The following is a 57522-nucleotide window of genomic DNA, read 5'->3' as shown; positions in this document are numbered from 1 at the left end:
CGCGCGCCGCCGCCACCGCGCCCTGCACGTCCTTCCACAGGTCTTCGCCCACATTGGACGCAATGCTGGCATTGACGGCACCGAGCTTCTCGCGCATCCGGCTGGCTTCGGCGGATGACAGTTCGTTGACCTGCATGCCCTTGCCCTTCAGATCAGCCAACGCCTTGTTGGCCTCGTCGCGCGTATCCTGGCGCTCGAAGTCGCGGCTCTTTTTGGCGGCGTCGAGCAGCACCTTCTGCTCGGCCTTCGAGAGGCCGTCCCAGTACTTCTTGCTCACCAGCACGATCCAGGGACTGTAGACATGGTTGGTGACGGTGAGGTACTTCTGCACCTCATAGAACTTGCTCGACAGGATGGTGTTGTAGGGGTTCTCCTGACCGTCCACCGTCTTGGTTTCCAGCGCGGTGAAGAGCTCCGAGAACGGTAGCGGCACGGCATTGGCACCCAGGGTCTTGAAGCTGTCGAGGAACACGTTGTTCTGCATCACGCGCAACTTGATGCCGTCCATGTCTTCGAGCTTGTTGACGGGGCGTTTGCTGTTGGTGAGGTTGCGGAAACCGTTCTCCCAGTACACCAGTCCCACCAGGCCTTTTTCCTGCAGCTTGTCCATCACCTTCTGGCCCACGGGGCCGTCCAGCACCACATCGGCCTCCCTGGCGTTGTTGAACAGGAAGGGGGTGTCCCAGATCGCCATTTCCTTGGTGATGCCCACCAGGGTGGCGGTGGAGCCGACCATCATCTCCTGCGCACCGCCGATCAGCGCCTGTTGCATCTGCACGTCCGAGCCCAGTGCGGCAGCGCCGATGGCACGCACCTTCATCTTGCCTCCGGAGGCCTTTTCCACCTCCTGCGCGAACAGCTTGGTGGCGCGGCCCTGGTTGGACGCCTCGTTGAGGCCATAGCCGAAGCGGATGATGCGCGGCTTGAAGTCTTGCGCTGCGGCCTGGAACGAGCAGGTGATGGCGGCTACAGACAGGGCGGCCAGCAAGGTACGGCGGAAAGTTTTCATGGTTGTCTCCATTGGCAAAGGGGAAGGAAAAAGAGAGTCGAAGAAAGTCAGCGCAGCCACACTACGGGCGCGGTCACGATCTGCGGAAAAACGACCAGCAACGCCAGGATCAGCACATAGGTCAAGAGGAACGGGTTCACTCCCTTGATGACGCTGTGCATCGAGATTCGCCCCACCCCGGCCACCACATTGAGCACCGTGCCCACGGGCGGCGTGATGAGGCCTATGGCGCCGTTGAGCACGAACATCAGGCCGAAGTACACCGGATCGATCCCCGCCTTGACGGCAATGGGCAGCATCACGGGCGCAAAGATCAGGATGGTGGGCGTGAGGTCCAGCGCCGTGCCGATCAGCACCAGCACGATCATCATCACGGCCATCAGCAAACGCGGGTTCTCCACCAGTGGGCCCAGCCAGTTGGTCAGCACGTTGGGCAGGTCGGCCAGCGTGATCATGTAGCTGGCCACCTGGGCGCCAGCGCACAAGAACATCACGATGGATGTCGTCTTGGCTGCACGCACCAGCACGCCATAGATGTCGGCCAGCTTCATCTCGCGGTGGATGAACAGCGCCACCACCAGTGCATAGAACGCAGCCACCACGGCGGCCTCGGTAGGGGTGAAAACCCCCGTCTTCATGCCGCCGATGATGATGAGCGGCATCAGCATGGCCCAGAAGGCACGCACCGTGGCCCGCAGGCGGTCCTTGATGGGCAAGGGCTCCCCCTGGGGCAGGTCCATGCCGCGCAGCACCCAGCGCCAGGCAAAGATGAGGCCCGCGCCCATCATCAGCCCCGGCACAATGCCCGAGACGAACAGCGCCGAGATCGAGGTGTTGGTCGTCACGCCATAGATCACGAACGGCATGGACGGAGGAATGATGGGCGCGATGATGCCGCCCGAGGCAATCAGCCCGGCGGACGTGTTCATGGGGTAGCCCTGCTGGCGCATCATGGGCAGCAGGATGGTGGCCAGCGCGGCGGTGTCGGCCAGGGCCGAGCCGCTCATGCTCGCCATCAACACCGCTGCGCCGATGGCCACGTAGCCCAGCCCGCCCCGGATATGCCCCACCCAGGCCTGCGCCATGTCGATGATGCGGCGGCTGATGCCGCCCGAGTTCATCAGTTCACCCGCCAGGATGAAGAACGGCACGGCCAGCAGTGGAAAGCTGTCCACCCCAGCCACCAGATTCTGGGCCAGCAATTGCGCATCCCAGAAGTCCAGTACCCAGGCCATGCCTGCGCCCGTGAGCACCAGGGCCAGGCCCATGTTCATGCCGGTGCCCATCAGCACCAGCATGCCCAGCGAAAAGACCACAAAGGCCATGGCTTCAGGCGTCAGTCCCAACATCACTCCACCTCCGCGCCATGGCCCAGGTCCAGGGGCTTGCGTTGAATCAATTCGATGGTCGCCATGATCCCGATGGCCACCGCACACAAAAAGGCTGGTAGCGGCAGCAATGCCGCCGGATAGGCCATGACCACCGAGCGGCTGCCCATGCCCACCACCACCTGCTGCCATGCACCCCAGGCCAGCATCGCGCTGGCGGTGATCACCAGCAGCCGGATCACTGCCGTGAGCACGCCAAAGGCAGCCGCACGCTTGGCCAACAGGCCCGCCAGACTGGTGAACGCCATGTGTTCACCGGCCGGGTAGGCAGCTGCTGCACCGATGAACACCATCCAGACGAACAGCAGGCGGGACAGCTCCTCGCTGGCCGCCACGCCACTGCCAAAGCCGTAGCGCAGAACCACGTTGATGAATACGGCCACGGCCATCACGCCCAGGCAGCTGGCCATCAGCACCTGAGAGACCCGGGCAAAGCGGCTCTGCGGCACGGCATCGTGTGCGGGGGAACTCATGCAGCCTCCTTCGTCGCCAGCCAGACCGAAGCCTGTTGCTGCAGGGTGGGCAGGTCCAACAGGGCATCCAGGCGAAGGACGCCAGGCTCGCCAGCGGGGGATTCCAGCGTGGCGAACTGGCTGTCGACGAGGGCTGTGGAAAAGAAGTGGGTGCCCGCCCGCGCTGCAACGCGCTGGCCGGCAGTGGCGCGATCGATCTCCAGAAACACGAAACGCAGGCCGGGACAGGCATGGCGCAGGCGGTCGCGGTAAACCTTCTTGAGGGCCGAGCAGGTCAGCACCACGCCCTGCGGGTGTGTTTGCAACAGCTGGCCCAGGGTGGCAAGCCACCCCTCACGGTCTGCGTCAGTGAGCGCAATGCCCTGGCGCATCTTTTCGCGGCTGGCAAGGCTGTGGTGGTCGTCCCCTTCGATCAGGGGCAGGCCTTCGGCTTGGGCCAGGGCGCAACCCAGGCTGGACTTGCCGCAGCCGGCCACGCCCATGACAACCAGGAACACCGATGAAGGCAAAACACTCATATTGGTAGCGCTATCCAAAGAACTTCAAAAAAGCATCCCTGCGGGACGCTCAAAATACAAAGGAAATTTCGTCGCCTTCGGTTAAAAAGCAGATGGCGATCTTGTCCAAGCCACTGGACAGCGCTATCCTAACCAAATACCAGCCCCCATCTATCCGGGTTAACCCTTTGAACAAACCAGAGTCCCGCCGCCGCTCCAGCGGCCGCATCACGCTCAGCGACGTGGCCAAAACTGCCGGGGTGAGCCCCATCACCGCGTCGCGCGCGCTGCGCGGCGAGCGCGGCGTTGCCCAGGAGCTGGTGCAGCGCGTGAAAGATGCCGTACAGCAACTGGGCTACGTGCCCGACCCCGCTGCGCGCGCACTGGCATCGCAGCGCAGCGTGCAGGTGCCCGTGCTGGTACCGTTGCTGTCCAACGCGCTGTTCGTTGACGTGCTGGATGCCGTGCACCGCACCTTGTTCCCCCATGGATACCAGGCGCTGATCGGCGTGACGCACTATGACCCGCAGGAAGAAGAGCAGTTGCTGCGCACCTACCTCGCACACCGCCCGGCCGGTTTGCTGGTCACCGGCTTTGACCGCACCGAGGCATCGCGCCAGATGATCGCCGCCAGCGGCGTACCCTGCGTGCACTTGATGGAGATGACGTCGGCGCCCGGCGTGTACTGCGTGGGTTTTTCGCAGCAGGATGCGGGCCATGGCATGACGGCGCATCTGCTGGCACAGGGTCGCCGACACATCGCGTTCGTTGCAGCTCAGTTGGATCCGCGCACGCTGCAGCGCGCCGAGGGCTACCGCCGCTGCCTGCGCGAGGCCGGCCTGTACGACCCGCGCCTGGAACTGCTCAGCGCGCAGCCGTCCTCCATCCGCCTGGGCGCCGAGCTGCTGGAAGAAGTGCTGCGCACCCGCCCCGGAGTGGACGCAGTGTTTTTCTGCAACGATGACCTCGCGCAGGGTGGTGTTCTGGCCGCACACCGGCTGGGCCTGCCGGTCCCCGGGCAGGTTGCCATTGCCGGATTCAATGATCTGGCCGGCAGTGACCAGATGCTGCCGCCGCTGACCACGGTGCGTACGCCGCGCTACGCCATCGGCGAGGCCAGCGCCCACATGCTGCTGGCCTTGATGCGCGGCGAGGCCCCGGCGCAAAACTCGGTGGACCTGGGGTTTGAACTGACCATCCGAAGGAGCACGTAGCCCCCGAGCCGCTTGGCGGCTCCCCCGCAAGCACGTCTGCAGTGACGCTGGCGTGGGCCGCGCCAAGTTCAAGGGCCTGGTATGTGACGCAGTGGCCTTGCACTCATCACTCGCGCCAAGTCACTGCGCGGGGAGGTGCCGGCGGTCTGTCACACCGGCGCCAGTTCGCGGCTCGAGGAAGACGAAGTTCCCTTGCCCTTCATCTCCTTGCGCAAAGCCACTGCATCCCGTGACTGGGCAGGCGCCGATGCGTCGATGCGGAACACCTGCACGGTCTCGGTCATGGTCTGGGCCTGGCCGTTGAGCTGCATTGCGGAGGCGGCGTTTTCCTCGACCAGCGCCGCGTTCTGCTGCGTGATGGTGTCAAGTTGTGCCACGGCCGCGTTGACCTGCGAGATGCCGCTGAGTTGCTCGTTGGAGGCACTGTGGATCTCGCCGATGAGCGTGTTCACGCGACGCACGAGCTCCAGTGACTCGGTCATGGTCTTTTGCGCAGCGTCGGTCTTTTCGTGACCTTCGCTCACCTTGTGGGCCGAATCGTCAATGAGCTGGCGGATCTCCTTGGCCGCGGATTGCGTACGGTGCGACAGGCTGCGCACCTCCGATGCCACCACAGCGAAACCCCGGCCCTGCTCACCCGCACGCGCGGCCTCCACCGCAGCATTGAGCGCCAGGATGTTGGTCTGGAAAGCGATGGAGTCGATGAGCTGCGTGATCTCGCTGATGCGGCCGGACGCGGCCTGGATCTGCTTCATCGTGCTGGCCACGCCGTCCACGGCCTCGCTGCTGCGCTCAGCCACCCCGGTGGCCTGAGTGGCCAAAACGGCGGCCTGGCGCGCGGACTCCGCAGTCTGCTTGACGGTGCCGGTGATTTCCTCCATCGACGCAGCCGTCTGCTGGAGGTTGCTGGCCTGCGCCTCGGTGCGCGAGGACAGGTCCTGGTTGCCCTGCGCGATCTCGCGGGTGGAGACCTGCATGTGCTCGCTTTCCTGGCGCGCATCGCGCACGATGGACAGCAGGTTCACATTGAGCTGTGCCAGCGCTTTCTGCAGGTCGCCCACCGTGTCGCTGCGCGACGCGCTGATCTTCTGCGTGAGGTCGCCCGCCGCCATGCGGTTGGCCCACCGCAGCATCTGCGCCAGCGGTGCGACTGTCACCTTGTGAAGGTAGGACGCCATGGCCAGCGCCAGCAATGCAACGCCAAGCCAGGCCACGCCCGACGCAAGCGTGATCTGGTGGCCGCCCAGCCAGGCGGCGCCAAAGGACGCGATCACCAGCAGCAGCGTGCACAGCATCATCTTTCCCATGGGGCCCAGTCGCACGGTGTCGGCGGCCCGGCCCCAGGCGGTGTTTTTCACCAGTTGGCCGGCGCGCAGCGCATGCACCAGCGTGCCGGCCTGTTTTTCGGCCTGCATCTGGCGGTACAGCCGGTCGGCTTCGCCGATCTGCTCGCGCGTGGCCTCGGTGCGCACGGACATGTAGCCGGTGGGCTGATCGCCCTGCATCAGCGGCGTGACGTTGGCCATCACCCAATAGAAGGAGCCGTCCTTGCGGCGGTTCTTGACCGCGGCCGACCAAGGCACGCCACTGGAGATGGTCTCCCACATGTCTCGGAACGCCTCTTCGGGCATGTCCGGGTGGCGAATCATGTTGTGGGGCTGGCCCAGGAGTTCTTCTTTTTCGTAGCCGCTGACCTCGATGAACATCGGGTTGCAATACAGGATGCGGCCCTTGAGGTCGGTGGTGGAGACCAGGGTCTCGCCCTTGGGGAACGCATATTCTTGCGTGCTGACCGGGAGATTGACGCGCATGGGGAAACCCTTTCTTGGAGATGCCTCGCACTCTGGCAGGAGCGCTCGACCGTTCGGAAAAAGCCGGATACATGCTAAGACCCGAAGCGCTTTTCGCGAAACATTTAAATGCGCACGCAGCGAGCGCCACCTCACCATCGTGGTGCAGCGCACCAACTCCAACAAGGCTCACCGCACGGTGATGCACCACGGAAGACATAACTGACCGCCACGCATTTAATATTGATAGCAAACAAACCAGCAATAGCAATCGGCAAGACGCCATATGGTCTAAATTGGTGCGGCACCAGCAGCTGGCACAGGCATTGCTTCACCGATGCGGCAACCAAAGCGGGTTGCGTGTCAGCCCGGTGCAACGGTGGATTGGGCGAACAGGACGTCGGCGTCTTCACGGAATACGTACAGGCTGAACACACAGCGTGCGTGGTCCGTGCAGGCGCCTTTTTGTTTTTTTGGGCCCGGCTGCAGAGGGAGCTCCTGCCATCGCAGCCCTTTCGGCCCTCGCTCTTCGCACAAGACAGCCATGCATCCATTCCGCGAGTTCCTCAAATCCGGCCACGCACCCACGCTGTGGTCGTCTTTCCTCTACTTCGGGTTTTCGTGCGCCATCTGGGTGATCAACGGCGCCATGGCACCCTTCATCCGCGAAAGCTTCAGCCTCACGCCGACGCAGATGGGCATGATGCTGTCCATCCCCATCTTCGCGGGCGCCCTGATGCGCTTTCCCCTGGGCATCCTGGCGCAATACATCGGCCGCAAGCGCGCCACGCTGGTGGAGATGGCGGGCATCTTCCTGGCCATGGGCTATGGCTTTCTTTTCGTGCACACCTACAGCGACCTGCTGGCCATGGGCGTGCTGCTGGGTGTGGCGGGTGCGAGCTTTGGCGTGGCGCTGTCGCTGGGCTCGGGCTCGTTCCCTCCGCGCTACAAGGGCCTGGCCATGGGGATCGTGGGTGCTGGCAACGTGGGCACGGCGGTGGCCGCGCTGCTGGCCCCTGCCCTGGCGCAGAAGTTCGGCTGGCAGGCCGTGTACGGCTTTGCCGCAGTGAGCGTGGCCGTGCCCGCCCTGGTAATGGCGGTGTACGCCAAGGAGCCGCCCGACCTGGCCCCCCATTCGAGCTTTCGCGAGCACATCGCCTGCCTGTTCGAGAAGGACGGCTGGGCATTCAGCCTGATCTACGCGGTGACCTTCGGCGGGTTCATCGGCCTGACCGCTTTTTTGCCGAGCTACTTCTACGACCAGTTCAACGTGAGCAAGGTACAGGCAGGCCAGCTCACGATGATGGCGGCCTTCCTGGGTGCTGCGCTGCGCGTCTTCGGAGGCTGGCTGTCTGACCACTGGGGCGGCGTCAACACACTGACCGGCGTGCTGGCCATCACCGCCGTGAGCATGGTGCTGTGCGGCTTCGCCGAAAACTCGCTGCCCATCACGATGCTGATGTTCCTGGTGTGCTTTGCCGCCCTGGGCGCAGGCAACGGCGCGCTGTTCCAGCTGGTGCCGCTGCGCTGGCCGCTGACCACGGCGGTGGCCGGCTCGATGATCGGAGAGATCGGCGCACTCGGCGGCGGCCTCATCCCCAACGGCATGGGCATCTCTCGCCAGTACACCGGCACCTACCTGTGGGGCTTCGTGGGCATCGCTGCCTGCGCGCTGGCCATGCTGGTGCTGCTGAGGGTGATGCAGCAGCGCTGGACTCGGACCTGGGCAGAGAAAGGTGGACGGGCGCGCAGCGCAGCTTGAAGAGGCGCTCTGCCCTCCACACGCCAGCACCTCTCATGCTGCGTCCCGAAACACCCTCTCCCCTTGCTGGAGAGGGAGCGAAGACAGCGCTGCGCTGGATGTTGAAGCCCCACGCTGCTTCAAGCCGCAACGAAGCGGCTAACTTCCGATAGAAACTGCCTCTATCGCTTACGGGAAAAACGCCAGAAGCTACATTTTTTATAGCAAAAATCCACCCTCCTATCTCGGCAGGAACAGCACCCAAAACACCAGCAGCACATTCACCAGCACGCTCACCACCAGTGCGATCTTCCACAGCGCCATGGCGTCGCGTTGCATCAGCGGTTGAGGTCCCGCAGCCCCCAGGGGGCGCGACGCTCCACGCTCCAGCGCCAGCAGCAGCTCCTCCGCCGTCTCGAACCGCTGCGAACGCTGGCGCGCAACGGCCTTCACGGCGATCTGGTCCAGCCAGATCGGCACCCCGGGGTTGTGGCGGCTCGGGGCCACCGGGTCGCGGTGGTAGCGGCCCAGTTGGTAGGGAACGACCTCGCCATAAGGCAGGCGGCCCTGGCTGAGCAACTGGTACAGCGTCACCCCCAGGGCGAACAGATCGCTGCCGGCGTCGGGCAGTTGCCCCTCGGTGTCGCCGCTGCGTTCGTAGCCCGGCCATTGCTCGGGGTTCATGTAGCTCGGTGTGCCGGCATGCAGCCGGCGTGTGGACTCGGGCTCGCGGCCGGACAAGGCCACGCCCAGGTCCAGCACGCGCAGCACGCCATCGTCGCCCAGGTGCAGGTTGTCGGGCTTGATGTCCCGGTGCACCACGCCCTGGCGGTGCAGCCAGCCCAGCACGCGCGCCGCCTGCACGGTGACCGCCAGCGCCTGCGCCACGCTCAGGTGCTGGCGGCGGCGCAGGCGCTGGCCCAGCGTGTCGCCCGCATGCCAGTCGTACAGCAGGTAGAAGGCGATGGGGCCGGCCGCATCGCCCGTGCTGCCCACTTCCGTGTCGGCCCCGTGGGGCGGCCAGTCGTTGAGCCGGGCGAGATGGGTGGCCGCCTGGCCCGACTGCATGCGCCGCGCCACCCACGCCTCGTGCGCCAGCGTGGCGCGCTCCTCGGCATCGTGGGCGCGCGACGGGAGCAGGGTCTTGAGGGCATACAGGCGCTGCGTGGCGCCCTCTCGCCCCGTGTCGCGCACCTGGTAGATGCGGTGGATCCCGCTGTCGGCGACCAGCGCCGTCACGGTGAGACCATCCACTGTGTCGCCCACCTTCAACAATGGCAGCACTGGAAGGTCCTGTGCACGGCGGGACTCGTCCTGCAGCGTGGCTTCGAGCACACCCTGCACTCGCACGGTGAGTGCGGTCAGGTTGTCCGTGCTGCCGCGGCGCAACGCTGCCTGCACCAACGCATCGCACAGGGCCTGTGCCGACCCGCCCTGGCGCAAAAGTTGGCGCAGCTCACGCTCGGGAATGCTGCCGTGCACGCCGTCGGACAGCAGAACGAAGAGGTCGCCGGTGTGCAGCTCGCCTTGGCTGTAGTCCACCACCACATGGTCGTCGAGCCCCATCGCACGGGTGAGCTGGTGCGCAAAGTCACGCTGTGACATCACGTGGTCGGCAGTCAGCTGCTGAAGCCTGCCGCCCCGCAGCAGGTAGGCCCGCGTGTCGCCGACATGTGCCAGCGTGTAGGACTGTCCGCGCAATACCAGGGCTGTCACGGTGGTCAGCCCCACTGCGGGCTGGCGGCGCCGGTTCATTGACGCGAGCCAGCCGTTGTGCGCACTGAGAATGCGGTCCAGCGCCACCGTGGTGTCCCAGGTGTCGGGGGTGGCGAAGTAGTCGTTCACCAGCGTATTGACCGTGGTCTGCGCGGCTTCGCGGCCATTGCCGCCGCTGCTCACGCCGTCGGCGATGGCAGCCACGGCCCCCCTCTCGCGGTCGCGCCCCTGCCCCTGCACCAGCGCGGCAAAGTCCTCGTTCAGCGCCTTGCGCCCCGCCTCGGAAGCATGGCCACAGTCCAGTTCAAAACTCATGCACCACCTCCATGCAGGTTTCATGCCCAAGGTGGTGCATGCCGCGCCAGGCAAGGGCATGGACCACGTGCATCCGCGCAAGGCCGGAGCAGGCCCGCACCACCGTCCGCCTGCGCCGCTACGCGCCGCCCCACATCAGTGCGCACCGATTGGCACAGGCATTGCTTTACACCACCAACGACCCTTCGGGGTCTCGCGACTCCACCTTGCAATGGCGCACGGCGGAATTGCCCGGACAAAGGCGTCCCCACGTGCCGTTTCGAACTGGATCGAAGCAGCATCGTGTGGACGCCTTTCCTGTTTTTCGCGCGGCCCCGCGAAGGCGCTGAAGGAATCATGATGAAAAAGCTCAAGCTGGTGATGGTAGGTAACGGCATGGCCGGCGTGCGCACTCTGGAAGAGCTTCTCAAGATTGCCCCCGATCTGTACGACATCACGGTGTTCGGCGCCGAGCCGCACCCCAACTACAACCGCATCATGCTGTCGCCGGTGCTGGCGGGCGAGCAGACCATCGACGAGATCATCCTCAACGACTGGACCTGGTACACCGACAACCACATCACGCTGCACGCCGGCTTCACGGTGAACGACGTGGACCGCGTGCGCCGCGTGGTGAGCGCCGCCAACGCAGCGGGCGAGGTCATCACCGCCGAGTACGACCGCCTGATCCTGGCCACCGGCTCCAACCCGTTCATCCTGCCCGTGCCCGGCAAGGGCCTGGCCGGCGTGCTCGCCTACCGCGACATCGCCGACACGCAGGCCATGATCGACGCCGCCGCCACCTACAGGCACGCCGTGGTCATCGGCGGGGGACTGCTGGGCCTGGAGGCCGCCAACGGCCTCATGAAGCGCGGCATGGCGGTGAGCGTGGTGCACGTCGGCAAGACGCTCATGGAGCGCCAGCTCGACGACGTGGCCGGCCGCATGCTGCAGCAGACGCTGCAGGAGCGCGGCATGAATTTCCTGCTCAATGCCCAGACCCAGGAGCTGGTGGCCGGCCCCGATGGCCGCGTCTGCGCCGTGAAATTCAAGGACGGCAGCGAGGTGCCCGCTGACCTGGTGGTGATGACCGTGGGCGTGCGCCCCAACACCGCCCTGGCCGAGAAGATGCGCCTGCACGTGAACCGCGGCATCGTGGTGAGCGACACGCTACAGACCGTGACCGACGCGCGCATCTACGCCGTCGGCGAGTGCGCGGCGCACCGGGGCGTCGCCTACGGCCTGGTGGCTCCGCTGTTCGAGCAGGGCAAGGTGCTGGCCAACCACCTGGCAGAGATGGGCATCGACCGCTATCAGGGCTCGCTCACTTCCACCAAGCTCAAGGTGACCGGCATCGACCTGTTCTCGGCCGGCGACTTCCTGGGCGATGAGAACACCGAAGAGATCGTGATGAGCGACCCGGCCACCGGCATGTACAAGAAGCTCGTGATCAAGGACGACAAGCTCGTGGGGGCCTGCCTGTACGGCGACACGGTGGACGGCCACTGGTACTTCGAGCTGCTGCGCGAAGGCCGCACCGTCGAGGAAATCCGCGACCAGCTGATGTTCGGCCCGTCGAACACGGACTGAACGACCTCCCCTCTTTGACCTTCTTGCGCAACGCTCCTCCAAGGCCACCATGATGAAGACCGCCGCCGCCCTCCCGACCGCAAACCTGCACCGCAGAACCCTGTTGATTGCCGCAGGCAGCGGCGCCGTGGCCAGCGTCCTGGCCTGGGCGCCCCGGCCAGCGCATGCGCAGGTCGCCAGCCTCAACGACGCCATCAACAAGGCCGGCCGCCAGCGCATGCTCAGCCAGCGCATGGGCAAGGCCTGGCTGGCCCTGGCGCACAGGGTTCAGGAAAACGCCGCACGCCAGGTGCTGGAGCAGTCCATCGGGCTGTTCGAGCGCCAGCTCGCAGAGCTCAAGGCCTACGCGCCCACACCAACCATCCGCGACACCTACGGCCAGCTAGAAACCGCCTGGGCCTCGCACAAGTCCACACTGGTGGGTGGCACGCCCGCCCTGTCCGGCGCGGCGGCGATGCTGCAGGCCGATGCCAAGGTACTCGGCCTGGCGCACCTGGGCACGGTGCAGTACGAAGCCGCCTCGGGCAAGGCCGTGGGCCATCTGGTCAACCTGGCCGGCCGCCAGCGCATGCTCAGCCAGCGCATGGCCAAGTTCTACCTGGCCGCCCTGCTGCCCGTGGACGCCGCAGCATCGGCCGCCGAGATCGCCAAGGCGCGGACCGAATTCGTCGCGGCGAACGAGGTGCTGCGCAAGGCGCCGGAGGCCAACGACCGCATCCGCCAGGAGCTGCAACTGGCCGATGGGCAGTGGGTGTTCTTCGATGCGGCCCTGCAGCGCATGCAGACCGGCAATGCCACGGGCAACACGGCGCGGCTGGTGTCGGATGTGTTCGTGGCCAGCGAGAACCTGCTGTCCAGCATGGACAAGGTGACGGGCCTCTATGCAGCGCTTGGCGGCTGAATTGCAGACATCGGCATCACAGCCATCGCCCACCGCCCCACTCCACAGCAACAAAACCACGGTATGACAGAGACCCGATCCACCTGCCCCTACTGCGGCGTAGGCTGCGGCGTGATCATCGAGAGCGACGGCCCGCAGATCACCGGCGTGCGCGGCGACTCGCTGCACCCAGCCAACTTCGGCCGCCTGTGCACCAAGGGCTCGACCCTGCACCTCACGGCGACCAGCCCCGTCACCCTGCAGACGCGCCTGCTGCAACCTCAGCAGCGCTTGCAACGCACCGATGCCCCCCAGCCCCTGCCGTGGGACGCAGCCCTGGGTCTGGCCGCCGGGAGGTTCGCCGACATCATCCAGCAGCACGGCCCCGACGCCGTGGGCTTCTACGTCAGCGGCCAGTTGCTCACCGAGGACTACTACGTTTTCAACAAGCTGGCCAAGGGCCTGATCGGCACCAACAACATCGATACCAACTCGCGCCTGTGCATGAGCAGCGCAGTGGCGGGCTACAAGCAGACCCTGGGCGCCGATGCGCCGCCTGCCTGCTACGACGACGTGAAACACGCGCAGTGCCTCTTCATTGTGGGCAGCAACGCGGCCTGGGCACACCCCATCCTGTTTCGCCGCATCGAAGACGCACGCGCCGCCAACCCGGGCATGAAGGTGATCGTGGCCGACCCGCGCCGCACCGACACTGCCGGCATGGCCGATCTGTTCCTGCCCATTCAGCCTGGCAGTGACGTGATGCTGTTCAATGGCATGCTGCACCTGATGCTGCGAGAAGGCTGGACCGACCCGGCCTACATCGCGGCGCACACCACGGGCTTTGACGAACTGCAGGCCCGGGTGCGCGATGCCACGCCCGAGCGCGTGGCCGAGGTGTGCGGCATCCCGGGGGGCGACCTGGCCACCGCCGCACGGTGGTTCGCCACCTCGGCATCGACCCTGAGCCTTTACTGCCAGGGCCTGAACCAGAGCAGCAGCGGCACCGCCAAGAACGCCACCCTCATCAACCTGCACCTGGCCACCGCGCAGATCGGCAAGCCCGGCGCCGGCCCCTTCAGCCTGACTGGCCAGCCCAACGCCATGGGCGGGCGCGAGGTGGGTGGCCTGGCCAATTTGCTCAGCGCGCATCGCGACCTGGCCAACCCCCAGCACCGCGCCGAAGTGGCAGCCCTGTGGGGCGTGTCCGACGTGCCCGCCAAGCCCGGCAAGACCGCCGTGGAGATGTTCCAGGCCGCCGCCGATGGCGAGATCAAGGCGCTGTGGATCGCCTGCACCAACCCCGCGCAGAGCATGCCCGACCAGGCCACCGTGCGCCGCGCCCTGCAGCGCGCCGAGTTCGTGGTGGTGCAGGAAGCCTTCGCCACCGCCGCCACCTGCGCCTACGCCGACCTGCTGTTGCCCGCCACCACCTGGGGTGAGAAGACCGGCACCGTAACCAACAGCGAGCGCCGCATATCGCGCGTGCGCACCGCCGTGCCCGCACCCGGCGAGGCAAGGCACGACTGGGCGATTGCCGTGCAGTTCGCGCAGCAACTCGAAGCGCTACTGCGCCCCGGCGCAGCCACCCTCTTCCCCTACACCACCGACCACGCCGATGCAGGCGCCGAAGCGGTCTGGAAAGAGCACCGCGAGAGCACGCGCGGACGCGACCTGGACATCACGGGCCTGTCGTGGAGCCTGCTCGAAACCGGCGGGCCCCAGCAGTGGCCGCTGCCTGAAGGCACCACCGCTGGCAAGGCCCGCCTCTATGAAGACGGCATATTCCCCACCGCCGACGGCCGGGCGCGCTTTGCCGCCCATGCGTGGCAGCCGGTGGCCGAGCCGCGCGAGTCGCGCTACCCCTTCAGCCTGACCACCGGCCGCCTGCGCGACCAGTGGCACGGCATGACGCGCACCGGCACCCTGGGGCGCCTGTTCGGCCATGTGGCCGAGCCCAGCGTGCAGCTGAACCCGCAGGACATGGAAGAACGCGCCCTGAAGAACGGCGATCTGGTCTACGTGACGAGCAAGCGCGGCACCATCGTCGTGCCCGTGCAGGGCGACACCACCGTGGGCGTGTCGCAGGCCTTCATGGCCATGCATTGGGGCAGCGAGTTTCTAAGCGGCTGCTCGTCCACCGGCGAGCGGCTGGCGGGCGTGAATGCACTGACCACCTCGGCCTACTGCCCCACCTCCAAGCAGCCGGAGCTCAAGCACGCGGCCGTCAAGATCCTCAAGGCTGAGCTGCCCTGGACGTTGCTGGCCATGGCCTGGCTGCCGGCCGACACGGCACAGGCCACGCGCGAAGCGCTGTCGGCATTGATGGCGCAGTTTCCGTTTGCCAGCTGCGTTCCCTTCAGCAACAACACGCCATTGAGTGAACCCGGCCGCGAGCGCGTGGGCGTGCTGCTGCGCGCCGCAGCGCACGAAGCCCCGCCCGACGCCACCATCGAGCACATCGAGTCGCTGATGGGCCTGGCAGGCGCCGACACGCAGCGCTACGCCGACAAAAAGCGCGGCCAGCGCCGCGCGGCGCGTCTGCTGCGCCGGCCCGACGCCACCACGCTCGAAGGCATCGTGCTGGCGGGCGACACCAGCGCGCAAGGCTGGCTCAAGACCCTGCTGCAGGAAGAGCTCCCCGCCCAAAGCTACGGCCGCCTGCTGCTGATCCCCGGCGCCAAGGCCCCCGTGGCGGTGCAGTCGCGCGGCAAGACGGTCTGCACCTGCTTCAACGTGGCCGACATCGCCATCACCACAGAGCTGGCACACTGCCACGGCACCGACGCCGACCGCCTGGCCCAGCTGCAAGGCAAGCTGCGCTGCGGCACCAACTGCGGCTCCTGCCTGCCCGAACTCAAGCGCATGGTGCGCGCCACCGGCCCCCTGGCCCCGAAACCTGTGGCACAGGCCACCATATAACCAAAAGTTGTCTGGGTTGCGTGAAAATGGCACCCCAGCCCCACTTCGAACACCCACAAGGACGTGTGCAACAGGGCTCCAGCTAGGCATTTTCGGCGCAGACAGTACGCCTGTACGGCAAGCCGAAATAACGACGCTGGAGCCCTGTTTCACAAGTCCCGCCAACTACTACCATGGGCATAAGCCAGTACATCAAGGAAATTGGGCGCGGCGCGCGCGGCGCCAAGCCGCTTACGCGCGAGCAGGCCACCGACCTGTTCGGCCAGGTGCTGGACGGCCACGCGAGCGACCTGGAGATCGGCGCCTTCTGCCTGGCCATGCGCATCAAAGGCGAGACGGCTGAGGAGATGTGCGGTTTTCTCGACGCCACACACCAGCGCCTGGCCCTGCTGCCCGCCACGGACCGCCCGCTCATCGTGCTGCCCAGCTACAACGGCGCTCGCAAGCTGCCCGTGCTCACCCCCCTGCTGGCCCTGCTGCTGGCACGCAAAGGCCTGCCCGTGCTGCTGCACGGCATGCGCACCGAGGCTCGCCGCATTCTGGCATCGGATGTGCTTCTTGCCCTTGATATAACAGCGCTGGAAGCTCCTGAAAAGATAGCAAACGGAACCGTGCGCCACATCCACACACAGCACCTGCATGCAGGCCTGGCGCGCCTGCTGGCCGTGCGCGAGGTGGTGGGCCTGCGCAATCCGGGGCACAGCGTGGTCAAGCTGATGAACCCGTGCGCCGGGCCGTCGGTGGTGGTCACGGCCTACACGCACCCCGAGTACTTCGAGATGCTGCAGGCCACCTTCCGCACGCTGGGCATCACGGCCCTGCTATCGCGCGGTCTCGAAGGCGAGGTCGCCACCGACCCTAGGCGCACACCGCGCTACGACGGCTTCATCCACGGCACGCACACAGTGCTGGAGGCCCAGCAGCCTGGTACCGCCAGCGAGGTGCCCGGCCTGCCCGCCGAGATCGACGTGGCCACCACCGCCACCTACACGCGCCGCGTGCTGGCCGGCGAGTTGCCCATCCCGCCCGCCATCGAGAGGCAGGTGGAACATATCTTGCGTCTTGCGGATCAAACAGCCCCGGAGACATCGCCATGAGCCGCCCCACAGTCCCCACCACCCCGTCCACCCCTGCGCAGCACCTGGGCACGGGCGGCCGCTGCACCCTGGTGGGCGCCGGGCCGGGCGATCCGGAGCTGCTGACCATCAAGGCGCTGAAGGCCATCCAGGCAGCGACCGTGCTGCTGGTGGATGACCTGGTGAGCGACGCCATCGTGGCGCACGCTTCACCCATGGCGCGGATCGTCTACGTGGGCAAGCGCGGCGGCTGCAAGAGCACGCCGCAGGCCTTCATCGAAAAGCTGATGCTCATGGCCGTGAACGAGGGTGAGAATGTGGTGCGCCTCAAAGGGGGCGATCCCTTCATCTTCGGTCGGGGCGGCGAAGAGGTGGAACACCTGCGCGCGGCAGGCGTGCAGGTGGATGTGGTCAACGGCATTACCTCCGGTCTGGCAGGGCTGACATCGCTGGGCGTGCCCCTGACCCACCGCGAGCATGCGCACGGCGTCGTGTTCGTCACGGGGCACGCAAAGCCCGGAGACGCAGGCACCGACTGGCGCCAGCTGGCAGCCACCGCCCGCGACGCCAGGCTCACGCTGGTGATCTACATGGGCGTGAGCGGCGCCGCCACCATAGAGCAGGAACTGCTCACCGGGCTGCCCGCCCACACGCCGGTCGCCATCATCCAGCACGCCACCTTGCCACACCAGAAACACGCGGTCACCACGCTGGATGCATTGCACGCCACCATCACCCGCGATGGACTGGCCAGCCCGTCAGTCATCGTGGTGGGCGACGTGGTACGTGGCGTGGCGCTGGCATCGCAAGAAACGCCGCTCACGGCCCGCAAAGCGGGATAACCGGGCTGCACCTGCACCGCAGGGTGCGCAGGGGCCCCACGCCGGGCAAGAATCACGGCGCGCCAACTGGCCCAGCTATTGCTTTCTGAATGTATCTGAATGCAATGAGCACAAGGACCCACATGGCAGCCTATCCAGTCCCCTCGCACACCGGCATGCCGCCTTCGGCAGCCAGCGCATCCAAGCTCCCCGGCACGGCCTCCCGCGACACCGACATGTCGCTCGTCAATCTGGCCGCGCGCCAGCGCATGCTGTCACAGCGCATGGTGCTGCAAACCGTGCTGGCCGCGGGTGGTAGCGAACTGCACCTGAAGGCGGCACGCTCCACCCTGGCCCTGTTCACCGAAAGCCAGGCACGGCTGGTCGATACGCCGCGCCACCTTGGTGCCGCCGACGCGGAGCGCATCCGCAAGATCTACGGACCGGCCGGCGTGGGAGCCACCATCGACGCCTTTGCCCAGCAAGTCGGCACGGTGCTGGAGCTGACTGAACGCGGCAGCCCCCGCGTCGAGCACGCGCTGGCCCGGCTGGTGGAAAACACCGACGCCGCCCTGGAAGCACTGAACACCGCCACCACGGTGTTCGACCAGGTGGGCAAGGCCAAGTCCGAAACACTGATGAAGGAGCTGGCAGGCATCGTCGCCTCCATCCAGACCGTGGCCCGCGAGGCCAAGGTGGTGAGCTTCAACGCCCAGGTGATGGCCGCGCGCGCGGGGCAGCACGGCCGGGAATTCGCCGTCGTGGCGAACGTGCTGTCGGGTATCACCCACGAAATCGACGGACTGTCGCTGCAAGCGGTGTCGCTGGCGGGACGCAGCCGCAGCGCGGCCTGAAAACCGGCAGGACAGGGTCTTACAATTGGTGCCCATTGGAAACCATCGGCGCAGCGGCACGGGCCACACTCCGGCAGGGCCCGCAGGCACACGGCGTATTGCCGCGCCTGCGCCAAGCCCGCTCCAGACAACACACCACCTTTGGGAGAGCGTCAAGCCATGAAGATCACCACCCTGTGCAAGAGCCTGGCCCTGGCCGGCTGCCTGCTGGCCAGCGCCGGCTCCGCCTGGAGCTATGAAATCAATGCCGGCAAGGTGCTGGACGACACGGGCAAGGCGATACAGTTGCGGGGGGTCAACTGGTTCGGTTTCGAAACCAACAACCATGTGGTGCACGGCCTGTGGGCCCGCAACTGGAGCGACATGATCACGCAGATGCAGGCCCAGGGCTTCAACGCCGTGCGCCTGCCCTTCTGCCCCGCCACGCTGCATGGCTCGGCCCCGCCCAACAGCATCGACTATGGTCGCAATGCCGACCTGGCGGGCCTGTCGGCCCTGCAGGTGATGGACAAGATCGTCAGCGAGCTGAGCAACCGCGGCATGTACGTGCTGCTGGACCACCACACGCCCGACTGCCAGACCATCAGCGAACTCTGGTACACGCCGGCCTACAGCGAGCAGCAGTGGATCAGCGACCTGACCTTCGTCGCCCAGCGCTATGTGGGCGTTCCCGGCGTCATCGGCCTGGACATCAAGAACGAGCCGCACGGCAGTGCCACCTGGGGCACTGGCAACAACGCCACCGACTGGAACCGCGCGGCCGAACGCGCCGCAGCGGCCGTGCTGGCGGTTGCGCCCAAGTGGCTCATCGCCGTGGAAGGCATCGGCGAGAACCCCAGCTGCTCGGGCGGCAATGCGCATTTCTGGGGCGGCAACCTGGAGCCCCTGGCCTGCACGCCGCTCAACATCCCGGCCAAGCAACTGCTGCTGGCGCCGCACACCTACGGGCCGGACGTGTACGTGCAGCCCTACTTCAATGCGTCCAACTTCCCGAGCAACATGCCGGCGATCTGGGAGCAGCACTTCGGCCAGTTCGTCCAGGCCGGCTACGCCGTGCTCCTGGGTGAGTTCGGCGGCAAGTTCGGCCGGGGTGATGCGCGCGACGTGCAATGGCAGAACGCACTGGTGGACTACATGGTCGGCAAGGGCATGCGCAGCGGCTTCTACTGGTCGTGGAACCCCAACAGCGGCGACACCGGCGGCATCCTGGACGACGACTGGAATACCGTGCGCACCGACAAGGTCCAGCTGCTCCAGCGGCTGTGGGGCGACGGCACCACCACACCAACCCCGACGCCGACCCCCACACCCACACCGACACCAACCCCTACTCCGACCCCAACGCCCACGCCTGCGGCCAATTTCTCGGTGCAGCAGCTCATGGACAGCGACTGGGGCGCCGGCTACTGCCAGCGGGTCAAGGTCACCAACACCGGCACGTCTGCGGGCAACTGGGCCATCACTCTGGCGGTGAGCGGAACGGTCAACAACCTGTGGAACGCCACCTGGTCCCAGTCCGGCGGCAACCTGAATGCATCCGGGGTGAACTGGAACCAGACGCTCTCGCCAGGGGCGGTTGCGGAGTTCGGTTTCTGCGCCGCACGCTGACCTGACCCAAGCCGCCCCCGCGCTGGGGCGGCCTTCACGCGCGGGCACGACACCCGGCTCCGCCTCGCGCCCCATGGGCGCGAGGCGGATGCGGCGGCGTCAGGCCTTGGCCGCCTCGCGTACCTGCTGGAACCGCTCGGCCAGTTCCTTGCGCAGCGCCTTGCGCAGCAAGGCAGCCTCCCAACGCCGGCCTTCGTCCGGGGTGGAGGGCGACAGTGGCGGCACCTTCACCGGCTTGCGCGATTCGTCCACCGCCACCATGGTGAAGAAGCAGCTGTTCACATGCCGCACCACCTGGGTGCGTATGTCTTCGGCCACCACCTTGATGCCGATCTCCATCGACGAAGAACCCGTGTAGTTGACGCTGGCCAGAAAGGTCACCAGCTCACCCACATGGATGGGCTGCAGGAACATCACCTGGTCCACGCTCAGCGTGACCACGTAGCAGGCCGAATAACGGCTGGCGCACGAATACGCCACCTGGTCCAGCAGCTTCAAGATGGCCCCACCGTGCACATTGCCCGAGAAATTGGCCATGTCCGGGGACATCAGCACGGTCATGCTGAGTTGGTGCGAAGGGATGTTCATGCTGCAATTTTAGGGTGGGGTGCGTCGCGCCCCCGCAACGCCGCGGGCCGCTAAACTCGCGCAGCACAACCCATGCCACGCGCAAGCGGCCCGTCGCCACAGACCGCCAGCACCGCCAGGCCGGCCGCGATGCGGCCCTACCGATACCAGGCACACGATGCCGGAGGGAACAGCAACATGCTCGAAATCGACAAGCTCAATGAATTCACCGAAAGCCACGGCGCGCTGCGGCGCGGGCGCGGCCTCGTATCGGGGGTGATCGCGCTCACCCTGGCCATCCTGTGCTTCCTGGGTGTGCTGGCCTTCCACTTCCCCGAGTACCTGACCACGCCCCAGTTGCGCAAGAGCTACGACGTGACGGTCATCCGCTACATCATGTTGGCAGCCATGGCCGTTGCAGGCGGCATCTCGCTGGTCAACATCCTGTTCAACCGCTCGCGCTGGCTGTCCACCTTCGCATTCGCAATCGTTGCACTGGCCGCCATCCTGGGCGGCCACAAGGTGGAGGTGGACCCCAACTTCCCTGACAACACGCCCTACATCGGCCTGGACTGGTTCATCCTCGATCTGCTGGGCAGCTCGCTGATCTTCATCTTCATCGAGAAGCTGTTCGCGCTGCGCAAGGACCAGCCCATCTTCCGCGAGGAATGGCAGACCGACTTCCACCACTTCATCGTGAACCACATGGTGGTGGGCTTCGTGCTGCTGGCCACCAACCTGCTGGTGCACAAGTTCTTCGGCTGGGCTGCCAGCGACGGCGTGCGCGGCTGGGTGCAAGGCCTGAACTTCTGGGTGGCACTGTTCCTCATCATCCTGGTGGCCGACCTGGTGCAGTACTGGACGCACCGCGCCTACCACGAGGTGCCCCTGCTGTGGCGCCTGCACGCCGTGCACCACAGCGTCAAAAGCATGGACTGGATGGCCGGCTCGCGCCAGCACATCCTGGAGCTGTTGATCACGCGCACACTGGTGCTCGCGCCCATCTACGTGCTGGGCTTTTCCAAGGAAGTGATCGACGCGTACATCGTCGTCGTGGGCTTCCAGGCCGTGTTCAACCATGCCAACGTGAGCGTGCGCCTGGGGCCGCTGCGCTACGTGCTGGTCACGCCCAACTTCCACCACTGGCACCACAGCCAGGACCAGGAGGCGCTGGACAAGAACTATTCGGCCCACTTCGCCTTCCTGGACTACCTGTTCGGCACCGCCGTCAAGAGCGACAAGCTCTGGCCCGAAAAGTACGGCGTGCTGGGCGACTATGTACCCAACGGGTTCGTGAAGCAGTTCAAGTTTCCGTTCACCTGGAAGGGCTGAGTCCCGCCGCCGCCAAGCCCGTGCTCAGAGGGTGCTGAGCTCCTTCTCGAGCGCCCTCAGCTGTTCGCGCAGCTCTTCGGTGCGCGCGTCGCACGCGGCCTTGTCCTTGCCTGCGGCGGCAACGCGCTCCTGGGCAAACTGGTTGCCTGCCGCAATGGATTTGCGCAGCGGGCCCGCCGTGGCCACCGCCTCTGCCGGTTGCGCCGCGCACTCGCGCTGATTGCGCTCCACCGCCGCACGCGCCTGCGGCACGCCCTGGTTCTGCAGGAAATGCTTGCGCTGCCACGAAGGGCCGAAGGTGCCCTCCTGCGGCTTGGATGCGCTCGGCGGAACGGGTGTTGCACCCTCCATCGCCGGGCGCACCTCGATCTTCTCGCCAGACCCCCCTGCACACGGAGCGTCCTGGAACGAAACCTTGCCATCGGCACCCGTGCACTTGTTGATGGCCCAGGCCGGGGCCAGGAAGCCCAGCGCCAGGGCGCAGGCAGCGTAGCGGATTGGATGCATGGGTCAGTCCTCGGAAGGTGGATGGCACGGGCGGGAGTCAATGCTACCGCGCCGCGCGAATTGAGGGGATGCCCAGCGACGCCCTACAATCCGCCGCTCCCATGACCACCCCTTTCTTTGACGCCGTCATCATCGGCGCCGGCGCCGCCGGCCTTTTCTGCGCCGGCCAGGCGGGCCAGCGGGGCCTGAAGGTCCTGCTCATCGACCATGCCGACAAGGTGGCCGAGAAGATCCGCATCTCGGGCGGCGGGCGGTGCAACTTCACCAACCGCGACCTGGACCCTTCCGCGCCGCACAAGCACTTCGTTGGCCAGAACCCGCAGTTCTGCCGCTCGGCGCTGTCGCGCTACACGCCTGCCGACTTCATTGCGCTGGTGCAAAAGCACGGCATCCCGTTCCACGAGAAGCACAAGGGCCAGCTTTTTGCCGACCGCTCGGCCGAAGACATCATCGCGATGCTGCTGGCCGAATGTGCGGCAGGCGGCGTGACGCACTGGCAGCCGTGCGGCGTCAAAAAAGTAGTCTATTTGCCTTCTGACGCCGATCCACAAAGCGCCGGCAGCTATCAAATTGATACCGACCGAGGCCCGGTGCAGGCGCGCTCGGTCGTGATCGCCACGGGCGGGCTGTCCATCCCCAAGATCGGCGCCACGGACTTCGGCTACCGGCTGGCGCAGCAGTTCAAACTGCCCCTCGTCGATCGCCGCCCGGGCCTGGTGCCGCTCACATTCGACGGCGACGGTTGGGCGCCTTACGCACAGCTGGCGGGGCTGGCGTTGCCGGTGGACATCAGCACCGGTGCCAAGAAGGAGCGCATGGCTTTCCACGAAGACCTGCTGTTCACGCACCGGGGCCTGTCGGGGCCGGCGGTGCTGCAGATCTCCAGCTACTGGCGCGAGGGCACGCCACTGGCCGTCAACCTGGCACCCACCGTGGACCTGCCCGCAGCGCTGGCCCTCGCCAAGTCCCGCTCGCGCAAGCTGATCGCCAACGAGTTGGCCACCCTGGTCCCCGGCCGCCTGGCCGACGCCTGGGCACAGCGCGAAGCCGACTGGCAGCGCCCCGTGAACGAGGCATCGGACAAGGCCCTGGCCCGGCTGGCGGAACAGCTGGCGCGCTGGGAGCTGACGCCCACGGGCACCGAGGGCTACAAGAAGGCCGAAGTGACCCTGGGCGGCGTGGACACCAAGGCGCTGTCGCAGCAGACCATGGAGTGCAAGGCGCAGCCGGGGCTGTACTTCATCGGCGAGGTGGTGGACGTGACCGGCTGGCTGGGTGGCTACAACTTCCAGTGGGCCTGGGCCAGCGGGCATGCGTGCGCGCAAGCGTTGAAGGCGACACCCCCCTGAGGCCTTGCGGGCCTTCGCCCGCCCTCGCCTGCGCAGCGCATGTTGGGCCGCTACGCCGTCGCGACCGCCCTCACTTGCAGCGCCCGCTGCTGCAGCGCCCAGTCTTCCAGCTGCGCCACCGGCAAGGGCCGGCTGAAGTGGTAGCCCTGCAGTTCTTCGCAGTCGAGCACACCCAGCACCTGCGCGGTGGCCAGGTCCTCCACGCCCTCGGCCACGATCTTGAGGCCCAGCGTGTGGCCCAGCGCGATGATGGCGCGGGTGATGGCCATGTCGGCGGGGTTGGCGAGCATGTCGCGCACGAAGGATCGGTCGACCTTCAGCCGGTCGATGTCAAAGCGCTTGAGGTAGGCCAGGCTGGAATAGCCGGTGCCGAAGTCGTCGATGGACAGCTGTACCCCGAGCGCCTTGAGTGCCGCGAGCTGCTGCTCGGCCGCGTGCGCGTTGTCCATGAGTTGCGACTCGGTGATCTCCAGCTCCAGCCGATGGGCGGGCATGCCGGTGCGCGCCAGCAGCGCCTCGATGTCGGCCACGAGCAGCGGGTCGGCCATCTGCGCGGCCGACAGGTTGACGGACACCGAGATGTCCGCCAGGGGATGCGCGCTAACGCCGCTGTTGCCGCTGCCGTCGCCGGATGGCCGTGGCAACTCCTGCCAGCGCGCCCACTGCTCGCAGGCCTGCTGCAGCACCCAGCTGCCGATCGCGCGGATCATGCCCGTCTCTTCGGCGATGGGGATGAATTCGCTCGGCGGTATCGCGCCGATGGCCGGGTTGTTCCAGCGCAGCAGCGCTTCGACACCCAGCAGGCGGCCGCTGTGCGCGGCCAGACGCGGCTGGTAATGCAGGCTCAGTTCGTGGCGCTCCAGGGCGCGGCGCAGGTGCTGCTCCATGGTCTGGCGTGCCAGGGCCCGCTGGTCGGTCTCCACCGAATAGAAGCGCGCCATGTCCCGGCCGGTGGTCTTGGCCTCGTACATGGCCGCATCGGCGCGGCGCATGAGCTCGTCGATGTCGCTGCCATCCCCGGGGTACACGGCGATACCGACGCTGCACGACACGTTCAGTTCGTGGCCCTCCACCGGGTGGCTCTGGCGGATCAGCGGGATCAGCCTGCGCTCCACCAGCTGCTGCACGTCTTCGCGCCCGGCCACGTCGCGCATCACCACCACGAACTCGTCGCCGCCCAGGCGGCTCACGGTGTCGCGGCTGCGCACGGCCTGCGTGAGGCGCCCGGCCACCGAACGCAGCAGCCCGTCGCCGATGTGGTGGCCCAGCGTGTCGTTGATGGCCTTGAATCGGTCCAGGTCGATGAACAGCACGGCCACCTTCTCGCCCGTGACGCTGGCCTGGGCCAGCGCCAGCTGCAGGCGCTGCACGCACAGCGAGCGGTTGGGCAGCTCGGTGAGCACGTCGTGGTGCGCGAGGAACTGGATGCGCTCCTCATTGAGCTTGCGGTCGGTGATGTCGATGGCGATGCCGATGTGGTTGGCCACCGCGCCGCTGTTGTTGTGGCCCTTGCTCTCGCGCACGGCGGACACCATGAGCCAGGCCGGATAGGTCTCGCCCGAACGGCGGCGAAACCGCACCTCGCCCTGCCAGGACTCCTTGTCGAGCATGGTGCGGCGGATCTGCTGGGGCAGCGGCTCGCCGTCGGTTTCCTCCACCAGGAAGCCCAGATCCTCGCCGATGACCTCGTAGAAGTCGTAGTGCGTGCTGCGGCAGAACGCCTTGTTCACGCTGATGATCTGCTGGTCGGCGTTCATGATGATGATGCCCTCGGACGAGGCCTCGAACACCTTGGCCCACAGCTCCAGCCGCTGCTCCATGACCTTGAGCACGTTGATCGGCGTAAACGCCGTGAGCACCGCGTCGCGCCCCTGGAACTGCAGGCGCCGCGCCGACAGCACGGCCCACGAGGGCTCGGTGCTGCCCTTCCAGCGCACCTCGAACTCGTCGACCGAGCCCTGGTCCGCCAGGCGCTGAAAGAACCGCGCGCGCACGCCGGGCTCGAGCCCCACGGCCCACGGGTCCGTCTTGCGACCGCCCAGCCAGTGGCCGGCCGGCGCGTTGGAGTGCAGCACCTCGTGCTCGGGCACCGAGGTGACGACCATCGGGATCGGGAACGCCTCCACCAGCTCGCGCTGGGCCTCTGCCGCACGGGCGCTGGCGGCCAGCTCCTGCTGCAGCAAGCGGTCGCGGTCGAGCTGGGACAGCATCTCGTTGAAGGCGGTGACCAGGCGGCCGATCTCGTCGCGGCTTGACCAGTGGGCGCGCAAGGTGTGATCGCCGCTCTTGCGAACCTCGTCGGCCACGCGCGCCAGCTGCTGCAGCGGCTTGGCGATCTGCCGGGCCACCAGCGTCACCAGGCTCAGGATGCAGCCCAGCAGCACCAGCGCCGTGCCCAGGTGCAGCCACATGCGGGCGTACAGCCCGTCCACCCGGCGGTTCAGCAGACGCTCCAGATCGACGATGCCCACCGCCCAGGCGTCGCGCAGCGCGCCCAGCACCTGCGCTTGCTGCACCCCCACCTGGGCCAGCGTCAGGCGCGACTCGCCGGCGGCCATACCCTGCAGCAGCGCCTGAAAGCTCTCCAGCGAAGTCTTGAGCGCCTCGCGCTGGGCCATGAGGGCCGCACGCATTTCGGGCGACCCTGCAATGAACGCCTGGTTGTAGTCCGACTCGATGCCCAGCATCACCGCGTCGAGCCGCCCCACCAGGGTGAGCAGCTCGGACGACCACTGCGGTCCGCGCGCCGTGGGCGCCGCGTGCAGGAACACCACGGTGTCGTGCACGGCCTGCAGCAGCTCGGGAAACCGCAGCACCACCAGCGACATGCCGTAGTAGCTGTCCAGGTCCGGGTCCAGGATCAGGTTGGACTGGTTGCCCACCGTGGTGAGCAGCTCGCGGCCTTCGCGCAGCAGCTGGCTGCGCAGCCGGGTCAGCGCAATGGGGTCGGAGGCGGGCGGCGGGCTTTGCACCAGCTGCTGCAGCACCGAACTGAAGCGTTCGCCCACCTCGTGCGTGCGAAGCTGATCGTCATAGGCCTGGCGCACACCCGCCAGCCGCGTGAGCACATCGGCCACCACCGGGGGCTGCTCGGGCGGCGCGGCGAGGAACTGGCCCATCAACCCGTCGCGCAGCACGGCCGCATAGGTGGTGCCCACGATCTCCTTGCGGGTGAAATCGATGGCCACGTACTTCTCGTGGATCAGGATGCTGGAGACATAGATCACCGCGGACAAATCCAGCAAGTAGATAAGCATGAGCTTGCGGCCCACACTGAGGCGGCCCAGCCAGCCCGAAACGCGGTGCATGAATGCCATGGTATTGGTGTCTCTGCGCGGGCCCGGCCGGCGGATGGCCGGCGAGCCAGTAGCTGTGAATGGTGTTGTTACAAGATGAAGCAACATCCACGCCACCCCCCGAGAGGTTCAGCGGCGCTGTGCGCAGGCCTGCACATCACCCACTTGCACCGCTGCGCCATGAAAAGGCTATAATCTCCGGCTTTGCTGGCAATGCCCCGTCGGCCAAATACTAGTTACAGTCCATGACTGAGACGGGGAAACCCGCCACACACGGCCTTCAGGCCCGATCTCCTGAAGTCCCTCTGTGGGCACATTTTGGAAACCATTAGCTAATGACTACGATCCGCGTAAAAGAAAACGAACCCTTTGACGTTGCCCTGCGCCGCTTCAAGCGCACCATTGAAAAGCTCGGTCTGCTGACCGACCTGCGCGCCCGTGAGTTCTACGAAAAGCCCACCGCCGAGCGCAAGCGCAAGAAGGCAGCCGCCGTGAAGCGTCACTACAAGCGCGTTCGCAGCATGCAACTGCCCAAGAAGCTGTACTAAGTACCGCTTAGGCCCCGTCCTGATACGGAGTGCCGACAAACCCGCGCTAGGGACGCCAAGCGCGGGTTTTTGTTTTTTCGGGTTTGCAAAAAGCCCCTCTGGCGTTGTTGTAGCGCCTTGCCGTAGCGAGACTACTGTCCGCGGCACTACGCCTAGCCAGAGGGGCTTTTTGCAAACCCTAAATCCCTGCCTGACCAACACAAAGACAAAGGAAAAGCCTCATGAGCCTCAAGGATCAGATCACCGAAGACATGAAAACCGCCATGCGTGCCAAGGACAGCGAGCGCCTGGGCACCATCCGCCTGCTGCAGGCCGCGATGAAGCAAAAGGAAGTGGACGAACGCATCGAGCTGGACGACGTGGCTGTCGTGGCCATCGTGGACAAGCTCATCAAGCAGCGCAAGGACTCCATCACGGCTTTCGAAGGCGCAGGCCGCCAGGACCTGGCCGACAAGGAAAAGTCGGAGATGGCGGTGCTGCAGGCCTACCTTCCCGAGCGCATGTCGGCCGAGGAGACCCTGGCCGCCGTCAAGGCCATCGTGGCCGAGCTGGGCGCTGCAGGCCCCGGCGACATGGGCAAGGTCATGGGCGTGGTCAAGACCCGTCTGGCGGGCAAGGCCGACATGGGCCAGGTCTCTGCCGCTGTCAAGGCTGCGCTGGCTGGCTGAGCGCCCCACGGTGCCGCAGCGCCAAGGCGCTGCGGAAGGCCTCGGGCCATCCACTATCAAAACAATAGCTGCTGGCGCTTGGTGGACAAGCGATAGCGGCTATTTTTTTATAAAGGGCAAAGCGACCGCTGGCCCTACGCCCGCAGACCCTGCCCCCTGTACGTCCAAGACCTGCCCGCCTTGCGGCTGCACCTTGCCCCACTCCGTGCGGAAGTACGCCTCCAGAAACTCCACACACACCCGCACCTTGGCCGAGCGGTCCAGCCGCGTGGGGTACACGGCCCACACATTGGCCTCCTGGTACCAGTCCGGCAAAACCTGCACCAGCCGCCCCGCGCGCAGGTGCGCCCCCACATCCCACAGCGAGCGCAGCGCGATGCCGCGGCCATGAACGGCCCACTGCACCACCATCTCCCCGTTGTTGGCCGACAGCGGGCCGCGCACCTTCACCGTCTCGTCCACCGCACCGCTGCGCAGCCGCCATACGCCGAATGGGTGGTCGCGCTCCTTGATCACCAGGCAGTCGTGGCTGGGCAGCTCGGCCAGCGTGCGCGGCGTGCCGTGGCTCTCCAGATAGGCCGGCGCCGCGCACAGCACGCGGTGGTTGTCCGCCAGCCGGCGGGCGATCAGGTGGGGTGCGATCTCGTCGCCCACGCGCACATCCAGATCGAACCCTTCGCCGGCCACATCCACCAGCCGGTCGAACACCTCCAGCCGCACCTGCAGGCCCGGGTGCTGCTCCACCAGCCGCGACAGCGCGGGCGCCACGATCTGCCGGCCAAAGCCGAAGCTGCTGCTCACCCGCAGCTGCCCGCGCGGCTCGCGCCGGGTGATGGCTACCTCCTGCAGCAGCTGGTCCATGTCGTCCAGGATGCGTTGCGCCCAATGAAAGACGCGCTCGCCCTCCTCCGTCACCGCCACGCGCCGAGTCGTGCGGTGCAGCAGCTTCACGGCCAGCTCCTGCTCCAGCAGGCGGATGCGCTTGCTCACGTACGCGGGCGAGACGCCCAGCTCCGTGGCCGCATCGCCAAAGCTGGCCTTGCGCACGACCACGGTGAACACACGCAGGTCGTCGGTGGCAGGGTTTTTATGCACGATGTGTGAAGAATAAGAGCACAGTTGCTGGATTGTATTTTCAGGCAGCGTGCCAAACAATGCCATCCAGCCGGTCCCTCCACAGGACCGCCCGTGATGCCTTCAGCCCCGCGCTGCCTGCCACCACTGCGCCAGCCATCTGCCACCATCCACCTTTGCACCACCCTCAAGGAGTCCGCATGAGCACCAGCACCCCCAAGACCTACAAGATCGCCGTCATCCCGGGCGACGGCATCGGCAAGGAAGTCATGCCCGAAGGCCTGCGCGCCGTACAGGCCGCCGCGCAGCGCTTCGGCATCCAGCTGGAGACCACCACAGTGGACTGGGCCAGTTGCGACTACTACGCCGCGCACGGAAAAATGATGCCCGACGACTGGAAGGCGCAGCTCTCGGGCATGGACGCGATCTTCTTCGGCGCCGTGGGCTGGCCTGCCACCGTGCCCGACCACGTCTCCCTGTGGGGCTCGCTGCTCAAGTTCCGCCGCGAGTTCGACCAGTACATCAACCTGCGCCCCGTGCGCCTGTTCGAAGGCGTGCCCTGCCCCCTGGCCGGCCGCAAGCCCGGCGACATCGACTACTACGTGGTGCGCGAGAACACCGAGGGTGAGTACACCTCGCTGGGCGGCATCATGTACGAAGGCACCGACCGCGAGATCGTGATCCAGGAATCCGTCTATTCGCGCAAGGGCGCCGAGCGCCTGCTCAAGTTCGCCTTCGACCTGGCCCAGAGCCGCCCGCGCAAGCACGTCACCTTGGCCACCAAGAGCAACGGCATCGCCATCAGCATGCCCTGGTGGGACCAGCGCGCCGACGACGTCGCCAAGAGCTACCCCGGCATCACGCTGGACAAGCAGCACATCGACATCCTCACCGCGCGCTTCGTGCTGCAGCCGGGCCGCTTCGACGTTGTGGCCGCCACCAACCTGTTCGGCGACATTCTCTCGGACCTGGGCCCCGCGACCACCGGCACCATCGGCCTGGCGCCCTCGGCCAACCTGAACCCCGAGCGCAGCTTCCCGTCGCTGTTCGAGCCCGTGCACGGCTCGGCGCCCGACATCTACGGCAAGAACATCGCCAATCCCATCGCCATGATCTGGTCGGGCGCGCTGATGCTGGACTTTTTGACCCAGGGCCAGGGGGCCGGCCGCGCCGCGCACGACGCCATCGTCGCCGCCATCGAAGCCGCCCTGAAGGAAGGCCCGCTCACGCCCGACCTGGGTGGCACGGCCAACACCACCGAGCTGGGCCAGGCCATCGCGGCGCGCATCGCCAAGGCCTGAGCAGGCAGGCGCATTGCGCTTCTCCCGACCGTGAAGCCGCGCGTTGATGGCGAGCAGGCATGACCGTGGCCAGCCGCCGCCGCGCAAGGGCCGCCCCGCCGCGCTGGCGGCGTCCCCCTTTCAGGGGGAAGGCGCGAAGCGACTCAGGGGGTCTTCCATTTGTGCCCAAACTGGTTGATGAGCATGCCCAGCAATACGGCGCCGGTGCCCGCCCACTGCGCGGGCGCGGGCTGCTCGCCCAGCACCAGCATGGCGGCCAGCAGTCCCACCACCGGGATCAGCAGCGAGAACGGGGCCACCCGCCCCGCCGGGTGGCGCTGCAGCAGACGCGTCCACAGGCTGTAGGCCAGCAAGGTGGCCAGCAAGGCCAGGTACAGCACCGCGAACAGCGCCTGCCCGTTGAGCCCGGCAAGCTGCGCTGCCACCGTGGCCGGGCCGTCCAGCCACAGCGCGAGCGCGAAGAACGGCACGATGGGCACGGTGCTGCTCCACACAACGAAGGGAAATGGTGCGTACTGCCCACCCGAGCGCGCCGCAAAGCGCACCACCATGTTGGACGTGGCCCACATGAAGGCCGCGCCCAGCGTGAGCACGAAGCCCGCCAGGCTCATCTGCAGGGCGCCCTCGCCATGGGCGCTGGCAATCACCAGCAGCCCGCCGAACGCCACCGCCAGCCCCAGCCATTGCGCCGGGCGAGCGCGCTCGTGCAGCAGCGCGGTGGCCAGGATCAGCGTGAAGAAGGCCTGGGTCTGCATGACCACCGAGGCCATGCCCGCCGTCATGCCCAGGCGCAGGCCCAGGAACAGCAGGCCGAACTGCCCCAAGCCCTGCGCCAGGCCGTAAGCCACGACAAAGCGCCAGGGCAGCTGCGGCCGGCGCACGAAGAGCAGGAAGGGCAGCGAGGCCGCGACGAAGCGCAGCGTGCCCAGCAGCATGGGGCTCAGGGTCTGCAGCCCCATCTTCATGACCACGAAGTTGGAACCCCAGATCAGGATGACCGCGAGCGCGCAGCCCAGGTCCCCTTGCGAGAGCGCGCGGGGCTGTGCGTCCCCCGGCAACGTCGCAGCGCTCATGCGCGGCTGCCTGCCAGGGTGCCGGACACCGAAACCGGCCGGCCTTGCCGTTGGCGCGCGGCCACGAAGGCGTCGAAGGCCTCGGCGCTGGTCTTGCGCGGCACATAGCCCAGTTGCTCCTTGAGGGCGGTGTTGAGCAGCACCGGCCGGTAACGCAGAAAGTCGAGTTGTTCAGGGCCGTAGCGGCTCACGCCCAGGCGCGAGCCCACGAACAGCGCCGCGCGCAGCAGGCCGGCCGGCAGGTCCAACGTCCCCTTGCCCAGCCGCGCGGCGATCTGGTGGATGGTGAGCGCCCCGTCGCCAGCGAGGTTGTAGCAGCCGGGCAATGCGCCCCCGAGCGCATGCAGCAGAGCGCCGGTCACGTCCTCGTCCCAGATGAAAACGAAGGGGCTGTCGCTGCCGCGGATGGCCAAAAGGCGCGGCTTCTCGAACAGCGCGGTGATCTGGTTGTCCACCCGCTCGCCCAGGATGGTGCCGATGCGAAAGACGGTCTGCGCCAGTTGAGGATGGCTCTGGCGCCATGCGGCCAGCATCTCCTCGACCAGGCGCTTGTGGTGCGCGTACGCAAAGCTTTCGTTGCCGCGCAGCGGGTGCGACTCGGTGAGCCAGGGCGGGTTGTCGGCGTGGTAGCCGTAGGCTGCGCCGCTGGAGGACACGACCACATGCCGCACGCCCTGGGCCGCGCAGGCGTCGAGCACATTGCGCGTGCCGTTCACGTCCACGTCGTATTCGAAGGCCCGGTTGGAGTCACGCCCCGGCGTGACGATGGAGGCCAGGTGCACAACCGTGTCGATGGCATGGCGCTGCAGCGTCTCGGCCAGTGCCGGGTCGCGCACGTCCTGGGCCTGGTAGGCAATGCCCGGCTCGCGGCGCTCGGGCGGCACCTCGCGCACGTCGAGCGCGACGACGGTGCCGGTGTCCGGCCGCCGCGCCAGTGCCGCCACCACGCCGCGGCCCAGAAAGCCGTCGGCACCCGTGACCAGGATGTTGCGGGCGCGGAGCGTGGGCGCCGTGCTCATGCGCGCTCTCCCTGCGCCGGCGCGGGCTGCGCTCCCAACGGGTCCTTGCGCCCCCACCAGCTGGCTAGTGCCAGCCCGGCGATGATGTCCCAGAAGCCCCAGACCCCGGCCACCACGGCCATGCCGCCCAGGCCGCCGAAGAAGCTGAAGATCACCACCAGGCCCAGGCCTGCATTGCGGATGCCGACCTCGATGGCGACGGCGCGCCGGTCATAGTCTTGCAGGCCTGTGAAGCGTGCGCACAGGTAGCCGGTGCCGAAGGCCAGCGCATCGTGCAGTGCCACCGCCAGCAACACCAGGCCCACGTAGTCGAGGAAGAAGCGCCAGTTCCCCGCGATGGCCCCGAGGATGAAGCCGATAAGCGCCAGGAAGCTGATGATGCGCACGGCCTTCTTCACTCGCTGCGTGAGGCGCGGCAGGTGGTGCGCGCACAGCAGGCCCAGCACGAAGGGCACGCCGATGATGGCGACGATGTGGCCCACCATCTCCAGCGGGTCGAGTGCGATGGTCTTCAACAGCGGCGCGGCCGTGGGGTGCATGCCGCCCCAGAACGCGAAGTTGAGCGGCATGGCCACGATGGCGATGGCGTTGGAGATGGCCGTCATGGACACCGACAGCGCCACGTTGCCGCGCGCGCGGTGCGTGAGGATGTTGGACACATTGCCCGGCGGGCAGCAGGCCACCAGAATCATGCCCAGGGCAATGCTCGGCCCCACGCCCAGCAGCAGCGTGAGCGCAAAGGTCACCGCCGGCAACACGATGAACTGCGCGGCAATGCCCACGGCCATGGCCCAGGGCATCTTGGCCACGCGGCGGAAATCGTCCACCCGCGTATCGAGCGCAATGCCGAACATCAGAAAGCCCAGCACCACGTTGAGCAGCATCAGCGATGCGGGGTTGAAGTTCAGGCGGATCTCGTCCACGGGCAGCATGGTTTGTCTCCTCGGTTTTCTTCTTGTGATCGTTTTCAGGCCAGTGCGGCGGCGGCCTTGCGCACCGCCGCGCGGTAGGTGTCCTTGTGCACGTAGTAGGCCATGCGTTCAAGCTGCAGGTACTTGAATCCGCCCGACAGGTCGGGCGGCGGCCCCTGCACCGCAGCTGTGAAGGCCTGCGCGGCGGGCGTGCCGGCATCGAGCGACTTGAAGTAGCGCGCCACCAGCTCGGCCTGTTCGTAGCGGCCCTGCCAGCCGATGCCGCTGGCCTCGATCATGCCCAGCACGGCCAGACGGCGCCGCCCGGGTGCAAAGATGTTCAGGTGCAGGCGCGGCGCCATGCCCTGCCAGTTGAGCAACTCGCGCGCGATGAAGGGGTAGTGCAGCGTGTAGCCCGTGGCGGCCAGCACCATGTCGTAGTCCTGCCGGGTGCCGTCCTTGAAGTGCACGGTGGAGCCGTCCAAGCGCGCGATGTCGGGTTTCACATGGATGTCGCCATGGCCCAGGTGGTGCAGGATGAGCGAGTTCACGATGGGGTGCGACTCGTACATCCTGTACGCGGGCTTGGGAAAGCCGAAGCGCGTGGGGTCGCCCGTGAACCATTTCAAGACCGTGCTGTCCACCTTCTGCTTGAGCCAGGGCGGCAGCGGGCGCTTGCCACCCAGCGTGTCGGCAGGCTTGCCGAACACGTACTTGGGCACGAAGTAGTAGCCGCGCCGCACCGAGATGTCTACGCTGTCGGCATAGTGCACCGCATCCACCGCGATGTCGCAGCCCGAATTGCCGGCGCCCACGATGAGCACACGCTTGCCCTTGAACTGCTCGGCATGCTTGTAGGCCGAGGTGTGCAGCAACTCGCCGCTGAATTCGCCCTCGAACTTCGGCATGCTGGGCTCGGCCAGCGTGCCGTTGGCGATCACCACGCCTTTGTACTCGGCGCACTCGGTGCCGCCGTCGGCCGTGGCGATGGTCACGCGCCACAGACTGTCTTCGCTGTCGGTCAGCGGTTCCACGTTCAGTACGCGCACGCCGAAGCGGAAGTGCCGGCGCAGGTCGAAATGGTCGGCAAAGGCCGCGAAGTAGCGGCACAGCTCGCGGTGGCTGGGGTAGTCGGCCACGCTGTCGGCCATGGGGAATTCGCTGAACTCGGTGGTGCGCTTGCTCGAGATCAGGTGGGCCGACTCGTACACCGTGGAGCGCGGGTTGGCGATGTTCCACAACCCCCCCACATCGGTGTACGCCTCGAAGCCCTGGAATGGAATGCCGAGTTTTTGCAGGTTGCGCGCACCGGCCAGGCCCGAGGGGCCGGCGCCGATCAACGCTATCGAGCCGCGCGTGGCGGGCGAGGTGGTGTCCACGACGGGGGCGTGGCGAAGGTCGTCTTGCATCGGGGCTGCTCGCAGGTGGAATTCAAAGGGGCTCGGAGGGCGCTTGGCTGGTGCCCCTCGTCAGGCCCGGGATGGCCGTGGCACCTGCTTCGCCAGCGCGCGGCTTGCGCGGCTGGCCGCGCAGAAGACTGTCGTAGGTGGCGGCGGGCAGGCAGGCCAGCAGGCGCGAGAGCCAGCCGATGCGCCGTGGCAGCACGATGTGTTCGCGCCCGCGTGCCACGCCGGCCAGCAGCGCACGGGCGGCGGCATCGGGCTCCATGAGCCCGGGCATGGCAAAGCGGTTCCCGGCGGTGAGGGCCGTGCGCAGATAGCCCGGGCTCACGGTGTGCACGGACAGGCGCGAGCCCCGGCATTCCGCGCGCAGGCTCTCCAGGTAGCGGATCAACCCACCCTTGCTGGCGCAGTAGGCACCATTGCCCGGCATGCCGCGCCAGCCCGCGATGCTGGCCACGCCCACCAGGGCGCAGCGCGGCCCCTGCACGGCATGCACCCGCAGCGCCTGCACGAAGGGTTGGAAGGTGGTGGCCGGGCCCAGCAGGTTGATCTCCAGCATGCGGCGCATCACGGCCAGGTCGCCGGCCTCTGCGGTGTCGAAGCCGCCGGCCACACCGGCATTGGCGACCACCAGATCGGGCAGGCCGGCGCGTGCCATCCAGTCGGCGGCCACCTGCCCCATGGCCGGGGCGTCGGCCACGTCGGGCGTGTACACCGCACAGCGCCCAGGCGCGGTAGCGGCAAGGGCATCGAGCACCTCGCGCTGCAGGCCCACCAGCGCCACCTGCGCGCCCTGGGCCAGCAGCTCGCGCACCAGGGCCTGGCCCAGGCCACCACAGGCCCCCGTGACGACGGCGTTGCGAAAAGGGATGGGGGAAGGGGACATGCAGGGAAGGCTTTGCGGGAAAGGGTTGCGTCCACTGTAGGGCAGGCCTTATAAATCCCGGAATATTTTCTTATTTCGTCTCGGAATCAGAGATTCATGACAGAAAACACCACGACTGCCGCCTCGCCCGGGCTGCGCCTTTTCGACCTGCTGGAGCTGCTGGTGCGCGAGGCCCGCCCGCTCACGCTGGCCGAAGCAGTCGCCGCCAGCGGCTGGCCCAAGCCCAGCGTGCACCGGCTGCTGGTTCAACTGGAGGCCGGCGGCCTGCTAGCGCGCGAGCCCGACGGCCGACGCTACGCCCCCGCAGCCCGGCTGCTGCGCCTGGCCGAGGCCACGCTGGCCGGCAGCACGCAGCAGGGTGTGCGCCATGCCGTGCTGCGCCAGCTGGTGGCCGAGGTGGGCGAGAGCTGCAACTTCACGGCCCTGTCGGGTGCCGAGGTGGTGTACCTGGACCGCATCGAGTCGGCCTTTCCACTGCAGATGAACCTGCGCCCCGGCACGCGCGTGCCCGTGCACTGCTCGGCCAGCGGCAAGCTGCTGCTGGCGCACATGGCCGCCAGCCAGCGCAACAGGCTGCTCGAGGGACTGGCGCTGACCCGCCACACCGCCACCACCCTGACCACGCGCTCCGCTCTCGACGCCGAGTTCAAGCGCATCCGCAAGGACGACTACGCGGTGGATGCCGAAGAGTTCGTCGAAGGCCTGGTCTGCGTGGCCGTGCCCGTGCGCGGCGCTGACGGCAAGAGCATCCGCTGCGCCGTGGCGCTGCAGGCGCCCGTGGCGCGCATGTCGCTGACGCAGGCGCTGGAGAAGCTGCCGAGGCTGCAGACGGCCGCAGCAGCACTGGCCCGCACCTGGAACTGACAGCTCACGCTTTTGCGCGCGGCTTCTTGCGCATGCCCGCTGCCACTTCGCGCAGGCAGGCGATCAACTGCTCTGTGCCGGGCGTGGGCCGCTGGCCGCGCAAGGTGATCAGGCCCACGGGAGGCAAATCGATGGGCACGGCCAGCGGCAGTACGGCCACCTGGCCCTGCTGTGCGAAGTGCTGCGCCACCGCCCGTGCCATGAAGGCCACGGCACCGCGCTGGTGGATGAAGGACAGCTGTGCGAGGAACGAGGCAGACTCCACGATGTCGGCAGGCGGGTGCAGGTCATGCGCGAAGAACATCTGGTCGAGCTTGACCCGCAGCGAGGCCCAGGGCGGCGGCATCACGCAGGGCAGCGCGGCCAGGTCGGCCCACTGCGGCTTGCGCTTGCGCGCCAGCGCGTGGCCGGGCTGCACCACCACGGCCATGGGCTCGGCATACAGGGCCTCTGTCTCCAGGTCGGGCGAGGCGTAGCCGGGTTCGAGCCGGCCCACGAACAGGTCCAGCTCGCCCAGGCGCAGCTTCGGCAAAAGGCGTGTGAGGTCGCCTTCCTCGATCAGCACCGTGGTGTGGATGGAGCGCGCCTTGAGCCGCTCCACGGCCTGCGCCAGCAGCACGGGCGTGGCCACCACCATGGCGCCCACGCGGGTGCGGCCCACGGCACCGCTGGCCTCGGCAGCGATCTCCTCGCGCGTGCGTTCGTAGCCTGCCAGCACCGACCGCGCAAAGCGCACCACGCTGGCGCCTGCCGGCGTGGGTTCGGTGCCGCGCGTGGAGCGCTCGAACAGCGGCAGGCCGAACATGCTCTCGATCTCGGCAAGCGTCTTGGAAACCGCAGGTTGCGTGACCGAGAGAAACTCGGCCGCGCGGCCCAGGTGGCGGAACTGGTCGAGCGCGACCAGCATCTGCAGATGACGCAGCTTGAGGTTGCTGCGCAGTACACGGTCGATTTGTGCCATCGTGGTGGGTGTGGATTGCTGGCGGTGGGCTGGCGGTTCTTCATCACCTTTTTGCAATGAAGACAGTCCGTATTTTCATTGGATTGTTATGCATTGGTTTTGAACAATCGCGGCTCCCGATTCAAAAAAAAGCAGGAGACACGCATGCAGAACCCACGCAGTGGACGGCGCCAGTTCGTCCTCGGCGCCGTTGGCGCCGCCGCCACCCTCGCCACCACATCTTCCCGCCTGTTCGCACAGACCTGGCCCGAGCGCCCCCTCACCTTCATCTGCCCCTGGCCCGCAGGCGGCACGGCCGACCAGTCGATGCGCGCACTGTGCTCGGTGGCCGGCCGCATCCTGGGCCAGAGCATCGCGGTGGAAAACCGTGCCGGCGCCTCCGGCATGATCGGCTCCAAGGCCCTGGCCTCGGCCAAGCCCGACGGCTACACCATCGGCCAGATCCCGATCTCGGTCACGCGCTTCTCGCAGCTGGGCACACTGGCCGCCGACCCGCGCAAGGACTTCACCTACCTCGCGCGCACCTCGGGCCAGACCTTCGGCATCGCGGTGCCGGCCCACTCGCCCTTCAAGACGCTCAAGGACTTCGTCGCGCACGCCAAGGCCCACCCGGGCAAGGTGACGTACGCCCATGCCGGGGTGGGCGGCGCCACGCACGTGGGCATGGAAGAGTTCGCGAGCGTGGCGGGCATAGAGCTCAACCACGTGCCCTACAAGGGCGGCTCCGAGGCGCTGCAGGGCGTGCTGGGTGGCCATGTGGATGCGCTGGCCGACTCCAGCTCGTGGGCACCCCACGTTGAAGCGGGCAAGCTGCGCCTGCTGGCGACCTGGGGCGAACAGCGCACGCCGCGCTTCAAGGATGTTCCCACGCTGCGCGAGTCCGGCTACGACGTGGTGGTGGATGCCCCCAACGGCATCGGCGCCCCCAAAGGCCTGGACCCCGCCGTGACGGCCAGGCTGCGCGACGCCTTCAGGCAGGCCGTGGGCAGCCCCGAGTTCAAGGCCGTGGCCGAGAAGCTCGACGCGCCCCTGCTGTACCTGGACGGCCCCGACTACGAGAAGTACGTGAACACGGTCTACACCAAGGAGACCTTGCTCATCGACAAGCTCAAGCTGCGCGAACTGATGAAGAGTTGATGCCCGCGCGCTCCTCCGGTTTCTTTCCAGGGAGCGCGTTTTTCATGACACAAGGCCTCCGATGAACGCCCCCACGGCCCCCACCCTGCTGCCCGGCACCACGCACAACAGCCCGCTGCTGCACCTGCACCCCCACGACAATGTGCTCGTCGCCAAGACGGCCCTGGCGCTGGGCCAGGAGATTCCCGAACTGGGTGTGCGCACCCGCGCCCAGGTGCCCGCGGGCCACAAGATCGCCGCGCGCCGCATCGCCGAGGGCGAGCAGGTGAAAAAGTACGACACCGTGATCGGCGTCGCCACGCGCGACCTGGAGCCCGGCGATTACGTGCACAGCCACAACCTCCAGCTGGTGGACTACTACCGCGACCCCGCCTTCGGCGCCGACGTGCGGCCCGTGGACTACCTGCCCGAGGACCAGCAGGCCACCTTCCAGGGCTTCGTGCGTGCCGATGGTGGCGTGGGCACCCGCAACTTCATCGGCATCCTGTCGTCGGTGAACTGCTCGGCCACGGTCATCAAGCGCATTGCCGCGCACTTCACGCCCGAGCGGCTGGCCGCATTCCCCAACGTGGACGGCGTGGCCGCGTTCGCGCAGACCAGCGGCTGCGGCATGTCATCGCCCAGCGAACATTTCGACGTGCTGCGCCGCACGCTCGCGGGCTACGCACGCCACCCCAACCTGGCCGGCGTGCTGATCGTCGGTCTGGGCTGCGAGCGCAACCAGGTCGATGCGCTCGTGGACTCGCAGGGCCTGCAGCAAGGCAAGCTCATGCGCACGCTGGTGATGCAGGAGGTGGGCGGCACCCGCGCCACCATCGCGGCGGGCATTGCCGCCATCGAATCCATGCTGCCCGATGCCAACGCCGCGCAGCGCAGCACCGTGAGTGCCAGCCACCTCAAGATCGGCCTGGAGTGCGGCGGGTCCGACGGCTTTTCGGGCATCACTGCCAACCCGGCCCTGGGCGCGGCCATGGACATCCTGGTGCGCCACGGCGGCACGGCCATCCTGAGCGAGACGCCCGAGATCCACGGCGTGGAGTTCATGCTCACCCGCCGCGCCATCACCCCCGAGGTGGGCCAGAAGCTGCTGGATCGCCTGGCCTGGTGGGAGCGTTATGCAGCGGGCCAGAACGCGCAGTTCAACGGCGTGGTGGGCCACGGCAACCAGGCCGGCGGCCTGGCCAACATCTTCGAAAAATCGCTGGGCAGCGCCATGAAGGGCGGCACCACGCCGCTGCGTGCGGTGTACGAATACGCAGAGCCCATCACCGAGCACGGCTTCGTGTTCATGGACTCCCCCGGCTACGACCCGGTGGCAGCGACGGGCCAGATCGCCAGCGGCGCGCAGCTCATCTGCTTTACCACCGGGCGCGGCTCCATGTTCGGCAGCAAGCCGGCGCCCACCATCAAGCTGGCCAGCAACACGCCGATGTTCGAGCGCCTGGAAGAGGACATGGACATCAACTGCGGCGTGGTGGTGGACGGCAAACTCACGGTGCCCGAACTGGGGCAGCAGATCTTCGAGCAGATCCTGCGCCACGCCAGCGGCGAGCAGACCAAGAGCGAAGTCCTGGGCCTGGGCGACCACGAATTCGTGCCTTGGCACCTGGGCATCGTGTCGTGATGCAGTTCAATCAAAAATCATAGCTGCCGGCGCATTACAGATAAGCGTTTGAGGCCAATTTCATTCAAATTCCAAGCACCATGCCCCTGACACTCTCCCGCACCGACCTCGTGCGCAGCGCCAACTTCATCGCCGGCCAGTGGACGGCCGCCGCGAGCACGGCCGTACTCCACGTGACCGACCCAGCCACTGGCGCCGTGATCATCGCCGTGCCGGACAGCGGCGCCGCTGAAGCACGTGCCGCGATCGAAGCGGCGCATGCCGCCTTCCCCGCCTGGCGCAAGGTGCCCGCCAAACAGCGCGCGGCCATCATCAAGCGCTGGAACGACCTGGTGCTGGCCCACCAGGACGACCTGGGCACGCTCATCTCCCTGGAACAGGGCAAGCCCCTGGCCGAAGGCAAGGGCGAGGTGGCCTACGCCGCCGGCTACATCGAGTGGTTTGCCGAAGAGGCCACGCGCATGAACGGCGAAGTCATCCCCGCACCCGTGCCTGGCCGCCGCATGTTTGCGCTCAAGGAACCCGTGGGCGTGGTGGCCGCGATCACGCCGTGGAACTTCCCGGCCGCGATGATCGCGCGCAAGATCGCCCCGGCCCTGGCTGCGGGCTGCACCGTGGTATGCAAGCCGGCGGAAGACACACCACTCACGTCGCTGGCCCTGGTGCTGCTGGCGCACGAGGCCGGGGTGCCTGCGGGCGTGCTCAACATCGTGACCGCCTCACGCGAGAAGACGCCCGAGGTGGTGGACGTGTGGCTGGGCGATGCCCGCGTGCGCAAGATCACCTTCACCGGCTCCACCCCCGTGGGAAAGCACCTGGCGCGCCGCAGCGCGGACACCTTGAAGAAGCTCTCGCTGGAGCTTGGCGGCAATGCGCCCTTCATCGTGTTCGAGGATGCAGATGTCGACGCGGCCGTGGACGGCTTCATGGCCGCCAAGTTCCGAAACGGCGGCCAGACCTGCGTGTGCCCGAACCGGGTGTTCGTGCATGCCAAGGTGCATGAAGAATTCGCGACCAAGCTGACCGCCCGCGTGAGTGCCTTGAAGGTCGGCCCGGCCAGTGACCCGGCCTCGCAGATCGGTCCCATGATCAATGACCGTGCGGTGGAGAAGATCGAGCGCCATGTGCAGGACGCCGTCGCCCGGGGCGCCAAGGTGCTCACCGGCGCAAAGCGCCTGACGGAGTTGGGCGCCACCTACTACGCCCCCACCGTGCTCACCGGTGCCGACAGCTCCATGGCCTGCGCCTGCGAAGAGACCTTCGGCCCCGTGGCGCCGCTGACGGTGTTCACCCACGAGGCCGAGGTGATCGCCGCCGCCAACGACACGCCCTTTGGACTGGCCGCGTACTTCTACAGCAACGATGCGCGCCGCATCTGGCGCGTGGCCGAGCTGCTGGAGACCGGCATCGTGGGCGTGAACGAGGGCGCGATCTCGGCCGAGGCTGCGCCGTTCGGTGGCGTCAAGGAATCGGGTTATGGGCGCGAAGGCTCCACGCACGGGCTGGAGGACTACCTGCACACCAAGTACGTGTGCCAAGGATTGCTCGACTGACTACATCACGGAACAACACACATGCCCGCACACAACCCCTTCAAGACTGCCCTGGCAGAACGCCGTTCGCAGATCGGCCTGTGGCTTTCCATGGCCGACCCCTACCTGGCCGAAGCGGCCGCGACGACCCGCTTCGACTGGCTGCTGATCGACGGCGAGCACGCGCCCAACGATGTGCGCAGCACGCTGGCCGCGCTGCAGACCGTGGCGGCGCACCCGTCCGAAGCCGTGGTGCGCGTGGTGGAGGGCAACACCGCGCTCATCAAGCAGATGCTGGACATCGGCGCCAGGACGCTGCTGGTGCCGATGGTGGACACCGCAGAACAAGCACGCGCCATCGTGTCGGCCACACGCTACCCGCCGCTGGGCGTGCGCGGCGTCGGCAGCGCCGTGGGGCGCGCATCGCAATGGAGCGCACGCACCGACTACCTGAACATCGCCGACGATGAGGTCTGCCTGCTGGTGCAGGCCGAGACCACCACGGCGCTTGCCAGCCTCGACGCCATCTGCGCCGTGGACGGCGTGCACGGCGTGTTCATCGGACCGGCCGACCTGGCCGCGTCCATGGGCCACCGGGGCAACCCCGGCCACCCAGAGGTGCAGGCCGCCATCGAAGCCGCGATGAAGACCATCATCGCCAGCGGCAAGGCCGCGGGCACGCTCACGTCCGACCCCGTGCTGGCGCAGCGCTATCTCGATCTGGGCTGCACTTTCGTGGCCGTGGGCGTGGACGTGCTGATGTTTGTGAATGCGGCCCGCAAGCTGCGGGCGCAGTTTGGCGGTGGCGGCAGTGCGACGGCCCCCGCCCCGTCACCTGCCAAGGCCGGCGCGGCCTACTGAGCCATCCGGCACAAGGCCACGGCGCATCCGCCTGCTGGGCGGGCTTCCCTGCTCGCCGGCTGTGGCGCTCAGGCCTGCAGGTACGGTCCGATGCGCCCCAGGGCATTGGCCACGTAGGCATCCTTCTCGCCCACGGGGGCCACGTAGTGCAGCGCAGCGCTCGCGGCCTCCAGCCCCTCTGACCGCGCAATGATCCAGGCCGCCAGGTAGGGCGACGCCAGGCACCCGCCCGCCGTCGCCACATTGCCCTGTGCATGGAAAGGCTGGTGGAGAACCTCCACACCCGCCGCCTGCACCCAGGGCCGGGTGGTGAGGTCCGTGCAGGCCGGCACCGTGCCAAGCAGCCCCATCCGGGCCAGCACCAGCGTGCCGGAGCACTGGGCCGCAATCAGCTGGTGCTCAGGGTCCAGCGCCAACCGGGCCATCAGCGCCGCATCGTCCACCACCTCACGCGTGCGCACACCGCTGCCCACGATGACGGCATCGGCGGTACCCGCCTCTTCCAGCAGCGACTGGGCCCGCACCGTCACGCCGTTCATCGATGTGACCTCCGGCGTGGGGCAGCACAGGCTCACGCGCCAGCCGGGGCGCTTGATGCGGTGCAGCAGCCCCAAGGCAATGAGCGAGTCGAGTTCGTTGAATCCGTCGAAGGTAAGGATGGCAATGTGCATGGCAGGTGCGCCGCAACGGGCGTGTGGTGCGGGGTTGAAGAACAGCGTCCATCGTAGGCAGGTGAACCCATACAATCAAAAAATTGTCCTGAGTACATCCCGCAGTCACCCACCACACACCACACACAACGCAAGTGCACCCCGCACCATGACGCATCCCCTGTTCCAGCCCTTGGTGGACGACCTCGCCGCGCAGATTCGCGCCGGCCGGCTGGCGCCCGGCACCCGCCTTCCCACGCACCGCCAGCTGGCGCGCCAGCACGGCATTGCGCTGACCACTGCCACGCGGGTGTATGCCGAGCTGCAGGCCCTGGGCCTGGCCAGCGGCGAGGTCGGGCGCGGCACCTTCGTGCGCGAAACCGCCGTGCCTGCGGGCCTGGCGGTGGACCAGCAGGCCGTGGCGGCAGGCGTAATGGACCTGAACTTCAACTACCCCGCGCTGCCCGGGCAGGCACGGCTGCTGGCCAGCGGCCTGCGCCGCCTGGCGGCCGGTGGCGACCTGGAGGCCTTGCTGCGCTACGCCCCCCACGGCGGCCGCCAGCACGAACGCGCGTGCGTCGCGCAGCACCTGGCCAGCGCACGCGGGCTGGTGGTGGACCCAGCCCAGGTGCTGATCGTGGACGGCGCCCAGCACGGCCTGACTGTGGCCTGCATGGCGCTGCTGCAGCCCGGCGACGTGGTGGCGGTGGACGCGCTCACCTACCCGGGCTTCAAGGCGCTGGCCGGCATGCTGCACCTCACCCTGGCGCCGCTGCCCGCCGCGGCGAATGGCACCGAGGGCCCCGACCTGGACGCGCTGCAGCGCCTGTGCGCACGCAGGCGTGTGAAAGCCATCTACACCATGCCCACCCTGCACAACCCGCTGGGCTGGGTCTGCAGCGCGCAGTGGCGGCAGGATCTGGCGGCCATCGTGCGCCAACATGGCCTGGTGGCCATCGAGGATGCGGCGTACGCCTTTCTGGCCAAGGATGCGCCAGCGCCCCTGGCCACCTTCGCCCCCGAATCCACGGTGTATGTGTCCGGCCTGTCCAAGAGCGTGGCCACCGGGCTGCGCTTCGGGTTCGCGGCCGCGCCGCAGGAGTGGGCACCGCTGCTGCAGCGCGCCATCCGCACCACCACCTGGAACACGGCCGGCGTGGTCACCGCCCTGGCCTGCGGCTGGCTGCAGGACGGTACCGTGCGCCGCCTGGAGGCAGAAAAGCGCCGCGACGCCACCACGCGGCAGGCCATCGCACGCAAGGTGCTGGCCGGGCTACCGCTGATGGGCCACCCCGCGTCGTACTTCAGCTGGCTGCCCCTGCCCGAGGGTGTGCGCGCCGACCGCGTGGCCGCCGCGCTGCTGGCGCAGGGGGTGTCTGTCTCGATGGCCGAGCCTTTCGCCGCATCGCGGCAGGTGCCGCATGCGATCCGGCTGGCCCTGGGCTCGGTGCCGCCGGACACGCTGCGCGCCGCGCTGGCGGCGGTGAAGCACGTGGTCCACGACCACACAGACCGCTGACGCGCCAGGCGCAGGCAGGGGCGAAGCCGCCAGAAAAAAGAAAGGCCCCTGCAGCTACGGGGCCTTGGATAGCGAGAAGGCCTGGATGGGCCAAGTCAGTGCATCAGCTGCCCGCGACCTTCATGCGGTTGACCAGCACCGACCCCACCGACTTGGCGCCGTAGTTGTACACATCAGCCCCCACCGCCTCGATGCCTTTGAGCATGTCCTTGAGGTTGCCCGCGATGGTGATCTCGTGCACGGGAAAGGCGATGCGGCCGTTTTCGACCCAGAAGCCGCTCGCGCCGCGCGAGTAGTCGCCCGTCACGTAGTTCACGCCCTGGCCCATGAGCTCGACCACGAACAGGCCGGTGCCCAGCTTCTTGAGCATGGCATCGAGGTCGTCGCCCGGCTGCGTCAGGCGCGAGGTCAGCGTCAGGTTGTGCGAACCACCGGCGTTGCCCGTGGTCTTCATGCCCAGCTTGCGCGCCGAGTAGCTCGACAGAAAGTAGCCCTGCACGCGTCCGCCCTGCACCACCTTGCGGGGCGCCACTCGCACGCCTTCTTCGTCGAACGGCGAGCTGCCCTTGCCGCGCAGGACGAACGGGTCCTCGGCGATGTCGATGTGCTTGGGGAACACCATCTTGCCCAACGAGTCGAGCAAGAAGCTGCTCTTGCGGTACAGCGAGCCGCCACTCACGGCCTGCACGAAGCCGCCCAGCAGGCCTGCGGCCAGCGTGGATTCGAACAGCACCGGGCACTGCGTGGTGGGGATCTTGCGGCTGCCCAGGCGGCTCAGCGCGCGCTGCGCGGCATAGCGGCCCACGGCTTCGGGCGAAGCCAGTTCGGCAGCGTCGCGCATGGAGCTGTACCAGGCGTCGCGCTGCATCTCGGCGTTGCGGCCGGGCAGCGAGGCGATCGGCGCCACCGAGAAGCTGTGGCGCGAGCTGGCATAGCCGCCCCGAAAGCCGCGCGTGTGGGCGCTGAAGAAGTGGCTTTGCTGGGCCGATACGCCAGCGCCTTCGCTGTTGGTGATGCGCCGGTGGGTCTTGAGCGCGGCGGCCTCGCATTCCATGGCCATTTTGGCGGCCTGCTCGCTGTCGATGGCCCAGGGATGGAACAGGTCCAGGTCGCGGTGGGTGTCGGTGGGCGCGATGTCGCCTTCGTCCGGCAGGCCGGCCACCGGGTCTTCCGCCGTGAAGCGGGCGATGTCGTACGCGGCCTGCACGGTCTGCTCGATGGCCTTGGTGGAGAAGTCGGACGTGCTGGCATTGCCGCGGCGGTTGCCGATGTAGACCGTGACGCCCAGCGACTTGTCGCGGTTGCGTTCCACGTTCTCCAGTTCGCCCTTGCGCACGCTGACCGACAGGCCGCAGCCCTCGGACGCCTCGGCGCCCGCGTCGGTGGCGCCCAGCTTCTTGGCGTGCGCCAGGGCGCGGTCCACCAGCTCTTCAAAGAAGGGGCGGCTGTAGCTGAAGCCCGATTCGGGGGTGCGGGGGGCGGCGGCGGAAGCGGCAGCGCCATGCGCGCGCGCGGCGCTTTGGGAGGGTTTGTTCATAGCGACGGCTATGATACTTGCCGCTGTGGCGCGCGCTGCGCCACCTCCCATTTGCCCCCACCCCATGTCACGCAAACCCAAAAAAGGCTACTTTGTGCGAGGCCAGTTCGTTGCCGAAGGCAGCGAGCTGGACATCCAGCTCAAGGCCGAACTCAAAGGCACGCCCGATGCCAGCCGCACGGATATGAAGCGCGAAAGCGACGAACTTCAGGATCTGGGCAAGGACCTGCTGGGCCTGCGCGCCGACCTGTTCAACAACGTGGGCCTGCCCGACAAGCTGGTGGATGCCATCAACGAAGCCAAGAGGATCACCAACTTCGAGGGCAAGCGCCGCCAGATGCAGTACGTTGGCAAGCTGATGCGCAAGCTCGAGCCCCATCTGGTCGACGCCGCCCGCCAGGCGCTGGAAGTGCAGCGCACCGGCTCTGCCTCCGACAAGCTGGCCCTGCACCTGGCCGAGCAATGGCGCGACCGCCTGATCGCCGACGACGGCGCCCTGCCCCAGTGGATGGACGAGCACCCCGGCACCGACACGCAGCAGCTGCGCGCACTGATCCGCCAGGCGCGCAAGGACGCGCCACCCGCCGACAAAGCCGCCGAATCACAGGGCCTTGCACCCCGCAAGGGCCGCGCCTACCGCGAGCTCTTCCAGCTGGTGCGCGAACACCTGGGCGGCGGTGCGGACGATGCCGACGACCAGGACGATGGTGGCGACGAGGACGGCAATGACTGACACCACCCCTGCCACGGGCGGCGCGCTATACGACGCCGTGCGCATCGGCATCGTCTCGGTCAGCGACCGTGCCAGCACCGGCGTCTATGAAGACAAGGGCCTGCCGGCCCTGCAGGACTGGCTGACCCGCGCCCTGCACAACCCCGTCACCTTCGAGCCGCGCCTGATCCCCGACGAGCAGAATCGCATCAGCGCCACGCTGATCGAGCTGGTGGACACCGCAGGCTGCAACCTGGTGCTGACCACCGGCGGCACCGGCCCCGCGCTGCGCGACGTGACACCCGAGGCCACGCTGGCCGTGGCGCACAAGGAAATGCCGGGTTTTGGCGAGCAGATGCGCCAGATCAGCCTGAAGTTCGTGCCCACGGCCATCCTGTCACGCCAGGTGGCGGTGATCCGCGGCCAGAGCCTGATCATCAACCTGCCCGGCCAGCCCAAGGCGATCGCCGAAACGCTGGAAGGCCTGAAGGACGCCGAAGGCGGGCAGATCGTGCCCGGCATCTTCGCGGCCGTGCCTTACTGCATCGACCTGATCGGCGGGCCGTACCTGGAAACGCGGGACGCGGTGTGCAAGGCGTTTCGGCCCAAGAGCGCAGTGCGGGCCCCCCGCACGGCCTGAGCGCCCTCGCCCGATCAATCAAGGTAAAAATAGCTGCTAGCGCTTGATGAACAAGCGCTAGCAGCTATATTTTTTATAGCTAACGGCCTTTACCGCTGCCGCAGAGCTTGCGCACGCAAAGCCCGCCTACTTGCCCACCAGTTCGTTGAGCTTGCCCGCCTGAAACTGCTCCTGGATCGCCGCATCGCAGGGCACGCAGTCCTTGGCCTGGTGGGATGCCGCAGACAGCTTTTCGATGGCCTGCCACAAGAGCGCGATCTGGTGCTCCTGCGACGAGGCGTTGTCGATCAGGCCGCGCATGGCCTGCGACAGCGGATCATCCTCTTGGGTGATGCCGTAGGCCGTGAACTTGCGGGGTTGCTGAGGCTCGGTCACGTCCGCGCTCTCGCCCGCCTTGGAGGGGATGATGCGCGCCGGAATGCCCACCGCCGTGGCGCCGGCTGGCACGGGCTTGATGACCACGGCGTTGCTGCCGATCTTGGCGCCATCGCCCACCTCAAAGCCCCCCAGCACCTTGGCGCCCGCGCTCACCACCACGTCGCGGCCTAGCGTGGGGTGGCGCTTGGCGCCCTTGTACAGCGATGTGCCGCCCAGGGTCACGCCCTGGTAGATGGTGCAGCCGTCGCCGATCTCGGCGGTCTCGCCCACCACCACGCCCATGGCGTGGTCGAAGAACACGCGCTCGCCGATCCTGGCGCCGGGGTGGATCTCGATGCCGGTGAACCAGCGCGCAAAGTGCGAAATGAAGCGCCCCGGCCACTTGAGGCCGTTGTTCCAGCACCAGTGCGCGGGCCGGTGCAGCCAGATCGCGTGCAGGCCCGGATAACAGGTGATCACCTCCCACGTGCTGCGCGCGGCAGGATCGCGGTCGAGGATGCACTGGATATCGGAACGCAGGCGGGCGAACATCGGTTGCTTCGTTTCTTTTGGTTATGTGTTGAGAACGTGTCTACGGTCTTTTGAGGGCCGCGTTGGAGCGCAATCGGGATGAGTGGATGCTTCGGCTGCGCCGCATGGGCTCATGCCCATGCAAGCAGCCGGGGCGTCCAATCGCCCGATTTCGCTCCAACCCTTCGGGCAAGCGTATTGTCGGGCGGTCTGCGGCGTTGCGGCGCTTGTGGATAGCTGAGCTATCCACTGCGCACCGCGCCTAGCACCCCATCCCGACAATACACTTGCGCGGCCCTCAAAAGACCGTAGACACGTTCTAACTGCACAGTCTATCGTTTTGACTGACTCGCCTCGATCATGGCTTTGGCGACACCTCGCAGGATGTGGATTTCTTCAGGGGCCAGCTGCGCGCGGTTGAAAAGCTGGTTAAGGCGGGGCATGAGCTTCTTGGGCGCGGCCGGGTCCAGAAAGCCGATGGCGGTGAGCGCCTGCTCCCAGTGGGCGAGCATGCCGGCTACATGGGCGGCATCCGCCAGTTCGCGCGCGGGAGTGGCGTCCTGCACTGCAAATCCGCCCAGCGCCATGCGCCACTCGTAGGCGATGACCTGGATGGCCGCGCCCAGGTTGAGCGAGCCGAAACCGGGGTTGGTGGGGATGGAAAGCGCCACATGACAGCGGTAGACGTCTTCGTTGGCCATGCCGAAGCGTTCGGACCCGAAAAGAAAGGCCACGCCGGTCTGCCCCCCGGCTTTCGATGCCAGATCGGCCTCTGGCGCTTGCTGGCCGTGCGCGGGCAGCTCACATTTCAATAGCGCTTCGAAATGGGGCCGGGGTGCCGCCGTGGGCGGCCCGAAGTCGCGCGGCGTCATGGCCGTGGCGCACAGGTGGCTGATGCCGTCGAGCGCCTCGTCGAGCGTGGCGACGATGCGCGCGTTGTTCAGCACGTCCAGGGCGCCGCTGGCGCGCTGGATGGTCTCCTCGCGCCGCAGCACGTTGGCCCAGCGGGGCGCGACCAGCACCAGATCATCGAACCCCATGGTCTTCATGGCGCGGGCGGCGGCGCCCACATTGCCGGCGTGGCTGGTATTGATCAGGACAAAACGGGTCTTCATGGGGCAGGAATGGGTCGGGGCGCAGCGGCGGGGGAAAAGCCGTGCGTTAGGCAAAAAAAGGCGGTGCGGGTAAAATCCCGCCCTCATTGTCGCCGCCCGCATCGCCGGGACGGGCCGATCCGCTCATGATTCGCAGGCTGCCGCCGCCGTTTTGGCCCGGGCGCCCTGCTCACCACCACAATCTATGTCGTCCAATCTGCACCCCATGCTCAACGTGGCCATCAAGGCTGCACGCGCCGCCGGCGCCATCATCAACCGCGCGGCCCTGGACGTGGAATCGGTGCGGATCTCGCAAAAGCAGATCAACGACTTCGTGACCGAGGTGGACCACGCGTCCGAGAAGATCATCATCGAGACGCTGCTCACGGCCTACCCTGGCCACGGCATCCTGGCCGAAGAGTCCGGCAAGGAATACGGCGCCAAGGATTCGGAGTTCGTCTGGATCATCGACCCGCTGGACGGCACCACCAACTTCATCCACGGCTTCCCGGTGTACTGCATCAGCATCGCGCTGGCCGTCAAGGGCAAGGTCGAGCAGGCCGTCGTGTACGACCCCACCCGCAACGACCTGTTCACGGCCACCAAGGGCCGCGGCGCCTACCTGAACGAACGCCGCATCCGCGTGAGCAAGCGCACCCAGCTCAAGGACTGCCTCATCTCCACCGGCTTCCCCTTCCGCCCGGGCGACAACTTCAAGAGCTACCTGAACATGATGGCCGACGTGATGCAGCGCACCGCCGGCCTGCGCCGCCCCGGCGCCGCCGCGCTGGACCTGGCCTATGTGGCCGCCGGCTTCACCGACGGCTTCTTCGAGACCGGCCTGTCGATCTGGGACGTGGCTGCCGGCTCGCTGCTGGTCACCGAGGCCGGCGGCCTGGTGGGCAATTTCACGGGCGAAGCGGACTTTCTGGAGCAGCGCGAGTGCCTGGCCGGCAACCCGCGCATCTACGGCCAGCTGGTGCCCATCCTGGGCAAGTACAGCAAGTTCGCGAGCGCTGGCGACAAGGCGTCAGTGCGCCAGGCGGCGTCTGCGGACGGCGGCAGCGGCGCCGATCCGGTCGATGGGCAAGAGCCTGCCGAAGCGCTGGACGCTGGCGATGATGGCCAGGACAACCACGCAAGCCACGACGCCAAGAATAGCGGCAGCAAGAGCGAAGACGCGCCCTTCTGACCCCGCGACGCGCGAGCTGAGCCGTTCGGGCTGAGCCTGTCGAAGCCTTGCGCAGCGCTTCGACAGGCTCAGCGTGAACGGTTTTCTTGGGGTTTTCGAGCACGCCCCTTCCCGGTGCCTCGCGTTTGCTGCCCCGCGCGCTTGTCGCCTTTGCGGCCTCTCCCAACCAGCTTCAAGACGGATCCGGATACTTCTGCGCGATATTGCGGAAGTCTTCCGCGATGTCCACGAAAGCATCCACCATGTCCGGGTCGAAATGCGTGCCCTTGCCGCGCACGATGGTGCTGCAGGCCTGGTCGTGCGAAAAGGCGGGCTTGTAGACCCGCTTGCTGATGAGCGCGTCGTACACGTCAGCCACGGCCATGAGGCGGGCCGATACCGGGATATCTTCGCCCTTGAGGCCCTCTGGATAGCCCGAGCCATCCCACTTCTCCTGGTGGCTGTAGGCGATCTCCTTGGACACGCTCAGGAAGGCCACGCGCATGCCGAGGCGGCGCTCGGCTTCGTCGATGGCGTTGCGGCCCAGCGTGGTGTGGGTCTTCATGATCTCGAACTCTTCCACCGTGAGCTTGCCGGGCTTGAGCAGGATGGCGTCCGGGATGCCTATCTTGCCGATGTCGTGCAGCGGAGCCGACTTGTAGAGCAGCTCGATCATGCGGTCGGTGAGAGCGTGCTCGAAGCGGGGATGATGGCGCAGCCGCTCGGCCAGGGCCTTCATGTACAGCTGCGTGCGGCGAATGTGATTGCCGGTCTCGTTGTCGCGCGTTTCGGCCAGCGAGGTCATGGCCATGATGGTCACGTCCTGGATGGCCTGCACTTCCAGCGTGCGCATGGCCACCTCGCGCTCCAGGTAGGAGCTCTTGTCGCGCAGGAAGTCCGCCGTGGCCTTCAGGGCCAGGTGCGTGTTCACCCGCGCCAGCAGGATGGGCGGGCTGATGGGCTTGGTGATGTAGTCCACGGCGCCCAGCGCCAGGCCCATGCGCTCGTCGTTGGGGTCCGAGCGCGCGGTCAGGAAGATCACAGGGATGTCGCGTGTCGCGGGCGATGCCTTCAGGCGGCGGCACACCTCGTAGCCGTCGATCTCCGGCATCATGATGTCCAGCAGGATCAGGTCGGGTGGCGTGCCCGACTGGGCGATCTTCAGCGCCTTCTCGCCGTGGTTGGCCACCTTCACCAGGTAGTGCTCGCGCAGCAGGCTTCCCATCAGGGTGAGGTTGTCGGGCGTGTCATCCACCACCAGCACCGTGGCGATCGGCTTATCGACGAGTGCGGATTGCTGGGGGGCAAAGGGCGCGTTGTCCATGGAGTCGGGTCCTGCGTAGTGCTCTGCTCACGGTGCGTGGGCAGCGGGGTGTTCGGAGCCTGGCACTGCGGCCATGGCCCCCAAGGCCTGCTCGAAGTCGAAATTGAGGGTGTGGGCCTCCACCTGCGCAAAGGCCTGCCCCAACGCCGATTTCAGCGCAGAACCATTGTGTTGGAAAAACTCGGGCGCTGCAGGGTCATCTTGTTCCAGCAGGGCTCGCAAATTTTGTAGGGCGTCCGCCGCTGACAGCGCCCCTGCCGCGCCCACGGCCTGTACCGCCGCACCCGCGGGAGGCACGGTGGCCTGCTGCGCCCAGCCTTGCAGGGCCTGCAGCAGCGGCTGCAGCGCCGTGGCCAGTGGCACCAGCAGTCCGGCCACGGCGTCTCCCCGCCGCCCGCTGCGCAGTGCCTGCTCCAGCAACTGGGCCTGGTCTGCGACGCCCTGGGCGCCGATGTTGGCCGCCACGGAACGCAGCGTGTGCGCCAGCCGCTCGGCCAGTACGGCGTCCTCCGTGGCCAGTGCCTGCTGTATGTCCTCCAGCACGGTGCCCTGGCCCTGCGCGAACCGGCGCAGCATTTCGGCGTACAGCCCCGGCTTGCCCAGGGCGCGCTGCAGACCCAGCGCGGTGTCCAGGCCGCCCACCAGGGGCGGTGCGGGAAGCGCCGCATCGGCGGTCTGTGGCGCGCCCCACTCCTCGGCCCCGTCGGTCGCGGCGGACGTGGCGGGTGCGGGCAGCGCCTTGCCCAGGCCGGGCCGGGGCCGTATCCAGCGGGTGAGAGCAGCCCACAGCGCCGCAGGCTCGATGGGTTTGGCCACGTGGTCGTTCATGCCGGCGGCAAAGCACCGCTGGCGGTCGGCCTCCATGGCATTGGCAGTCATCGCCACGATGGGCAGGCTGGCAAAACGCGGGTTGCTGCGCAGTTGCCGCGTAGCGGTTTCACCGTCCATGACGGGCATCTGCATGTCCATGAGCACCACGTCGTACGCCTTGCGCTCGATGCAATGGATGGCAGCCTGGCCGTTTTCTGCCACATCCACCGCAAAGCCCGCCTCCTGCAGCAACTCGACGGCCACCATCTGGTTGAGTTCGTTGTCCTCCACCAGCAGCACCCAGGCCCCGCGGATCGCCAGCGGCAGTTCCTCGGCGGCCGGCGCCGGGGTGACCAGGCGGCGGGCGCTGTAGGTGGAGTGCTCCTGCCGTTGCATCAGCGTATCGAACAGCAGTGATGCGTTGACCGGCTTGATGAGCACGGTCTCGATGCCCTGCGAGCGCGCTGCGCGCATGACGTCCTCGCGGCCGTAGGCGGTGATCATCAGCATCTTGGGCACCTCCGCCATGCCCAGCGCTCGGATGTGGCCCGCAAGCTCCACCCCATCCATGCCCGGCATATGCCAGTCCAGCAACAGCAGGCCGAACGGCCGGCGCTGTGCCATCGACTCACGCAGACGCTCCAGCGCCTCCAGCCCGGAATGCGCCTGGTCCACCTCGAAGCCCATGGCCAGCAACATGTCGGACAGCACCGTGGCGGCTGTCTGGTTGTCGTCCACCACCAGCACGCGGCGGCCGCGCAGGTCCGGCGGGGGCAGCAACACGCGGGCCGGCGCTCCCCGCTCCAGCGGCAACGACACCCAGAACGTGGAGCCCTTGCCGAACGTGCTTTCGGCACCCACCTCGCCGCCCATCAACTCGGCCAGGCTTTTGGAGATGGCCAGGCCCAGGCCCGTGCCTCCGTAGCGGCGGGTGGTGGATGTATCGGCCTGCTGAAAACTCTGGAACAGCAGCCCCATCTGCTCGGGTGTGAGGCCGATGCCGGTGTCGCGCACCTCAAAGCGCAGCATGACCCGGTTGCCCGCCGCCTCCAGAAGGCGCACGGCAATGCTGATCTCGCCAGCGTCGGTGAACTTGATGGCGTTGTTGGCGAAATTGATGAGGATCTGCCCCAGGCGCAGAGAGTCGCCCACCAGATTGGGTGGAACGTCGGACGCCACGTCGCACACCAGCTCCAGCCCTTTGGCGCCGGCCTTGTAGCCCACCACGTCCGAGACGCTCTCGAGCATGCGGTCGAGCACGAAGGGCTGCTTTTCCACCGTCAGCTTGCCCGCCTCGATCTTGGAAAAATCCAGAATGTCGTTGATCACGCCCAAGAGGTGCTGGCCCGCCTGCTGGATCTTGCTCACGTAGTCGTGCTGGCGCGGGGACAGGCCCGACTTGAGCGCCAGGTGCGACATGCCGATGATCGCGTTCATGGGCGTGCGGATCTCGTGGCTCATGTTGGCCAGGAAGTTGGACTTGAGCGCGGTGGATTCCTCGGCCAGCTCCTTGGCGCGGCGAAGGTCCTCTTCGGCGCGCTGCCGATCGGTGATGTCCACGAACGTACCGATGGCGCCCCCGGGCGAGCCGTCAGGCCGCGAGAAGCCGTGCAGCCAGAACAGCGTGTGGTGGATCTTGCCGTCTGCGTACGGCATATCCACCTCCTTGTGGACCGATTGCACGCCGTGCAGCGCCTCCCTCGCATCGTCGTCGAACTGGGAGCGCTCGCTCTCCGGCAGGAAGGTCAGGTCCATCACGGTCTTGCCGATCAGCGTCTCGCGGTCCACACCGAACGACTGCTCGTAGGCCCGGTTGAAGCCGATGTAGCGGCCGTCCGCGCCCTTGTAGAACAGCGGGACCGGGATGGCGTCGATGAGCGCCTGCTGGAAGTCGAGCTGCTCGGCCACCTGAGCCTCCAGCAGCTTCTGTTCATGGATGTCCACGTTGACGCCCACCACCCGCACCGCCTGGCCCGCCGCATCACGGAAGATGCGCGCCGCCGACAGGAACCATCGCACTTCGCCGTCTGGCCTCACGATGCGCCAGGAGTCGCGCAGGTGCGTATCGCCACTCGCGATGCACTGTCCGAAATGGGCCAGGGCCCGGTCGCGGTCCTCAGGGTGCAGGCGCTCGATCCAGTCGCTGCGGTTGCGCAGCCGGTCGCTGGGCGGCAGGCCGAGCATGGAGACGAGCTTCTCGCTCCACAGGACCTGATCATTCACCAGGTCGATGTCGAACACGCCGATCTTGCCGGCCTCCTGCGCCATCTCCAGACGGTCGCGGGCCTGCTGCACGGCCACCTCGGCAAGCCGCTGCTCGCTCACGTCCTCGATCACCCAGATGGAGGCCGTCTTGAAACCTTCCATCTGCAGGCTGCGCCCCGCCAGCCGCGCCTCGAAGCTGCTGCCATCCAGACGGCTCAGGGTGGCGGTTTCGCGCAACGCCTCGCCCGCCGCCAGACCAGGTCCCACCCGGGCAAAGAAATGCTCGGCAGCGGCCGGCGTTCCGAAAAGCCGTGACATGCCCAAGCCCAGCAGTTCCGTGGCATCCCCCCCCATGAGCTCCACGAACGAGGGGTTGAACTGGCGGAAGTGGCCATCGCACACCAGCACAATGGGCGGCGCATTGTCGAAGATGGCGGTCTGCTGCTCCAGCAGTTCGTTGAGAAGGCGTTCGCGCCGTTCCAGCTCCTTGTGAGACTGTATGCGCTCGGAGACGTCTTCATGCAGTCCCACGATGCCGATGCGCTTGCCGTTCTCGTCGAGCACGGGCGACAGCGTGGCTTCGTCATGGTAGGTGCTGCCATCGCGGCGGCGGTTCACGAAGTGGCCCTGCCACGACCTGCCAGAGAGCAGCGAGGACCACATCGCCTGGTAGGTTTGCGGGGGCGTCTGCCCGCTGGCCACGATGGAGGGCTTCTTGCCGCGCACCTCGGCCAGCGAATAGCCCGTGTTGCGCTCGTACTGCGTGTTGACCCAGTCGATGCGGCCCTCCCCGTCGGTGATCACCACCGACACCGGGCTACTCTGCAACGCGGCGCCCAGCAGCCGGAATCGCTCCAGCGCCGCCGTCACGCGTGCACGGCTGCGCAGCAAGTCAAGCAGCAGCAGGCCCAGCAGGAACAGCAGCACGAACGTGGCTCCACCCACCTGCATGCGCTGCGTGGGCGTCATCAGCGCACTGATATCGTCGAGCACGACCAGTTGCCACGGACCGCCCGGGTCCTTCCAGTCAAGGCTGCTGCGGCCCAGGGCATAGGTCACGCCGTTGAGGAATACTTCTTTCGAATCCGGCGAAAAAGGCAGTGCCGACGCCACGCCGTTCTCAAAGAGATGGCCGAACTGGCGCGTCGCGCGGATCGCATCGATGCGCGCCTGCGTGAGCGGCGGTGCCACAGCGAACTGCCACTCCGGACGTGTGGACGAAAACGCCACGCCTTGCGGGGACAGCAGCACGGAAGGTAACTCGGAGCGCCTGAGCAGTTCGTCCACCGCCTCGAAGCCCACCTTGAACATCACCACGCCGATGATGGAACTGGCCGGCGTATCGCGGTCGTACAGAGGCGCCGCGTAGTACAGGCCCCGCTCCTGCGAATTGCTGCCGATGGCGGCATAGACGCTCAGCGCCCCTTCGGCCGCCTGCTGGAAATACGGGCGAAACGCCAGATTGATTCCGGTGGAACGGGGGCCTGCGGTCTCGTGCGCCACCACCGTGCCATCGACCGACATGACGTACACGCCATGCACGAGGAACCGGCCCCGGGCCACGCCCAACCGTGCGAGCGCTTCGGGGTGGTCGGGTGGGAGCTTGCCCGTGGCCATGTCCTTGAGCAGCGGCTCGCTCAGGCCCAGGAGCGACACCGCCCCGAGCATGCTGCCGCCGGTGGTCTGGCTGATCAGCAGGTCTGCGGTTTGCTGCAGTTGGCGGGAACGGTCTTCCTCACGCTCGCCCGCGCGCCAGTGCACCACGCCCTGCACCACCAGCCACGCGCCGACCATCGCCAGCGCCGCCACCAGGGCCAGGCCCCGCTTGCCGGGGGCATTGCTATCGAGCACCTTGTCCAGGAACATGCCGACACCTCCGCCCGCGCGCTTCACACCGAACCCCTGGCCGCTGGAGGATGCATTGGACGGCCCACGCCTGGCACACACCAAGTGCCATCGGGCCAGACCTGCCGCGCGGTGCCGCGCCATCGTCGTGGCGCACAGCGCCCTGATTCAGCGTGTGGCAAACAAAAAGGCATCGATGTCCTCCACCGGTCCAGGCCGCCCAAACAGATATCCCTGGAACCCCTCGCAGCCATGCAGCCGCAAAAAGCTCAGCTGCCCCGTCGTCTCCACCCCCTCGGCCACCACGTCCAGGTCCAGGCTCCGCGCCAGCGCCAATATCG

The 57522-nt window shown here is 67.2% G+C and carries 45 protein-coding genes and 1 pseudogene (1 of these 46 only partly in view); 23 read left to right on the top strand and 23 right to left on the bottom strand.

Annotated elements, in window-relative coordinates:
- The 4 genes in view from KW835_RS23370 to KW835_RS23355 are tightly spaced (at most 47 nt apart) and all read right to left on the bottom strand, a layout consistent with a single transcriptional unit that may run on beyond the window.
- Window positions 1-1009, bottom strand: the 5' portion of a protein-coding gene (locus KW835_RS23370; protein ID WP_218386843.1) for a TRAP transporter substrate-binding protein. Its footprint begins 11 nt before the window's first position; the window shows 1009 of its 1020 coding nt (coding positions 1-1009); its start codon is at window positions 1007-1009; its stop codon lies beyond the left edge, outside the window.
- Window positions 1010-1056: 47 nt separating this feature from the next.
- Window positions 1057-2334 carry a TRAP transporter large permease subunit gene (locus tag KW835_RS23365; protein ID WP_218386884.1) on the bottom strand — a complete coding sequence of 426 codons (1278 nt, stop codon included), beginning with the start codon at window positions 2332-2334 and terminating at the stop codon, window positions 1057-1059.
- A 23-nt stretch (window positions 2335-2357) separates the two neighbouring features.
- Entirely contained in the window at window positions 2358-2870 is a 513-nt protein-coding gene (locus KW835_RS23360) for a TRAP transporter small permease (RefSeq protein ID WP_218386841.1), read from the bottom strand.
- Window positions 2867-3352 (bottom strand): gluconokinase, encoded by a 486-nt coding sequence (locus tag KW835_RS23355; protein ID WP_218386883.1) that lies wholly within the window; start codon window positions 3350-3352, stop codon window positions 2867-2869. The genes KW835_RS23360 and KW835_RS23355 overlap by 4 nt, the downstream gene beginning before the upstream one ends.
- Window positions 3353-3555: 203 nt before the next feature.
- Between KW835_RS23355 and KW835_RS23350 the strand changes: the two genes are divergently transcribed.
- The gene (locus KW835_RS23350) at window positions 3556-4581 is read left to right on the top strand and encodes a LacI family DNA-binding transcriptional regulator (RefSeq protein ID WP_218386839.1); all 1026 of its coding nucleotides are present in this window, start codon (window positions 3556-3558) and stop codon (window positions 4579-4581) included.
- A gap of 149 nt (window positions 4582-4730) precedes the next feature.
- On the opposite strand, the gene KW835_RS23345 is transcribed toward KW835_RS23350, so the two are convergent.
- Window positions 4731-6392, bottom strand: a complete 1662-nt coding sequence (locus KW835_RS23345; RefSeq protein WP_218386837.1) for a PAS domain-containing methyl-accepting chemotaxis protein — start codon at window positions 6390-6392, stop codon at window positions 4731-4733.
- Window positions 6393-6915: 523 nt separating this feature from the next.
- Between KW835_RS23345 and KW835_RS23340 the strand changes: the two genes are divergently transcribed.
- Entirely contained in the window at window positions 6916-8133 is a 1218-nt protein-coding gene (locus KW835_RS23340) for a nitrate/nitrite transporter (protein WP_218386835.1), read from the top strand.
- Between the two features lie 219 nt (window positions 8134-8352).
- Here KW835_RS23340 and KW835_RS23335 read toward each other — a convergent pair whose 3' ends face one another.
- Complete coding sequence (locus tag KW835_RS23335; protein WP_218386834.1) at window positions 8353-10143, bottom strand: bifunctional protein-serine/threonine kinase/phosphatase; 1791 nt, start codon at window positions 10141-10143, stop codon at window positions 8353-8355.
- A gap of 339 nt (window positions 10144-10482) precedes the next feature.
- Here KW835_RS23335 and KW835_RS23330 point away from each other — a divergent pair.
- The 7 genes and pseudogenes from KW835_RS23330 to KW835_RS23300 all read left to right on the top strand — a co-directional run.
- A pseudogene (locus KW835_RS23330) lies at window positions 10483-11703 on the top strand (NAD(P)/FAD-dependent oxidoreductase); the annotation flags it as partial.
- A 58-nt stretch (window positions 11704-11761) separates the two neighbouring features.
- Window positions 11762-12613, top strand: a complete 852-nt coding sequence (locus KW835_RS23325) for a type IV pili methyl-accepting chemotaxis transducer N-terminal domain-containing protein (RefSeq protein ID WP_255593861.1) — start codon at window positions 11762-11764, stop codon at window positions 12611-12613.
- A 63-nt stretch (window positions 12614-12676) separates the two neighbouring features.
- Entirely contained in the window at window positions 12677-15514 is a 2838-nt protein-coding gene (locus KW835_RS23320) for a nitrate reductase (protein ID WP_218386831.1), read from the top strand.
- 173 nt (window positions 15515-15687) lie between these two features.
- Window positions 15688-16611: a DNA-binding protein YbiB gene (gene ybiB, locus KW835_RS23315; RefSeq protein ID WP_218386830.1), complete on the top strand. Its 924-nt coding sequence runs from the start codon at window positions 15688-15690 to the stop codon at window positions 16609-16611.
- Complete coding sequence (gene cobA, locus KW835_RS23310; RefSeq protein ID WP_218386829.1) at window positions 16608-17432, top strand: uroporphyrinogen-III C-methyltransferase; 825 nt, start codon at window positions 16608-16610, stop codon at window positions 17430-17432. The genes ybiB and cobA overlap by 4 nt, the downstream gene beginning before the upstream one ends.
- Window positions 17433-17554: 122 nt before the next feature.
- Complete coding sequence (locus KW835_RS23305; protein WP_218386828.1) at window positions 17555-18265, top strand: type IV pili methyl-accepting chemotaxis transducer N-terminal domain-containing protein; 711 nt, start codon at window positions 17555-17557, stop codon at window positions 18263-18265.
- 159 nt (window positions 18266-18424) lie between these two features.
- Complete coding sequence (locus tag KW835_RS23300; protein WP_218386827.1) at window positions 18425-19873, top strand: cellulase family glycosylhydrolase; 1449 nt, start codon at window positions 18425-18427, stop codon at window positions 19871-19873.
- A 99-nt stretch (window positions 19874-19972) separates the two neighbouring features.
- Here the strand turns inward: KW835_RS23300 and KW835_RS23295 are convergent, their stop codons facing one another.
- Window positions 19973-20461: an acyl-CoA thioesterase gene (locus tag KW835_RS23295; protein WP_218386826.1), complete on the bottom strand. Its 489-nt coding sequence runs from the start codon at window positions 20459-20461 to the stop codon at window positions 19973-19975.
- 177 nt (window positions 20462-20638) lie between these two features.
- Here KW835_RS23295 and KW835_RS23290 point away from each other — a divergent pair, with 177 nt between their 5' ends.
- Window positions 20639-21772, top strand: a complete 1134-nt coding sequence (locus tag KW835_RS23290) for a sterol desaturase family protein (RefSeq protein ID WP_218386825.1) — start codon at window positions 20639-20641, stop codon at window positions 21770-21772.
- Window positions 21773-21796: 24 nt separating this feature from the next.
- On the opposite strand, the gene KW835_RS23285 is transcribed toward KW835_RS23290, so the two are convergent.
- Window positions 21797-22279: a DUF4124 domain-containing protein gene (locus KW835_RS23285; RefSeq protein WP_218386823.1), complete on the bottom strand. Its 483-nt coding sequence runs from the start codon at window positions 22277-22279 to the stop codon at window positions 21797-21799.
- Window positions 22280-22380: 101 nt separating this feature from the next.
- Between KW835_RS23285 and KW835_RS23280 the strand changes: the two genes are divergently transcribed.
- Window positions 22381-23628: an NAD(P)/FAD-dependent oxidoreductase gene (locus KW835_RS23280; RefSeq protein WP_218386821.1), complete on the top strand. Its 1248-nt coding sequence runs from the start codon at window positions 22381-22383 to the stop codon at window positions 23626-23628.
- Window positions 23629-23678: 50 nt separating this feature from the next.
- Here KW835_RS23280 and KW835_RS23275 read toward each other — a convergent pair whose 3' ends face one another.
- Complete coding sequence (locus KW835_RS23275) at window positions 23679-26945, bottom strand: EAL domain-containing protein (RefSeq protein ID WP_218386819.1); 3267 nt, start codon at window positions 26943-26945, stop codon at window positions 23679-23681.
- A 314-nt stretch (window positions 26946-27259) separates the two neighbouring features.
- Here KW835_RS23275 and rpsU point away from each other — a divergent pair, with 314 nt between their 5' ends.
- Together rpsU and KW835_RS23265 are read left to right on the top strand one after the other, a co-directional pair.
- Complete coding sequence (gene rpsU / locus KW835_RS23270; protein WP_007833691.1) at window positions 27260-27472, top strand: 30S ribosomal protein S21; 213 nt, start codon at window positions 27260-27262, stop codon at window positions 27470-27472.
- Window positions 27473-27693: 221 nt separating this feature from the next.
- Complete coding sequence (locus KW835_RS23265; RefSeq protein WP_218386817.1) at window positions 27694-28140, top strand: GatB/YqeY domain-containing protein; 447 nt, start codon at window positions 27694-27696, stop codon at window positions 28138-28140.
- Between the two features lie 99 nt (window positions 28141-28239).
- On the opposite strand, the gene KW835_RS23260 is transcribed toward KW835_RS23265, so the two are convergent.
- On the bottom strand, window positions 28240-29235 hold the full coding sequence (locus KW835_RS23260; protein WP_339385490.1) for a LysR substrate-binding domain-containing protein: 996 nt from the start codon (window positions 29233-29235) through the stop codon (window positions 28240-28242).
- 179 nt (window positions 29236-29414) lie between these two features.
- On the opposite strand from KW835_RS23260, the gene KW835_RS23255 reads away from it, so the two are divergent.
- Entirely contained in the window at window positions 29415-30515 is a 1101-nt protein-coding gene (locus KW835_RS23255; protein WP_218386813.1) for a tartrate dehydrogenase, read from the top strand.
- Window positions 30516-30658: 143 nt separating this feature from the next.
- Here KW835_RS23255 and KW835_RS23250 read toward each other — a convergent pair whose 3' ends face one another.
- Genes KW835_RS23250 through KW835_RS23230 form a run of 5 tightly spaced genes read right to left on the bottom strand, consistent with a single transcriptional unit; the run spans window position 30659 to window position 35807 of the window.
- Window positions 30659-31588 carry an EamA family transporter gene (locus KW835_RS23250; RefSeq protein ID WP_218386812.1) on the bottom strand — a complete coding sequence of 310 codons (930 nt, stop codon included), beginning with the start codon at window positions 31586-31588 and terminating at the stop codon, window positions 30659-30661.
- Window positions 31585-32607 carry an SDR family oxidoreductase gene (locus KW835_RS23245; RefSeq protein ID WP_218386810.1) on the bottom strand — a complete coding sequence of 341 codons (1023 nt, stop codon included), beginning with the start codon at window positions 32605-32607 and terminating at the stop codon, window positions 31585-31587. Before KW835_RS23245 ends, KW835_RS23250 begins: the two co-directional genes overlap by 4 nt.
- Complete coding sequence (locus KW835_RS23240) at window positions 32604-33539, bottom strand: bile acid:sodium symporter family protein (protein WP_218386809.1); 936 nt, start codon at window positions 33537-33539, stop codon at window positions 32604-32606. The genes KW835_RS23245 and KW835_RS23240 overlap by 4 nt, the downstream gene beginning before the upstream one ends.
- 35 nt (window positions 33540-33574) lie before the next feature.
- Window positions 33575-34927: an NAD(P)/FAD-dependent oxidoreductase gene (locus KW835_RS23235; protein ID WP_218386807.1), complete on the bottom strand. Its 1353-nt coding sequence runs from the start codon at window positions 34925-34927 to the stop codon at window positions 33575-33577.
- 22 nt (window positions 34928-34949) lie between these two features.
- Window positions 34950-35807: an SDR family oxidoreductase gene (locus KW835_RS23230; protein WP_218386805.1), complete on the bottom strand. Its 858-nt coding sequence runs from the start codon at window positions 35805-35807 to the stop codon at window positions 34950-34952.
- A 96-nt stretch (window positions 35808-35903) separates the two neighbouring features.
- Here KW835_RS23230 and KW835_RS23225 point away from each other — a divergent pair, with 96 nt between their 5' ends.
- Window positions 35904-36671: an IclR family transcriptional regulator gene (locus KW835_RS23225; RefSeq protein WP_218386804.1), complete on the top strand. Its 768-nt coding sequence runs from the start codon at window positions 35904-35906 to the stop codon at window positions 36669-36671.
- A gap of 4 nt (window positions 36672-36675) precedes the next feature.
- Here the strand turns inward: KW835_RS23225 and KW835_RS23220 are convergent, their stop codons facing one another.
- The gene (locus KW835_RS23220) at window positions 36676-37632 is read right to left on the bottom strand and encodes a LysR substrate-binding domain-containing protein (RefSeq protein ID WP_218386802.1); all 957 of its coding nucleotides are present in this window, start codon (window positions 37630-37632) and stop codon (window positions 36676-36678) included.
- Between the two features lie 144 nt (window positions 37633-37776).
- On the opposite strand from KW835_RS23220, the gene KW835_RS23215 reads away from it, so the two are divergent.
- The 4 genes from KW835_RS23215 to KW835_RS23200 all read left to right on the top strand — a co-directional run bounded on the left by KW835_RS23215 (window position 37777) and on the right by KW835_RS23200 (window position 42786).
- Window positions 37777-38769 (top strand): tripartite tricarboxylate transporter substrate binding protein, encoded by a 993-nt coding sequence (locus KW835_RS23215; protein ID WP_218386801.1) that lies wholly within the window; start codon window positions 37777-37779, stop codon window positions 38767-38769.
- A gap of 61 nt (window positions 38770-38830) precedes the next feature.
- Entirely contained in the window at window positions 38831-40393 is a 1563-nt protein-coding gene (locus KW835_RS23210) for a UxaA family hydrolase (RefSeq protein ID WP_218386799.1), read from the top strand.
- A gap of 80 nt (window positions 40394-40473) precedes the next feature.
- Window positions 40474-41946, top strand: coding sequence for an NAD-dependent succinate-semialdehyde dehydrogenase (locus KW835_RS23205; RefSeq protein ID WP_218386798.1), 1473 nt, complete (start codon window positions 40474-40476; stop codon window positions 41944-41946).
- Window positions 41947-41967: 21 nt separating this feature from the next.
- A complete protein-coding gene (locus KW835_RS23200) occupies window positions 41968-42786 on the top strand; it encodes an aldolase/citrate lyase family protein (protein ID WP_218386796.1) in 819 nt (272 codons plus the stop codon).
- A 68-nt stretch (window positions 42787-42854) separates the two neighbouring features.
- On the opposite strand, the gene KW835_RS23195 is transcribed toward KW835_RS23200, so the two are convergent.
- On the bottom strand, window positions 42855-43457 hold the full coding sequence (locus tag KW835_RS23195) for a DJ-1/PfpI family protein (RefSeq protein WP_218386794.1): 603 nt from the start codon (window positions 43455-43457) through the stop codon (window positions 42855-42857).
- 148 nt (window positions 43458-43605) lie between these two features.
- On the opposite strand from KW835_RS23195, the gene KW835_RS23190 reads away from it, so the two are divergent.
- Window positions 43606-44955, top strand: a complete 1350-nt coding sequence (locus KW835_RS23190; protein WP_218386793.1) for a PLP-dependent aminotransferase family protein — start codon at window positions 43606-43608, stop codon at window positions 44953-44955.
- Window positions 44956-45058: 103 nt separating this feature from the next.
- Here KW835_RS23190 and pmbA read toward each other — a convergent pair whose 3' ends face one another.
- Complete coding sequence (gene pmbA / locus KW835_RS23185) at window positions 45059-46492, bottom strand: metalloprotease PmbA (protein ID WP_218386791.1); 1434 nt, start codon at window positions 46490-46492, stop codon at window positions 45059-45061.
- A 64-nt stretch (window positions 46493-46556) separates the two neighbouring features.
- On the opposite strand from pmbA, the gene yjgA reads away from it, so the two are divergent.
- Together yjgA and mog are read left to right on the top strand one after the other, a co-directional pair.
- Window positions 46557-47225, top strand: a complete 669-nt coding sequence (gene yjgA / locus KW835_RS23180) for a ribosome biogenesis factor YjgA (protein WP_218386789.1) — start codon at window positions 46557-46559, stop codon at window positions 47223-47225.
- A complete protein-coding gene (gene mog, locus KW835_RS23175; RefSeq protein ID WP_218386788.1) occupies window positions 47218-47844 on the top strand; it encodes a molybdopterin adenylyltransferase in 627 nt (208 codons plus the stop codon). The genes yjgA and mog overlap by 8 nt, the downstream gene beginning before the upstream one ends.
- Window positions 47845-47970: 126 nt before the next feature.
- On the opposite strand, the gene cysE is transcribed toward mog, so the two are convergent.
- The gene (gene cysE, locus KW835_RS23170; protein WP_218386787.1) at window positions 47971-48753 is read right to left on the bottom strand and encodes a serine O-acetyltransferase; all 783 of its coding nucleotides are present in this window, start codon (window positions 48751-48753) and stop codon (window positions 47971-47973) included.
- Window positions 48754-49064: 311 nt separating this feature from the next.
- Complete coding sequence (locus tag KW835_RS23165) at window positions 49065-49847, bottom strand: RNA methyltransferase (RefSeq protein ID WP_218386785.1); 783 nt, start codon at window positions 49845-49847, stop codon at window positions 49065-49067.
- A gap of 184 nt (window positions 49848-50031) precedes the next feature.
- On the opposite strand from KW835_RS23165, the gene KW835_RS23160 reads away from it, so the two are divergent.
- Window positions 50032-51018, top strand: coding sequence for an inositol monophosphatase family protein (locus tag KW835_RS23160; RefSeq protein ID WP_255593859.1), 987 nt, complete (start codon window positions 50032-50034; stop codon window positions 51016-51018).
- Between the two features lie 172 nt (window positions 51019-51190).
- Here KW835_RS23160 and KW835_RS23155 read toward each other — a convergent pair whose 3' ends face one another.
- From KW835_RS23155 to KW835_RS23145, 3 genes are all read right to left on the bottom strand, one after another.
- Window positions 51191-52321 (bottom strand): two-component system response regulator, encoded by a 1131-nt coding sequence (locus tag KW835_RS23155; protein WP_218386783.1) that lies wholly within the window; start codon window positions 52319-52321, stop codon window positions 51191-51193.
- 27 nt (window positions 52322-52348) lie between these two features.
- Window positions 52349-57202 carry a PAS domain S-box protein gene (locus tag KW835_RS23150; protein ID WP_218386781.1) on the bottom strand — a complete coding sequence of 1618 codons (4854 nt, stop codon included), beginning with the start codon at window positions 57200-57202 and terminating at the stop codon, window positions 52349-52351.
- A gap of 147 nt (window positions 57203-57349) precedes the next feature.
- The coding region (locus KW835_RS23145; RefSeq protein WP_218386879.1) for an EAL domain-containing protein at window positions 57350-57522 on the bottom strand (173 nt) is incomplete at its 5' end.

Origin of the sequence: Acidovorax sp. sic0104 (assembly GCF_019219095.1) — a bacterium.
GTDB lineage: Bacteria > Pseudomonadota > Gammaproteobacteria > Burkholderiales > Burkholderiaceae_C > Acidovorax.
Note: the sequence above shows the minus strand (reverse complement) of the source record. Positions and strands in the feature narration are given on the sequence as shown.

Excerpts from the sequence above, each read along its gene's own strand:
- KW835_RS23335 (WP_218386834.1), bottom strand. The coding sequence starts at position 10,143 with ATGAGTTTTGAACTGGACTGTGGCCATGCTTCCGAGGCGGGGCGCAAG.
- KW835_RS23280 (WP_218386821.1), top strand. The coding sequence starts at position 22,381 with ATGACCACCCCTTTCTTTGACGCCGTCATCATCGGCGCCGGCGCCGCC.
- KW835_RS23195 (WP_218386794.1), bottom strand. The coding sequence starts at position 43,457 with ATGCACATTGCCATCCTTACCTTCGACGGATTCAACGAACTCGACTCG.
- KW835_RS23340 (WP_218386835.1), top strand. The coding sequence starts at position 6,916 with ATGCATCCATTCCGCGAGTTCCTCAAATCCGGCCACGCACCCACGCTG.
- KW835_RS23150 (WP_218386781.1), bottom strand. The coding sequence starts at position 57,202 with ATGTTCCTGGACAAGGTGCTCGATAGCAATGCCCCCGGCAAGCGGGGC.
- KW835_RS23255 (WP_218386813.1), top strand. The coding sequence starts at position 29,415 with ATGAGCACCAGCACCCCCAAGACCTACAAGATCGCCGTCATCCCGGGC.
- KW835_RS23345 (WP_218386837.1), bottom strand. The coding sequence starts at position 6,392 with ATGCGCGTCAATCTCCCGGTCAGCACGCAAGAATATGCGTTCCCCAAG.
- KW835_RS23215 (WP_218386801.1), top strand. The coding sequence starts at position 37,777 with ATGCAGAACCCACGCAGTGGACGGCGCCAGTTCGTCCTCGGCGCCGTT.
- KW835_RS23325 (WP_255593861.1), top strand. The coding sequence starts at position 11,762 with ATGATGAAGACCGCCGCCGCCCTCCCGACCGCAAACCTGCACCGCAGA.
- KW835_RS23250 (WP_218386812.1), bottom strand. The coding sequence starts at position 31,588 with ATGAGCGCTGCGACGTTGCCGGGGGACGCACAGCCCCGCGCGCTCTCG.
- KW835_RS23245 (WP_218386810.1), bottom strand. The coding sequence starts at position 32,607 with ATGAGCACGGCGCCCACGCTCCGCGCCCGCAACATCCTGGTCACGGGT.
- KW835_RS23155 (WP_218386783.1), bottom strand. The coding sequence starts at position 52,321 with ATGGACAACGCGCCCTTTGCCCCCCAGCAATCCGCACTCGTCGATAAG.
- KW835_RS23235 (WP_218386807.1), bottom strand. The coding sequence starts at position 34,927 with ATGCAAGACGACCTTCGCCACGCCCCCGTCGTGGACACCACCTCGCCC.
- KW835_RS23230 (WP_218386805.1), bottom strand. The coding sequence starts at position 35,807 with ATGTCCCCTTCCCCCATCCCTTTTCGCAACGCCGTCGTCACGGGGGCC.
- KW835_RS23205 (WP_218386798.1), top strand. The coding sequence starts at position 40,474 with ATGCCCCTGACACTCTCCCGCACCGACCTCGTGCGCAGCGCCAACTTC.
- KW835_RS23220 (WP_218386802.1), bottom strand. The coding sequence starts at position 37,632 with ATGGCACAAATCGACCGTGTACTGCGCAGCAACCTCAAGCTGCGTCAT.
- ybiB (WP_218386830.1), top strand. The coding sequence starts at position 15,688 with ATGGGCATAAGCCAGTACATCAAGGAAATTGGGCGCGGCGCGCGCGGC.
- KW835_RS23165 (WP_218386785.1), bottom strand. The coding sequence starts at position 49,847 with ATGAAGACCCGTTTTGTCCTGATCAATACCAGCCACGCCGGCAATGTG.
- mog (WP_218386788.1), top strand. The coding sequence starts at position 47,218 with ATGACTGACACCACCCCTGCCACGGGCGGCGCGCTATACGACGCCGTG.
- KW835_RS23320 (WP_218386831.1), top strand. The coding sequence starts at position 12,677 with ATGACAGAGACCCGATCCACCTGCCCCTACTGCGGCGTAGGCTGCGGC.
- yjgA (WP_218386789.1), top strand. The coding sequence starts at position 46,557 with ATGTCACGCAAACCCAAAAAAGGCTACTTTGTGCGAGGCCAGTTCGTT.
- KW835_RS23225 (WP_218386804.1), top strand. The coding sequence starts at position 35,904 with ATGACAGAAAACACCACGACTGCCGCCTCGCCCGGGCTGCGCCTTTTC.
- KW835_RS23200 (WP_218386796.1), top strand. The coding sequence starts at position 41,968 with ATGCCCGCACACAACCCCTTCAAGACTGCCCTGGCAGAACGCCGTTCG.
- KW835_RS23360 (WP_218386841.1), bottom strand. The coding sequence starts at position 2,870 with ATGAGTTCCCCCGCACACGATGCCGTGCCGCAGAGCCGCTTTGCCCGG.
- KW835_RS23290 (WP_218386825.1), top strand. The coding sequence starts at position 20,639 with ATGCTCGAAATCGACAAGCTCAATGAATTCACCGAAAGCCACGGCGCG.
- rpsU (WP_007833691.1), top strand. The coding sequence starts at position 27,260 with ATGACTACGATCCGCGTAAAAGAAAACGAACCCTTTGACGTTGCCCTG.
- KW835_RS23300 (WP_218386827.1), top strand. The coding sequence starts at position 18,425 with ATGAAGATCACCACCCTGTGCAAGAGCCTGGCCCTGGCCGGCTGCCTG.
- KW835_RS23275 (WP_218386819.1), bottom strand. The coding sequence starts at position 26,945 with ATGGCATTCATGCACCGCGTTTCGGGCTGGCTGGGCCGCCTCAGTGTG.
- KW835_RS23285 (WP_218386823.1), bottom strand. The coding sequence starts at position 22,279 with ATGCATCCAATCCGCTACGCTGCCTGCGCCCTGGCGCTGGGCTTCCTG.
- cysE (WP_218386787.1), bottom strand. The coding sequence starts at position 48,753 with ATGTTCGCCCGCCTGCGTTCCGATATCCAGTGCATCCTCGACCGCGAT.
- KW835_RS23295 (WP_218386826.1), bottom strand. The coding sequence starts at position 20,461 with ATGAACATCCCTTCGCACCAACTCAGCATGACCGTGCTGATGTCCCCG.
- KW835_RS23240 (WP_218386809.1), bottom strand. The coding sequence starts at position 33,539 with ATGCTGCCCGTGGACGAGATCCGCCTGAACTTCAACCCCGCATCGCTG.
- cobA (WP_218386829.1), top strand. The coding sequence starts at position 16,608 with ATGAGCCGCCCCACAGTCCCCACCACCCCGTCCACCCCTGCGCAGCAC.
- KW835_RS23355 (WP_218386883.1), bottom strand. The coding sequence starts at position 3,352 with ATGGGCGTGGCCGGCTGCGGCAAGTCCAGCCTGGGTTGCGCCCTGGCC.
- KW835_RS23265 (WP_218386817.1), top strand. The coding sequence starts at position 27,694 with ATGAGCCTCAAGGATCAGATCACCGAAGACATGAAAACCGCCATGCGT.
- KW835_RS23305 (WP_218386828.1), top strand. The coding sequence starts at position 17,555 with ATGGCAGCCTATCCAGTCCCCTCGCACACCGGCATGCCGCCTTCGGCA.
- KW835_RS23190 (WP_218386793.1), top strand. The coding sequence starts at position 43,606 with ATGACGCATCCCCTGTTCCAGCCCTTGGTGGACGACCTCGCCGCGCAG.
- KW835_RS23365 (WP_218386884.1), bottom strand. The coding sequence starts at position 2,334 with ATGGCCTTTGTGGTCTTTTCGCTGGGCATGCTGGTGCTGATGGGCACC.
- pmbA (WP_218386791.1), bottom strand. The coding sequence starts at position 46,492 with ATGAACAAACCCTCCCAAAGCGCCGCGCGCGCGCATGGCGCTGCCGCT.
- KW835_RS23210 (WP_218386799.1), top strand. The coding sequence starts at position 38,831 with ATGAACGCCCCCACGGCCCCCACCCTGCTGCCCGGCACCACGCACAAC.
- KW835_RS23160 (WP_255593859.1), top strand. The coding sequence starts at position 50,032 with ATGTCGTCCAATCTGCACCCCATGCTCAACGTGGCCATCAAGGCTGCA.